Raw genomic sequence first — 57,671 nt, forward strand, 5'->3', positions numbered from 1 at the left:
GCAGATAAATTTTAGTTTTTATAGGTTGGGCTATATTGATTTACACAAAAAGAGAGTTATTAGAACCTTGTTAAAAGTGTAACCTATGTGCCCAGTTTAAAATGTAACCCATGTGGCCGTTCCAACACTTCTGAACGTACTGGCCGATTATGAGTTAATTCAGAATAATCAGCACAACTCAGCGGAAACAATCAAGAAATGAAACATGGCCGCCTCTGACGAAAATCGCCGTCAGTACGTGGCCTCCAGGGTGAACCTGGCGCCCGGCTGGGCGTAGACCCCGATTATTCTGAAGTTCCCTAACGCGGTGATTCCGGACGCGTTGTCTATGATGGAGCTGCCGGTGCCGGGGAGGGAGGAGCATTGTTCCCAACCGGTGCAGTTCGAGGGCGTACCGGTCCCGCCGTCAACGTCATTCTGGGCCCCCATGGCGATATTGCTGTCGGAATTCCAGGAAATAAGATCGTATCCGAAACTCTCCGTTGATGACGGAGAATGCCTGAAATAGCAGTATCCCGTCGATGAGCCGGTGTACTGGTAATCGATGGGAATCTCGGTGAGGATCACCGTGGGATTACTGACGTTGGTGGAGCATACCTTCGGCAGCGCGTTCAGGAGCATCAGCGTGTTCAGGTTCGAATCGTCCGATTCCTTCTTTGTATCGCATGCCGCGATCGAGAAAAACATGGCCGCGATGACCGTTAATAAGGGAAACGATTTTACGGCGGTGTGTCGATGAATTAACATTATGAGTGTCCTCTTATGAGTATGATGAAAGTGTCACATTCTGCTCAGTCTTTCGTTGCTATGCCATAGGAATAAGTACTATTTAAAGTTATCGTATAAGAGCTGCCTGCTGTGAACGTGTAGGCGGTATCGTTGCAGCTGCCCGAAGATGATTGTGAGTACCACGATACTGTTCCGGCGTCGAAGGACTGGTAGCCGCTGTCAGTGCACGATCCGCCGCTATAGGCCGGAACATACCAGCTGGTGCAGTAGGTGCTGCTCCCGCAGGAGGAGGGCTTCATCGTAAAGGTTTTAGCGGTCCACCAGTAACAATTCCTGAATCGGATGCTTACGGTCCCGGTTGTCGGGCAACTGGCTGTAAAACCGCCGGAGCCGGATGCCGCCAAGAGCAGCAGAAGGGCCGATGAATTGTTGTCGCCGCTTTTCGTATCACAGGAGATTATTAATGAAAAACATGTAACCAGGATCACCACCGCAGAGATAAATCGCATAGAATCCTCCCAACTTAGAATAGTTTATGTTTTTATTAACCCGCTCCGGGCGGGTTGGTCGTCTGTGTAGACTGCTTCAGACTCTTTGAAAATGTGTCATATAACTTCAATAAAATAAATTCAGGCTCTGTCGGCATCGTGGAATATACGTAGGTGATTATTTTTTTTATCGTGGTAAATACGTAGATGGCCGTTTTTATCTCATTTTTTTCGGATAATTTTCAAAAACCGATGGCAGTTATGCTTCAGCGCCTATCGTGAATCGATACCGCCCATGACAATCTGCGTATTTTAAACCGGCGTATAAGTATTGACACGGGACGGCCGGGGTTTCCAATATCATGGAATGAAGACCGTTAACGACATCAGGGCTGTCATTTATCTCCGTGAAGACAGGGACAATCCCATGGTGGAGCGTTTCCGCGCACTTTCCGGGAAGGATATTGTTGAATGCGCTGACGAGGGGGCCCTGGAATCGGCGGTTGAGGCGGTGAAGGCCCGGGGAATCCCCTCCAAGGAAGCGGTCATTCTGAAAAAATTCCCGGGCCGCATGTTCCAGAAGTGCCCCGGCTCGCCGGGCATGATCTGCTGCAATTACCTTTTGGTAAACATCGGCTTTAACTGCCTTTTCAACTGCACCTACTGCTACCTGAACTATTATCTCAATTCCTACGGCCTTGTGCAGTTCATCAACATAAACGATGCCCTGAAGGAGATCGGGGCCGCCGCCGCTGCTGACCGGGAGAAGGTCTTGCGGATAGGGTCCGGCGAGTACACCGATTCCCTGATGATGGACGAGATAACGGGTATCGGCGCGGACCTGGTCCGGATAGCGGCGCCATGGCGGAACCTGTTCCTCGAATTGAAGACAAAATCGGACAACATCGGCCATCTCCTTGATATCCCGGAGAAGGGCAATGCCGTTCTGGCCTGGTCCCTCAATACGCCGGACAACATAGGCCTGTACGAGGCGGGATCGGCTTCACTGGAAGAGCGCCTCGCCGCCGCCGCTGCCGCCTGCCGCGCCGGGTACCTGACGGCCTTTCACTTTGACCCCATGATCATCCACGACGGCTGGATCGACCGCTATTGCGAGGTGGTGGACCTCCTTTTCCGGAGGGTTGACCCGGCGCGGGTCGCCTGGATATCCCTCGGATGCTTCCGTTACAGTCCCGGCTTCAGGGAGATCATACAGGACGCCTTTCCGGGCCAGCGCCTCACAGTCGCGGAGCTTTTCCCGGGCCCCGACGGAAAGTACCGGTACTTGAAGAAGACCAGGACCGGGGCCTATCGGGCGATGCTTGAAAGGATACGGTCTCACACCGATACTCCTTTCGTGTATCTCTGCATGGAGACTGAAAGCGTGTGGCGTGAAGTTTTCGGGGTCGAGTATAAGACATCGGAGGATCTGGAGAAAGTCTTTGGGGATCATCTCAAGAGAATGTTTATTACCGATTAAGAATTTATCCATTTCATTTGGGAATATAAAAATATAAGTCTTAAAAGATATAGAAAGTAATAATAATTTTTTCTGTCGACGATACAGAATAGAAATCAGGAATATCATTTTTTTATAAATCTGCCCTAAAATCATCCGCCCGCAGGGCGGATACTGATAGGCGCTTGTTGTTTGAGTCCTCACCGAACGGAGCGAAGCGGAGTGAATGAGGGCGAGTTAAGCGCCGAGGCCGTCGCGCCGATTGAGCGACCGGGGAGAAGGGGAGCCCGAGGGGAGGAGGGCAAGGAGCCCTTCGCCCCTCGGAAAAAAAAGAGACCCGTCCCTGAGGGGCGATTATTATATAAAAAATTAGTTATTAAATTCCTTTATTTTGTTGACCAATTTAAGAAGTTGATGTCCACTATTGATTAAAAATAGAGGGAAAAACCTATCGTACAATGGAGATCAAGATCTTGGAAGAGAAGGATTATCGCGAGAGTCAGAGGGAGCTGAAGCAGGTTTCCGATATGCTCAATCAACTCTACGCGTCGGTTAATATAGAAGGATTAAAGAAAAGAATGGCCGAGCTCCAGGAGCAGACCCATCGGGAGGATTTCTGGCAGAACAAGGAGGTCTTCACAAAGACCAACCAGGAGATCAGCGGCCTGAAAAGAAGGGTGGACCCCTTCGTGAGCCTGATGACCGAGGTGAGGGATACGGCCGAGCTCTTCGAGATGGCGCTCCAGGACAAGGATATCGACGTCCTCACCGAGCTGTCGGAGAAGATAGAAGGGTACCGGAAAAAATTCGACGAGATTGAAACGCTGGAGCTCCTGTCCGGGGAAGACGATTTCAACAACGCCTTCATAACGATACACCCCGGCGCCGGCGGCACTGAATCGCAGGATTGGGCCAACATGCTGTTCCGCATGTATTTCCGCTGGGGAGAGCAGAAAGGCTTCGCGGTGGAGTTCATCGATTACACTCCCGGTGAAGAGGCGGGGATCAAGAGTGCCACCATGCTGGTCAAGGGCGAGTACGCCTTCGGCCTTCTGAAATGCGAGCGCGGCATCCACCGCCTGGTGCGCATCTCCCCCTTTGACTCGAACAAGAGGCGCCACACCTCCTTCGCCTCCGTGGAGGTCATTCCCGAGGTGGCCGAGGACATCGATATAGAGATAAAGGAATCGGACCTCAGGATCGATACCTACCGTTCCTCAGGGGCCGGGGGCCAGCACGTCAACAAGACCGATTCCGCGGTCCGTATCACCCACCTTCCCACGGGGATCGTGACCCAGTGCCAGAACGAGCGGTCCCAGCACAAGAACAAGGCCTTCGCCATGAAGGTCCTCAAGGCGCGCCTCTACGAGCTGAGGAAGCGCGAATTCGAGGAAAAGCAGCAGGAGAAGATCGGCCAGAAGCAGGATATCTCCTGGGGCCACCAGATACGCTCCTACGTGTTCCAGCCCTACACCCTGGTCAAGGACCACCGGACGGGCGAGGAGACCGGGAGCGTCGATTACGTGTTTGACGGAGATATCGACCGTTTTATTTACGCCTACCTGCGGGGCAAGCGGACTTCCGACCAGGGACTTCCGCAGGAGTGACGGACATGAATGAGCGGCCGCTATGAAGGTAACCATAGAACAATTATCCCGCCTGTTCGACAGGTACGGCGAAAACCTTGACGTCAAGTATTTCGACGACATCCTCGTAAAGGAGAGCTGTTATCTCTCAACCGACCTGGTCCTGAAGTCGCACCTCCCGCGCCTTGCCGAAAACGGCATTTCCGAGATAGAGGTCTTTTTCACGCCGACCCTCTATGATCATCTTACCCAGGATTTCCCGGTCGAGTTCCGGAAGCCCTTCGGCCGCTGCACGATGAGCGAGATGGACAGGAAACTGGAGGAGCTGCGGGACGCCAACACCCAGTCGAAGCGCAAGCGCTATCTACGCTGGATCGGCGAGATCTACGGCGTGGACAAGAACCTGGGCAAGCGCATCATTCTCCTTCGCAACAACGAGCCGGTCGATTTCAAGAAGTGGAACAACCTGAAGCGGGAGGTGGACCGGAACCATTATTTCCATTACCGCAATTCCGAGGTGGCCGTCATAATTTTCGTCGACCTCAAGGTGGCGCGCCAGAAAGAATACATAGAGCGTTTCAAGATAAATACCGATCTCATATCCCTTATCGTGTCGAAGAGCCAGGAGCCCGGCAACGTCATAGCACCGGATTTCATAGCCACCGAGGACGTCATCTCGGTGACCGAGCCGGGGATGCTCCTCGAGGAGTACATCAGGTCGAACGCGCGGCTCATCATCATCGGGGAGAAGCTTGACGATTTCTACAAGCGGGCCCTTCTCCAGGTGCGCAATTACGATAAGTTCGTGCGGCTCCTGGTGGTGCCGTCCATTGATCACAGCAACTGCCACGACTTTTTCCGCCAGGTGAATCTTGTCTATAACAACGACCGGTGGCTCTAGGGACGGGGTATTTCGCATAGTAAAAACCGGAGGGCCTATGCCAGCTAAAAACAAATTCTCGAAATATCTGCAGCCGATGGATTTCAGCTCGTCCATTGAAAAGGAGATGGGAAGCATCGATTTCGGGTCGATCATGCCCGATTCCGCCCGCCGGAAGGAAAAGCTTTTCCTCAGGTCCTTCAAGGGCGAGGACCTTTACAAGATAATGGCCGACGTCAAGCTCATCGCCCACCTCGAGGCCAAGGGCTTCAGCGACCTTAAGGTGGAGGTGGACGTCGACGACGCCTATGTCCATTACATGAAGCTGTACTACAGGGATGTCGATCCTGACAATATCCTGCTGGACCTCAGGCTGAGCGAGTCCCGCTTTGTGCCGGAAAAGGAGTTCTTCGAGGACGATTCGATCCACACCTATGACATGGTCGTCATAGAATGGCTCTCGGCGCAGAATCCGCTGCATAAATTCAACAAGGACAAGCCCCAGCTTCCCGGCCAGAAGTCCCCGGGCCTGGGGATCCTGAATTACTGCTTCGAGATGATGTACGTCGTGGCCCGTGAGGTGATCAAGGACGGGTTTCTCGACATCCCCGACCACATGCACGGCGCCATCATGTATTCCAGGAAATTCAAGTTTTTCAACCCCGCCCACGAGGGGATACTCCGGGCCATCATGAGGGACCTGGGCAAGTATTCCCTCTCCGACATATCCTGGGGCATCATCACCCAGACCATCATAGAGGAATACAAGAACCAGCCCCAGGCCTATGCGCCGTCGGAACAGGTATTCTACGTCTCCGACCGTATGAGGGACTACTTCCGCTCGAAAAAGTACACGACCGTGTACAACAAGTATTTCAGGCGCAAGCATTACCGCTTCGAATACGACGAGATGATCAAGCGCAGGGAATCGATGCTGAAAAATAAAAACATCGTGGACCTGTAGTATCACCGGCCGGAGCGGCCGTCGTCCGCCCCGCCGGCCTCCTTCAGCCTGGAGAGACGCGAGAGATCGTCTATGCTGTTCCTGATCTCCTCCGACGCCGTCTCCATCAGGCCCAGCAATTCCTTCCGTTTTTCGAAGAGGGTTTTCACTGTCCCATGGACCTGTTCCCGCGCCGCGATGAGCCCGACCGCGTCGCCGCTGCCGCGGAGGATGTCGTAGAGCGTTTTCCGGCGCGTCCCGACGAGGGACGCGAGGGACGCTTCCTCCTTCGCTATGTCGAAATCGACGGCGTCGATATCGTCGATGACGCCGCCGTCCGTGCCGATGATCTCCATCGCCTTTTCGAGGTTGCCAGATCTGCAGTAATGAAGTTTGTCGGATTCGCTCAGGAGCAGTGCGTTCAGCAGTTGAAGCTTCGTCGTATAGAGCCGGACGAGGCCGGAGACCATTGAAGCCGCGTCATCCCTCAACGCTGAAGCTTCCTTTGGCTCCCACGTTGGTCTTGTCCGCCGTGGTCTCGTTGGCGGAGACCTTGTCCCAGGCGTCCCTGAGGTCCTTGATGAGCTTCAGGACGCCTTTTATGGTTTCGGGGTCTTTCTTGATGTTCGCTTCCAGGAGGACTTTCTTGAAGTAGAGGTACAGGTTGAAGAGGTTCTGCGATATCTCGCCGCCGTCCCTCATGTTCAGGGAAAGGAGGAGCTCGGTGATGATGTCCTGGGCCTTGATGATGTTGTTGTTGGCCACGTCGTAGGTTTTCGGGTTCATGTTCTCGATGGCGATGTTGAGGAACTTGATGATCCCGTCATAGAGCATGACGATCAATTTCCCCTGGTTTGCCGTGGCGATCTGGGTCTTCTTATATTCGTTGAAAGGATTCTTTTCGGGCAAGGCCATTGATTCCCCCGGTCTGTCATAGTTATGGGCGTCATGGACGCTCCCTGCCGACCCTGCGCGGCCGGCATTCTCGCGTCAAAACGTCAGATCCTGTTCTATTATCGTATTAATATGCATCAATCTGAATTATTAATTCCCAGCGGGAGAGTATCTTTTAATAATTAATATACGGAACTTTCCAATAATAGACAAATTTAAATTCATCTTATATGAAAATAAATATCTGTTGGTCCCTTCCCGGGGGCGGAATAACGGGCTGGCCCGTCCGTTGCCGGCAAGCCGTGGAAATCTTATGGCGATCGCTAAAAAATGCCCGGAACCGCGCGGCGCCTACTTGCTGAAAATCGCCTCGATCCTCCTGAGGATCTCATGGTATTTTTCCAGGGTCTTTGAAACGATCTCGTCCGGCAGGGGGGGAGGCGGCGAGTTCTTGTCCCAGGCGGTTGTTTCCAGGTAGTCCCGGATATACTGCTTGTCGAAGCTCACCGGAGAGGTTCCGACCCGGTAGGACTCTTCGTCCCAGAAACGGGAGCTGTCGGGCGTAAGGACCTCGTCGATGAGGATGATCTCGTTGTCGGCGAAGCCGAACTCGAGCTTGGTATCGGCAAGGATGATCCCCTGGCGTATCATCATGTCCCGGGCGAACTCGTAGATCCGGAGGGTCGTTTCGCCGAGGCGGTAGGCGAGCTCATCGCCGAGCTTGGCGCGCATCACGTCGACCGGGACGTTGATGTCATGGCCCGAATCTTCCTTCGTGGCAGGGGTGAAAAGGGGCGCATCCAGTTTTTGCGCGAGCTGGAGGCCGGCCGGCAGGGTTATGCCGCAGACCGATCCCTTTTCCTGGTAGTCCTTCCACCCGGTTCCGATGATATAGCCCCGGGCGATGCATTCGAAGTCGATACGCTCCGTTTTGCGCACGATGACGGAGCGGTCTTTCAGGATCTCGGGGAAGTCGCAGAAGGGCTTCGGGAAATTGGCGACGTTGTCCTCGACGATGTGGTTCTTGATGACCTTTATGTTCTTGAACCAGAGGTTCGAGATCTTGTTCAGGATAATGCCCTTGCCGGGGATGCCGTTGGGAAACACGTGGTCAAAGGCCGATATGCGGTCGGTCGAGACTATGAGGAGATGCTCCTTGTCGACGGTGTACAGGTCGCGGACCTTGCCGCTGTATTTCTTTTTGACGCCTGGTATCTTAAAGCTGACCAGTGGTTCCATAGGGGTCTCCCGGTTTTTTATGGAGCGTGATTATAGGGATAATGACAAAAATCCTCTACTGATATTTTATGTCGTATCATGGCGTATTTTGTCAACAAAAAGTAAGTCGGGTTGGGCATTTTCCAATCAAATTATTGAGATGGAGGTGTGACAGGGTGCTCACACTCACCCGCCAAAAAACTACGTCCTGTACTATGGCGGGCGGGAGCTTCCTGCTCCCTGTGAGTGTGAGCACCCTGTCACACCTTATTCACTTTATTGGTAAATGCCTTGTGTTGTTAATTGGACAGTCCTCGGCCCTTCGGCTCTTTTTCTGACGCACCATCTATAATAATCACTTGGAACAGCTATTGGATTCTGAGCGGATATACTAATACGGAAGCCCTCTCCATTTCATGGAGGCAGCAGCTAGTACATCCATGTACGCTGCTGCATACGCGACATCCTGTCGCTAAGGGCGCGCTGAAGGCGGGGTGAGGTTGAATGCGGAGAGGGGGATCGAGGGGGTGAGGTGGTGCAATACGATTGCAATAGACAGAATAAGTGGATTAATAATAAATTGACAGGATTGGTTGTATCCTTTTAACTCCGCTATAATCTTACATGAGTATATGAATTCAATACGTGCACATAGGATCAAGTCGGTCGGGGGGATTGCCGTCCTTGCCGTTGCCCTGGCCCTGACCGGTTACGGGGCCGGGCTGCTCCTCGGGGGCAGGTTCATGGAAAGCATAATTTTACGGGAGGGGAGGTTCCCTCTTCTCCTGTCCAGGCCGGTCAACCAGTTTTACGATGTTTACTCGCTGATCAACAGCGCCAATCCCTTCAGCAGGCTGAGCGGGTATTATTCCCTGGTGGACAACAACATGGTCAGCGAGGATTTCATCGCCGAGCGGTACGGCAAGGAGCGTTTTGTCGTCATCCAGCGGACCCTCCTGTGGGCCCTCAGCCGGTCCAGGGACAGGAAAAAGGCGCTGAAATTCTACGCCTCTGTATACCCTGCCAGCGACGACTCGCTGAAAAAAGATATTTTGCGGCACATGATGAGGCTGGACGGCAGCTATTATCATAGCTTTATATTAAGGAACAAGGTTAACCCTTCTTTCATTCCTGAATAGCTCAGGTATTTTAAATTTAGTTGTATGCGCTGAGGGTACAGCACTCCCGCTCACCCGCCAAAATAGTACGTCCTGTACTATGGCGGGCGGGAGCCTCCTGCTCCCTGTGAGCGTGAGCGCCATACCCTCAGCGCTAAATTTCACTATGAGTTACATTCTTTGGAATAAATTTTATTCCCGTTTCTAAGCATTATCAGCCTTATAACTTGATCGCCCATCAATTTATTTTATTCTTGTCAAAGAAAAGCGCATGGCACATAAAGGGACCAGAATCATGGAGTATCGTCATGGATAACAAAGAATATATCGAACAATTGTGCCGGGACGCGCGGGCGGCCTCCCGGGTGGTCGCGAACTACACCACGGTGCAGAAGAACAACCTGCTCCTGAAAATTGCCGCCGATCTGCGTTTAAAGACCGACTACATCATTGCAGAGAACAAAAAGGACCTGGAGGCGGCCAAAAAGGACGGAGTTTCCAGTGCTCTCTACGACCGCCTCCTCCTGAACAGGGGCCGCATCGCGGCCATGGCGGTTTCCATTGAGGAAATAGCCCTATTGCCCGATCCGGTGGGCAGGATCGAAAAGATGACCGTGCGCCCGTCCGGGATCCGCGTCGGCCAGATGCGGATACCCCTGGGCGTCGTCGCCGTGATTTACGAGGCGCGCCCCAATGTCACCACCGATATCGCGGCCCTCTGCATCAAGTCGGGAAACGCGGCCGTCCTCCGGGGCGGCAAGGAGGCGATCCACTCCAACAGCGCCCTTCACGCCGTGGTCCGCGGGGCCCTTGCAGAATCCGGGTGCCCTGAGAGCGCCGTGACCTTCATCGGCAGGACCGAACGCGAGCTGGTGCCGGTATTATTGAAAATGAAACAGTACATCGATATCGTGATCCCCCGCGGCGGCGAGGCCCTCATCAGGGCGGTCTCGGAGGAATCGACGATACCGGTCATCAAGCATGACAAGGGCGTGTGCCATATCTTCATTGACGAGAGCGCCGGCGAGGAGATGGCCAACCGTATCGCGGTGAACGCCAAGGTCCAGCGTCCCGGCGTGTGCAACGCCATGGAAACGCTGCTTATCCACGCGAAATATCCCCATAAGGAATCGCTCCTTAAAAGCCTGGCGGATTGCAAGGTCGCCATCAGGGGCTGCGAGCGCGCCGTGGCGGTGCTGCCCGGCGTTGTAACGGCGGCCGCGCCCGGCGATTATGGGTACGAGTTCCTCGACCTCATCCTTGCCGTTAAGATAGTGGACTCCCTCGACGAGGCCATGGAGCACATCGCCCGTTACGGCTCCGGCCACTCGGAATCGATCGTCACCAACGATTACCTGAATTCCGAGCGGTTCCTCCGGGAGGTCGATTCCGCCGCGGTCTTCGTCAACGCGTCGACGCGCTTCCATGACGGCGGCGAATTCGGCCTCGGCGCGGAGGTGGGGATATCGACGCAGAAACTCCATGCCCGGGGCGCCATGGGCGTGGAGGGGCTGACGACCCTGAAATACGTCGTATACGGGAAAGGAGAGGTGCGGTAGGCCTTGAAACTGGGCATATTCGGGGGGACCTTCAACCCGATCCATTACGGCCATCTCATAAACGCCGAAATGATCAGGTCCGATTTCGATCTTGACAGGATCATCCTGGTGCCGGCCAAGTATCCGGTGCACAAGTCCCTTGCCGGGGAGGTGCCCGCGGAAGAGCGATACGCCATGGCCGTCCTCGCGGCGGCGGAGGCGAAGGAATACGAGGTGTCCAGGATTGAAATTGACAGGAATGGGCCTTCCTATACCATAACCACAGTCCAGGCTCTTCAGGAGCGGTATCCCGGCAGCGAGCTGAATCTCATCGTCGGGATGGATTCCCTGAACACTATCGATACGTGGCGCGAGACGGAGCGCCTGCTCAAACACGTGTCGCTCATCGTGATGCGCCGTCCCGGCGAAGCCTGCGCTCCTGACGTCGACCTCGGAAAGTGCATGGTGCGCTTCGCGGACAATCCGCTGATCGACATCAGCTCAACCGTCATCAGGGAGCGGCTCCGCGCGGGCAAATCGGTGCGTTTTCTCATGCCCGACGCGGTCATAGATTATATTGCCAGAAAGGGGTTATACAGAAATTGAAACGTAAAGTAATGATAGGCGGGGTCGCCGCTCTCATCGCGGCGGTATCGCTCCTCGTGTACTACTGCTACGGCGTTAAGACGAGGAACGCCGTCGAGAAGCTCATACAGAAGAAAAAAATCATCAACATACTGGTCGCCGGCAGCAACAAGGACGTCGACCGCAAGCACAAGTTTTTCGCCATCCTGAGCATCAATCCCGACAACAAGCGGATCGGCATAACCTTCATCCCGCCGTCGTTCAAGATACGGCTCGACGATGACGGCGACCACTGCGCCCGCATCGACGAGGTCGTGGTGTACAATTTCAACCGGATGCGGTATTCCCTCCAGAAGGACCTCAAGCTCAACATCCCCTTTTACGCGGAGATATACGCCCTGGACGTGGAGCGCATGGTAAACCTGATGGAGGGGGTCGAGATGTTCGTCCTGGACCAGGCCAAGGACGTGCCGGGCCTGGGCTTCGGCGTGAACTATTTCGACGGCCAGAAGGTGATGCGCTACATCAATACCGTGGACGAGAACTCGATCTATCTGAAATACGACCGGATCCTGGACGTCATCATGACCCTCTACAAGGACCGCGAGCGCCTGGAGCGCTTCAACAAGCTCGAATTCATCAGGGAAATGCTGAAATCGGCCAACACCAATCTCCTTCCCCAGGAGGTGACGGGGATATGCGATCTCATCTTCAAGGACGGCGACGTGATCGCGACGGTGCTGCCCGGCTTCATCAAGGAAAACTATTACGTGATGGACGACATCACCTTCCGCATATATGAAAAGGAGTTCCTGTCACTCCTGATCGTCGACAAGAGCGAGAAGGAGACGAACTCGTCGATCAAGGTGAAGATCCTCAACGGCACCGACGTGCCGGGCCTGGCGCGCAAGATGCGGGAGAGCCTGATCCGGGAGGGGCTGAGCGTTGTCGAGTTCGGCACCTCGCCGTACCGGAAAATGTCCAAGTCCGTCATCATCAACAAGCGGGGCAACGTCGCCGCCGTGAACCGCGTGGCCGAGCTGACCGGCATCCAGAACATATATCATATCATCGACAACACGCAGCTCCACAACGTGCTGATCATTCTCGGCGAGGACCTTGCGAAGTGACTGATTTTAATGCAATGACCGAAGAGGAGATGACGGACCTGTTCCGCCAGTGCGCACGGGTCCTTGACGAAAAGAAGGGCGCGGATATCGTGTTCATGGACCTCAGGAGCGTGAACAGCTATCTCGATTATTTCATCATAGCGACCGGCAACTCGCGGGTCCACTGCCGCTCCCTGGCGCGCGAGCTGGAGAAATTCATGCATTCCCGGGGTATCCGCCAGCGCAACCGGCCGGATTACGATTCGGGATGGATCATACTAGACTGCAGCGAGCTGATCGTCCATATTTTCACCCAGGAGATGCGGGAGTATTACCAGCTGGAAAAGCTGTGGGGCGACGCGCGGATACTGACAATGTAAGGTATCGGGGGACCTGAGGTATGAAGAACAAGATCGTCGCGCTTATGGCGGTTCTCATCGCGCTGCACTGCGCAGCCTGCGGGAAGATGGAGGAAAAAAAGCTTGAAGTCAATCCCCTGCATGTGATGAAGCTGTACCTGGAGAAATGGAAGAAAAACGACTGGAAGGCGCTTTACGCGATGACTGACCCGAGCTTCATGCAGAAGCTTCGGACGCAGAAGCTGTCGCCGGAATTGCAGAGATTGAGCGACCAGGACCTCTTTGTCCATGAATTTCAGCAGGCCCGGCGGCTGAACCCGGCCAAGGTCCTGAAATCATACGAGATCATATCTATTACGCCATACAATAAGGGAGATACGACACTCTGGGGTGACGTTGTCATCAACGGGAAGAAAAGAAGGATACCCCTGACGCTGGATGGGTTATCCTTGAAAGTCGATCTTACGAGGATCGAATAATAAGGGCCGTCCCGGACATCGCCGCGGCGGCCGCCAAAGAAACATACGGGGAGGGTGACAAACAGTGTTAACCATAGATTGCTCCGAACATAAAGACCTGCTCATAATATCGCTGGACGGCGAGCTCATTTTCAACGAGATGGAAGAGGCCGACAAGCTCATCTCGGAGAAGCTGGCGAAAAAGCCGCGCGTCGTCGCGATGAACTGCAAGAAGCTCAATAGCCTTGATTCATCCGGATTGGGACTTTTCATAAAGTTTTCCAAGGAAGCGAAGAAGATGAATACCAGGCTGGTGTTCCTGGAAATAACGGACCACGTCTCGACGCTGTTCGATGTTTCGAAGCTCGAAAGCATTTTCGAGATAATGTCGCAGGACGATTTTGACAAGACGTTTCCGAAAAAATAATTCTCCCGGAGGGCGCCGCCAGCGGCGTCATTCCGTCATGCCGGGCCGGGAAGGGACGCCCCGCCGATCGTATCCCACCGAGTGTCGTTTTTCGCCAGAAGGGAAAGCTCCAGCCCATCATTGACCGTTTCCGCGATCGCGAACGTATGGGGCGTCCGGGAGCCGACGTAATGGCTTCCGGGATTGCAGAGTATGCCATGTTCGGTTCTCCTGATCACGGGGACATGGGTGTGCCCGAAGAGGAGCACCTGCGCGCCGGACACGGCCATGAGGGCGTCCATTGCGGCGAAGTTCTTTTCCCACGCCTCGGCCGGCAGGTACGGGTTGAGGTCGAGGCGGTGTCCGTGGAGGAGGAGCGCCGTGCGGGTCCCGAGGGGAACGCTCAGCCTCTCGGGATAGGGCGAGGCCCCGTCCTCGTTCCCTGACACGGCGATGAGGGGGATGCCCGACTCCCGGGACACTGCCGCGGCGTCGAGGACGCCGTCGCCGAGGTGGATGACGGCGTCGAAGGGGCCCTTCGCGGCGAGGGCGTCCCGCATCGTTTCAGGGTTCCCGTGGGTATCCGAAAAAATGGCCCAGCGCATGTTCGCGGTGTCGCTCATTCCATTATGCTCTGGATCACTTCCTTGAGGTCGTCGATGGCATAGGGCTTGGCCACGACGCCGCTGAATCCGAAGGACCGGAAATCTGCCATGACCGGGTCTATTGAATAGCCGCTCGATACAATGGCCTTGACAGCGGGGTCGAAATCCCTGAGCAGCTTGATCGCGTCTTTGCCGCCCATGCCCCCGGGCACCGTCAGGTCCATGATGACGAAATCAAAGGGGCTTCCGCTCGCCTTCGCCTTTATATAGAGGTCAATCGCGTTTTTCCCGTCGCTGGCCCCCACGGTTTCAAAACCGAGGCGGCCCAGTATCCTCCTGCCCACCTCGAGGACCATCTCGTCATCGTCCATGATGAGGGCCCTGCCTCCGTTGAGGTCCGCGCGGCCCTGGTTCTTCGCCGCCGCGGCGACCGCCAGGTCGGTGGCGGGCAGGAAAACGGTGAAGCAGGTGCCGTTCTGCTCCCTTGATTCGACGTTGATATAGCCGTTATGCTTGCGGACGATGGAATAGGTCACCGACAGGCCGAGGCCGCTCCCCTTTTCCTTTGTCGTGAAAAACGGGTCGAATATCTTGTGGAGGTGCTTCCGCGGGATGCCGTAACCCGTGTCCGAAATTTGTATGGCCAGGTAATTGCCCGGCGCGAAGGACGGATCGTCCCCGGCCGCGACGACCCGGTTCTCGGCGGTGATCGTGGCGATGCCCCCTCCCGGCATGGCCTCGCGGCAGTTCAGCACCAGGTTATGGATCACCTGGCTGATCTGTCCCTCGTCGATCTCGGCGTTCCAGAGGTTGTCCGGAATGATGAAGGTGCTCTTTATCTGCGAGCCGCGGAGGACGAAATCGGCCGTGCCGATCAGGAGCTCGCGGATGGAGGCGATCTTCTTGATGGGGGCCCCCCCCTTGGAGAACGTCAGGAGCTGCATGGTGAGGTCTTTCGCCCTCTCTGAGGCTTTCTCGGCCTCGCAGAGGATGCCGTAGCTTTTTGAATCCGCGGTCAGGTCGAGCTTGGCGATGGATATGTTGCCCATGATGGCGGTGAGAAGGTTGTTGAAATCGTGGGCGATGCCGCCGGCGAATATTCCCAGGGACTCTATCTTGCTCGTCTTCAGGAGCTCGTTTTCCGTCTGCTTTCGCTTGGTGATATCGTGGACGACGGACCACATCCCCGTATTGTTGCCGTTTTCATCCTGTATGAGGTATATCCTGAGCTCGATGGGGACCGTGGCGCCGTCCTTACGGATGTATTCCTTTTCAAACAGATCGGAGTGTCCCCTGGCCAGCACCTGCTCCTGGATGATCTTTCTCTGGGTCTCGTGCCACCGCTGCGGTGTCAGGTTCCATATCGTCATGGAATACAATTCCTCGGAGGTGAAGGCCGTGATCTGCTGGTACGCGGAGTTGAACTCGATGATCCTGCCGTCCATGTCGAGGCTCACGAACCCGTCGAGCATGCTGTCATAGAGCTTGCGATACCGCCGCTCGGACGCGAGGAGGGAGCGCTCGATGATTTTCCTGTTCGTGATGTTGTCGATGAGGATGAGACCCCTCCCGCTCTGTCTGAGGGGAGCGTACCGCATCATGGCGTCCTGGACGAGGCCGTTTTTTGAGCGCACTTTCGCTTCGATGGAATTCAAAGATTCTTCCTCGCCGGAATTCTCGACGATGAGGCGCCATTCGGCCTTGATCAGCCTGCGGTATTCCTCCTCGGGATAGGCGAGCTCCCACCACCTGTCAATCGACGGCAGGTCCTCTTTCCCGTACCCGAAGATGGTGCTGTTCGAGGTGCCCAGAAAATCAAGGCTTCCGTCCTTGCCGATGATGGCCATGATCTGGGGCGATTCCTCGATAACGCCGCGGAACAGCTCCTCGCTTTTTCGGATCTGCTCCTCTGCGGACCTTGCCTTTTCGAGGGCAACGCGGTTTATCGTGTATACCTGGTAGGATATGGCCCCGCACATGATATAGGTGATGGTGGTGTCCACGGTAAACGACAGCAGCACCATGTCAGGAACGTCCCCGCGGTTTTTTAAAAGAAAAACGAAAATGTAAAGGGCCGCGATATTAATCACATAGTAGAATATCATGGGATGGGTCATACGGTCGACGATCAGGGGGGTGAAGGTGAGAAGGCCCAGGATGAGCACCGCCGACATCATCCTCTCGATATAATTGACGTTGTGCAAATCGAGGAATAAATACGACCAGAGGGTTATAAGCGTTATTATGAGAAACAGGTGAGCGGCGGCGAAGAATCTTCCCGATCGAAGAATGAATAATATGATAATGAGGGCCGACCCGTGAAAAACGATGGGAATCTTTGAATAGACGCTCCAGTTAAAATTGACGGCAAAAAAAAGGTACACCGGTATGACGAAGACCAGGATTATCCCGCAGATAGTAAGCATTACCTTCGATTTTTGCTGCAGGATAAAATCCTTATCCTCGTATTTATATAGAAAATAGCGGATGATTGATTTCAGGGGATTAACGCTCATATTTCATTTCGATCAGGATAAATAAATGAGGGTATGCCGCAAAAATGTCAAGATAATAATAAATACCCCGCGGCCCGGCTCCGGGAAAAAGGAGTGGCAGGCGTGACGAACGGTTTTTCGGTGAAACGATCAGAACAAGCTGAATACCAGCGTCAGCGACAGGGCTGAAATGGCGATCGTAAAGAGCACCACGATAACGTTGTACAGTCTCGTGTTGGCGTAATCCCGCATGATTTTTTTGTCGTTGATGATGACGAGCATGCAGACCAGCACGAAGGGAAGGACGAGGCCGTTTATGACCTGCGAGATCATCATTATCCTGATCAGGGGGATGTCGGGCATCAGGATGACCCCGGCGCCGATGAATATGAGCAGGGTGTACAGGATGTAGAATTGCGGCGCCTCGGTGAAATTCTTGTCGACCCCGGTCTCCCACCCGAAGCTTTCGCACACGCTGTAGGCCGTGGAGAGGGGGAGGATGGAGGCCGCGAAGAGGGACGCGTTCAGGAGGCCGAAGGCGAAAAGGAAGTAGCAGTAGTCTCCGGCCAGGGGGCGCAGGGCGCTGGCCGCGTCCGCCGCGGTCTTGATCGGCTGCTGGCCGTGGCCGCTGAAGAGCACGGTTCCGCACACGACGATGATGAAAAAGGCGACGATGTTGACGACGGTGCAGCCGATTATGGTGTCGATCTTCGAGTAGCGGTAGTTGTCGGCCTGGATCCCCTTTTCCGCCACCGAGGCCTGCTGGTAGAACTGCATCCACGGCGCGATGGTCGTTCCGATGACGCCGACGCAGGCGACCAGGTAATCGTACTGGAAGTGGATGCGGGGCCGCACGATCTCGCTCGCGATTTCCGGCCAGGGCTGCTCCACCATGAATCCTGAAACGATATAGCTGATATAGAATACGCAGGCGACGAGGAACACCTTTTCCACCGACTTGTATGATCCCTTGACCACGATGTACCATACGACGCAGGCCCCGGCCGGCACCGACACGTACTTGCTGATGCCGAAGAGCTCCAGGCTCGCGGCGATGCCGGCGAATTCCGAGATGATGTTACCGAAATTGGTGAGGAGGATTAGGATCATCAGGTAGAAGGTGATCTTGACGCCGAACTTTTCCCTGATCAGGTCGGAGAGGCCCTTGCCGGTGATGACGCCCATGCGGTTGCACATTTCCTGGACGAGCACCAGGGCGATGGTTATGGGGATGAGCGTCCAGAGGAGGGCGAACTTGAAATTGGCGCCCGCGAGGGAGTAGGTCGTGATGCCGCCGGCGTCGTTGTCGACGTTGGCGGTGATGATGCCGGGGCCCATCACCGACAGGAAGAGGATGAGGCGCTGTATCCTGGGGTTCGATTTTATCGATTCGAAGATTCTCATCATACTTCCTCGGTCTCCTCACGGATCTCGGGGAACACCGGCTCGAGGGCGTCCTTGATGGTGATGATGCCCTGTATACGGTCATATTCGTCGACGACTGGGACCACGGTGAAATTATATTTGTAGAATATCTGGGCCACGAGCTTGATGTGGGTGTCCACCTTGACCCTGACGACGTTCTCCCGCATGATATCCCCGATCGGCGTCTTCGATTCCGCCTTCAGGAGCTGTTTCAGGGTGAGCACGCCGATGGGCACGTCAAGGTCGTTCAGCACGTAGATGTAGTATATCGATTCTATGTCATCGGCCATCTTCTTGATCCTCTTCATGACCTTTGCCGCGGTCTCGCCCTGCTGGGCGGACAGGAACTCCGTGTTCATGAGGCTGCCCGCCACGCGGTCCGAATGCTTGAGGAGGGTCTTGATCTGGCCGACCTTTTCCTCCGGGAGGAGCTTGAACAGGTCGGAAACGGTCTCGTAGGGCATCTCGTCGAGAAGGTCCACGACCTCGTCCATGGGGGTCTCGTCCAGTATCCGGGCCAGGCGCTCGTGATCTATGGACTTGGCCATCATGAGGCGCATCTTCAGGGGCAATTCCTGTAAGATGTCCGACGCGGTGGCGTCGTCAAAGGAATTGAAAATGAGCAGGCGCTCCTCGGCCCCCAGGTCGATGAGTATGTCCGCCAGGTCGGCGGGGTGGAGCTGGGAGAGCTTGGAAGAGGGGACCCTGAGCGAGAGGGACTTGAAGTCCTCGGTCGCGGTAATGGGCTGGACGAACTTCCAGGAGATGAACTTGTCCTTCAGCTCGTAGGCGAAGAGCCATTTTACCGCGGAATTGAAGAACCTGAGCCAGCCGAGCCGCCGAAGCAGCCCCTTGAAACCGACATCGACGTGGACGAGCCAGAGCTTGATGCCGTCCTTCAGGATGTGCAGGTCGTTCACCCGCACCACCTTGGACCCGGCAATATCGACGATCTGCTTGTCCCAGAAGGTCTCCCGGAGGCGCAGCTCGCTGGCTGACAGCTTGAAGGGCTCCACCGGGTGGTCCGCCTCGTCAAGAACGACGAGCCTGTCCTCGAGGATGTTTTCGATGTATTTCCAGGGGTAATAGAGGAGCTTTTTCCGGAATCCCTTGCGCACGATCAGGGCGTTGATCTTCGGGTACATGCCATGGACGTCGGCGACGACGTCATAGAGCCTGCCGATGGAGACGCTGTTGGCGTCGACGACCGGCAGATTGATGATCTGCGACAGGTATATGAAGGATGCATGTCGGGCCCGGTCGGTCATATGGATTGGTCTCTTGTTTCATGGACGCGGTTAAAAATGTACCGTATGAATGAGTACCCGCGCCATGGGCGCGGGCTTGTTTCATACAATATCCATACTGCATATTTTTCAAGTAGAATTGGCTGGAAAATTGAAATAATTTTAATTAATCGCAGTCCGGCATCCGTCCTGCCGATAGTTATCGGCTTCCTGTTGTTTTTCTTTACGGCGCGTGAAAACTCGGAGCGTTGAGGACACGCACGACATTTAATTTAAATTCTTGACATTTATTTCAAGTTGTGGCTGTGATAAAAGCCGGTCGCAGATGGATTTTTCCGTATGGTGCATGCAGCTGCTTCAGGCTGAATATAACGTTCGCCGGAAGAGATAAATATTAAAAAAAGGAGGATTCATTATGGTTGATGATAGCGGCATGAGCGAAACTTCCGTAACAACCGAGGGCCCGCTGAGCCAGATCGGTTCGTCTATCAAGGGTGTCTTTATCGGACTGATATGCTTCATAGCGGCATTTCCGGTGCTGTATTGCGGAGCTACCAGGGTGATGTGGAACAAGGTTCTTAAAGAAGCTGTTCCTGTCGAGCAGGCCAAATCGGGCAAACCGGCATACGTGACCGGCATAGCCACGGCTGAAAAGATCGGCGATCCTCCCAATGTCGCCGTCGGGGATTACCTGACGATATCGAAGACCCCCCAGGTGTACGCATGGGTCGAGCATGTCAAGGAAGAATCGAAGAAAGAGCGCTCCGGAGTGGCGAGCAAGAAGACCACCACGACCAAGACCTATTCCTACGCGCTGGAATGGACCGGCGATCCGAAGCCTATTTCATCATTTAACAATGAAAAATGGCAGACCTGGTGCCGCAACAATAACCTGAATCCCAACGTGCTGAACCCCACCCTGGACGAGAAGGCGACATCCATCTACGCCAACAACTGCCAGGTCAAGGGCTATGCTATCGACGTAAAAGCGGTCTCCTTTTACTCCGGCTCCAAGGACATGGGGTCCAAGTACATCAAGGGGAAGGAGGGCGCCCCGGTCCTGGGCGACAAGCGGATCAACTACACCGCGCAGCCCTCGGGAGTCGAGTACACCTTCGCAGGCGCCGTGAGCGGCAAGAGCATCGTTCCCTTCGAATCCGGCAAGGAAACCAAGCTGGCCGGCGGCACCGGCAGCTTTGACGCCCTTATCCAGGGGCTGAAGTCGGAAGATAAAATGAAGGGGATACTCTTCTTCTTCGGCGGGTTCATACTTATGGCCATAGGCCTGAATGGCATGATTGGCCCGCTCACTACGCTCCTCGAGTTCATCCCCTTCCTGGGCGACCTGGGCGCGGGCCTGATCAGGGTGGTACTCACCATCGTCGCCCTCGTGATTTCGGCCCTGTTCTACTGGCTCATCAAGCTCTGGTTCCTGTGGCTGATTCTCATCATAGCGGGCGTTGTCGCCATGATTGTCATCAAGAAGATGAAAAAGCCGGCGACTGCGTAAACCGATAACTATCGGAACGAAAAAACAGAGGGGCTGTCAAGCGACAGTCCCTTTTTTATTGAAACAATGAATGCGCGGTCACGTGACCGCGCATTCTAAATCGGGTTTTTCTTCGAAAAAAAAACCAGGTACAGGAACACGGCATAGGCGGCCACGGCCGCGATGGAGAAGGCCCGGAAGTAAAAACCCAGGGGAGCCAGCACCGTCACCACTATCCAGTGGAACAGGATGACCTTCCCCGAGTGGAGCTTCAGGGGGAAATCGTCGCGCCGGCAGATCACCGCCAGGCCGTTCAGGTTCCAGCCGTAAAGCGAAATAAGGGCGTGGAGCTTCAGGAGGAGCTTCCCTCCCGGCGGCTCCGGTATGAATACGTACAGGAGGATATAGGCGATCCCGGTGACGGCGGTCATGATCAGGAACACCGCGCCGGAAGTGAGGAAGGCCTTGGCCTGTCGGCGCTCTCCCAGCTTCAGGTACATGGTGAAGATGATGACCACTGTGACGAAGAGGATCAGGGCGATGGCAAGCTGGGCCATGACCAGCTCCAGGAGGATGAACACGAAGAAGATGATCACGCCCAGGTTCACAGCCCAGAAGCAGTACTCCCGGAGGAGGCCCATCCGCCGGCCGCCGGTCTTTTCCATCATCCCGAACATGACCGACATGGTTATGAGGGACACCGGGAAGGAGAACCCGAGAAAGAATATGTCCAGGGTGAGCTTGGGGGACGACACCACGTGCCAGTATTCATGGTTGCAGATCACCAGGGAAGATATGGCAAGGCCCAGGGAGAGGCAGAGGAGGGACGCCTGGTGGAACTTCGCCGACACCGGCACCGACCCCCTGAAGAAATCCCACGGGAAGAAGGAGAATCGCTCCGCCCTGACGGTCTCCACCAGGAGCCCCAGCGTAACGGCGACGGCGACCGCGTAGAGATACATCTGGAAGAACGCGAACACCGCGTAAAGGAGCGAGAGAATGTAAAACGACCCGGTCCTCGGGGAGAGACGGTCCTTTTGCTCCGTGTAGACCAGTATGCACGCGCCGCCGCTGCAGAGATTGAACAGGAAAATGTGAAGGCGCTCGAAATTAAGGCCCGGGACAAAGAGCTGAAGAAAGCCGAAAACCAGGGCCGTTGTCATTGTCAGGAGGAGGATGGTTTTTGTCATGGTGTTCATGGTCTGCCGTTCCGGTGACGTTATTGCCCGCTGCCGGGATACATTATATCTTCACCGCTCTTTAATACCAAGCAAAAAATGGAGCGCCTTTTCCAGCGTTTCATGCTTGAACCGGTAGCCGGATTGGACCAGCTTGCGGCATGATACGCGGGTGCTCGAGAGGAGCACCTCCCGTCCCATCCTTCCGAATATCAGGCGGATGACCGGCGCCGGAATGGACAGGAGCGCCGGCCGCCCCAGGACCCTGGCCAGGGTCGCCACGAATTCCCTGTTGCTCACCGGAGCCGGCGCCGCGATGTTGACCGCTCCCCTGACGCCGTCGTTGAACAGAATGTGCTCCACCGCTCCGACCAGGTCCTCCATGGAAATCCAGCTTATGTACTGGCCGCCGGGGCCCATCACCCCGCCCAGGCCGAGGCGCGCGGCTGGTAGGTAGCGGCCCAGGGCGCCGCCGGCCGGATGGAGGACCACGCCGATGCGGAGGAAGATCACGCGGATGCCCCGCTCCACCGCGGGCCGGGCCGCGGCCTCCCAGGCGCGGCAGACCCCGGAAATGAAGTCCGCTCCGGGGGGATCTTCTTCGGTCAAGGTGGAGTCGCCGCGGTTTCCGTACAGCCCTATGGCCGAGGCGCAGAGGAGGGTCCCCGGCGGATTGTCCATGGCGGCCAGCCGTTCCGCGATCAGTCGGGTTCCCCTGACGCGGCTTTTCATGATGCGCTCCATTTTTTCATTGGTCCAGGCCCCTTCGCCGATGGGCTCCCCCGCCAGGTGTATGACAGCGTCGGTGCCGCTGAAATCGTGGTCGATGATCCCCCTGTCCGGGTCCCAGGAGGCGCCGCCCGCGGCGGCGCCATGACGCGCCAGCGCCGTGATGTGATGGCCCTGGGTTCCGAGGAACGGGACGAGGCTTTTGCCGATAAGGCCGCTCGCGCCGGTCACGGCTATCCTCAGGGGACGTCGCCTTTCCCTGAGTATTGTGTCATGGAGGGTGATCCGATGGCGGTAATCGAACATTCTCTCGATCTTACGGCGGATATAACCGCCGATGAAGAGCCTGGTGACCGCGTGGACCTTGAAGCGGTACTGGATCCGGTCTTCCAGGAAGCTCGTGCTGCCATCGCCCGGTATGAAGAGGTGCTCGTGGCGCCATTCGGAAAAGGGGCCCCGCACCTGCACATCGGCGAAGCGCCTGCCCGGAACGACATCGCGGTGGCGCGCCGTCCAACGTATCTTTATCGGGCCGATGGAGAGGAGGAATGTCGTTGTCGAACCCTCGCTTACGGATCCCTCATCGATGACCTCGACCCGTTCCCAGGGAGGAGTCAGGCGCTGGAGCGCGCCGGGACTCCCGTGCCATCGGTAGAGGGCGTCGGCGGACACGGGGAAGGGGGTCCGCTTGATGAATTGTTCACGGTCCATCGGCTGCTCTCAGGGTTTCCCGATGATATCGGCAAGGGCCTCCCTGATGGCGGGATAGCGGAAAGCGAATTTTTCTTTCTGCAGGCGCGACGGCAGCGCTTTCTGCCCCTTGAGAAGAAAACCGCCGAATTCGCCCATGGCCATCTTCAATAGAAAGCCGGGCGCGGGGGGCACGATGGGGAAAGTCCCCAGGGCGCGGTTGAGCTCCCGGGTCAGCTCGCGGTTCGTCACCGGCGCCGGTGCCGTGCAGTTGACCGGGCCCTTCAGGGACCTGCGCTCCAGGGTGAAGAGGAGCGCCGACGCGAGGTCGTCCTCGTGTATCCAGGAAAACCACTGCTTCCCCGGACCGAGGCGGTTCCCCAGGCGCATCCTGAAAATTTTGGCGAGGATGTCCATGGCGCCGCCGCTCCGTCCCAGGATCACCCCGAACCGCGTCAGGACCACCCGGGCGCCGAAATCCCCGGCCCTGAGGGCCTCCGCCTCCCAGTCCCGGCTCACCCGGGCAAGGAAATCATCGCCCGGAGGGTCATTTTCCGTGAGGGCCTCGTCGCCGTGAAAACCGTAATAACCCACCGCGGAGGCGTTGATCAGGTCGATGGATCCCTTTTTACGCTTTCCCATGGCGTCGACGACATTCCGCGTTATGAGGATACGGCTGTTGTATATCGCTTCTTTTTTTTGCCTTGTCCAGCGGCTGAAGATCGAAACGCCGGCGAGGTTGACCACCGCGTCATGGCCCGCCAGGACCTCCTGCCAGGGGCCCGGCTTCGACGCGTCGGCCGAGATGACCGACACCCCTTCTGGCGGCGCGGCCTTGTTGGCCGGATTGTGCTCTATCACCGTGACGCCGTGGCCCTTCCGGATGAGCAGGGCCGTTAGCCTGGTCCCGACGAATCCGAGGCCCCCTGTGATGAATATTTTCATATTATTACCTCCGGGGCGTTATCATTTAATTGGAATAACTGAAGGTTCCCTGTAACAGTTCACGGATAGAGTGACAGTAGCGCCCTTCATGAAAGAAGTCTACAAATAAATTATTATTGATAAATAATGGGCGGTTATTATTTTGTAACTCAAAAAAGACTGCTGTTTCTTACTATCTGTATAAAATTCCACGGAGCAGCTTAACGATGAAAAAAGCACTGGTAGCGGTCGGCATAATCGGATTTTGCGTCCTTATCTATTTTGTATGCGGCGAGTCGGATAAGCCCGGCGATTCAAAGTCTTCCCTGATGACGAGCACCGAGGATAGCGGGAACAGGGGCACGGGCCCGGATGAGGAAGAGTCCGGCGCGGAAAGCGATGTCGACCAGGAAAAAACCGACCAGGAGGAAGCCCGGAAAACGCCTGAAAATACGGTCTCCTTCATGGTGAGAGGCGAGGGCCGCACCAACACCTACAAATCGGTCAATCCCTTCATCAAGATCGCCCGGTCGTCGGATTTGACCGGCTATGTGGCCAACTTCGCCAGCGACATGACCGGCATCAAGGTCGCGGACCAGTCGACCTACAGCCATGTGTTTTCCATGCTGATCCCGGGAGACGTGACGCCGGGCGCCCTCTCCGAACGATCAAGCAACTTCATGGTCCAGTACTTCGGCACCGAAAGCGGGGTGATGTACAGCCTCGATGTCAATTATCCCTTTACCCTCACCATCGACGAATGGGGAGGCCCCGGCGGAAGGGCCAGGGGCACCTTTTCCGGCGAATTGAAAGTCGATGGGTCGGGCAACGTCATCTATATCCAGGATGGGAGATTCGACGCCGGGATTCAGTAGCTTCACGTTTCCATCCCTCTTTCCTCTTGACTTTGCATACATATCTATTACGAATGTTCATATCCCATTTTTTGAGAGGGTCCTATGAGCGATAATCCTTTACACCGTCTGGCGAATCCTTCCTCCACCGATAATCCTTTACGCCGCCTGATGAATCCTTCCTCCATTGCCACTGTCGGTGCGGGGAACAACTTCATGAAAATGGGAACCATGCAGACCCTGAGCATCGTGAAGGATGGCTACAAAGGAAAGTTCTTTCCCATCCATCCCAGGGAAAAGAAGATACTGGGCCACGACGCATATCCTTCGGTGGCGGACCTGCCCGAGGCCCCGGACCTGGCGTTCCTGGTGGTCCCGGCATCGGAGGTGACGAAGCTCCTGGAGGAGTTCGGCAGGAAAGGCACGAAAAGCGCCATCATCATCACCGCGGGCTTCGGCGAGCTCGGCGAGGAAGGACGCCAGATGCAGAGGAGACTCAACGATATCTCCTCCGAGTACGGCATACGGTTCCTGGGGCCCAACTGCATGGGCATCATCAATACCGAGATATCCCTGAACACCACGGTCATGCCCTACCTGTATCCCCCCGGCTCCCTGGGATTCGCCTCGCAGAGCGGCACCTACGTGACCCAGACGATCCCGTACCTGGGCAAGAAGGGGCTTCGCTTCAGCAAGGCCATCAGCGTGGGCAACAGCGCCAACATCGACATCACCGACGCCCTGGAATACCTGGGTGAGGATGATCAGACCAGGGCCATATCCCTCTATATCGAGGGTCTCCGCGACGTGCCGCGCTTCATCGAGACCGCGCGGAAGATAACGCCCCGCAAGCCGGTGCTGGCCCAGTACGTGGGAGGCTCCGGCGCCGGAGCCCGGTCGAGCCTGAGCCACACCGGCTCCATGGCGGCCCCGGACCACCTCTACGACGGCCTCTTCAGGCAGGCGGGCATCATACGGGTCCATTCCATCGAGGAGCTCTATCACTACGGGAACATGATGGCGGTGCAGCCGCCCCTCAGGGGAAAGCGGATAGGGGTCTTCACCAATTCCGGCGGTCCCGGCTCTGCCATGGCCAATATCCTTGAGCAGGGCGGCCTGGAGGTGCCGGAATTCTCGAAGAAGCTGCAGGAGTCCCTGCGGCCCCTGATGCCGCCCCACGCGCCGAGCGGCAATCCCGTCGACATGACCTTCAGCCTGGACATCGAGGTGCTGGGCCAGAAGATACCGGAGATCGTGATCGAAAGCGGCGAGGTGGACGGGATCGTGATCCACGGCATCATGCGGTCCGGTTACATCAGTTTCGCCTATGACCATTTCAGGAGCTTCCTTAACGACGCGCCGGTGGAGAACCTGCTGGCGGGCCTGCCCGACAGCAGGGAGAAGATCGTATCCATCAAGCGCTTCGGCATACCTGTGGCCATATCGAGCTTTTACGACCGGGACGACGATTACATGACCGCCTACGAGGACAACGGGTTCCCGGTCTTCGATTCCCCTGAAAAGACCGCGGGCGCCATGGTGACGCTGCTGCGCCACAGGGAGATCCGGGAGCGGAAACCCTGGGAAAGGCCGGCGGTTCCGGCCCCGCCGGCGGAGGCTTCAAGGATCGTCGGCGAAGCCCGCGGAAGGGGTCAGAGCAACCTCGACGAGCACGGCTCGAAGCTCTTTTTGAAGTCATGGGGCATCCCCGTGACAGAGGAGATCGTCGTCAATTCCGAAGATGAGGCTGCGGCCGCGGCTGACCGGGCCGGGTATCCCCTGGTCCTCAAGGCAAGCGCGGCCGACATTATGCACAAGACGGGCAAGGGCCTTATATATCTCAACCTGAAAACGAAAGATGAGGCGGCGGCCTCCTTCCGTAAGATACGGGAGGCGGCGGGCGCGCCGGTGCCGGTCATTGCCTACCGGATGGTGAAGGGCGACCGGGAGTTAGTGGCAGGCGTGGTGCGCGCTCCGGGGTTCGGTCCGTCGGTCATGTTCGGCCTCGGCGGCATCTTCACCGAGGCCCTGGGCGACATGGTCTTCAGGCCCTCGCCACTGACCGTGAACGACGCCGAGGAGATGGCTAACGACATCAGGTCGAAGAAGCTCCTCGGCCCCTTCCGCGGCATGGAGGCAGTGAACATGAAGTCCCTGGCGAACATCCTTCACCGGCTGAGCCTTATCCCCCTGGCCCATCCGGAAGTGGCGGAGATCGATATCAATCCGATCATCATCGAGGGGTCAGAGCCGGTGGCGGTGGACGCGCTGGTGGTGTTTGGGAAGTAATATATAAAATGCCCCTCATCCCCCGACCCGCGTTCTCAGGATGAGGTTGATGCAAACGCAGCCACAGGATGTGGCGAAAGCGTTTGCCTTCTCCCATTGAGAACTGAAGAAAGGAGAAGGGGTGCTGAATTAAAGAACCTTATTGCGGGAACCCTCTCCTTTGTTGGTTGCCCCTCACCCACCGGACCGCGTTCTCAGGATGAGGTTGATGCAAACGCAGCCACAGGATGTGGTGAAAGCGTTTGCCCTCTCCCATTAAGAAATGAAGTAAGGCGAGGGGGCTGAGATAAATGCCTTAATGCGGAAACCCTCTCCTTATTTTCCGAGTTTAATGGGAGAGGGTGCCCCGGAGGGGCGGGTGAGGGGTATATTAAAATAAATATGTTGACTCTATGAAGAGATTTCAGTAATTTAGATACAACTAAAGATTAGAGGTTTTTCCATGCCCATCTATGAATTCACCTGCAGCGACTGCGGCGAGCAATTTTCGGAGATCCGCCGCATGGGAGAGGACAAGGGGGTTCCCTGTCCCAAATGCAATTCGGTCAACACAAAGAAGATGATATCCAGCTTCGCTTCCATATCGAGCAGCTCGTCGCCGGGGTGCCCCTCGGTGTCAACCTGCGCCCATGCCCACTCCGGCGGCGGATGAAAGCCCTCGCGTTAAGGCCGGTCCGGTCTTTTATAAAACACTGCCGATATCACAGCTCCTCGACCCAACCGGTGACGATGCCGTCCATGGTTTTCTTCGCGCTGTTGAGCCACCCGTAGACCTTCGCCATCGATTCCTTGCTGCGGCGGTCCGGGTCGGAATCGTAGACCTGGCGCGCGTCGATGTCGCTGATATAGATCGTGAAGGCCATGGTCCGGCGCGATTTTGTATAGAGATATCCTGCCAGGGCCACGGCGTAGTTGATGGTGCCGGTCTTGGCCCACACGTGGAAGGCGGTGTTCGGATCTCCGAAGCGGTTCATGAGGGACCATTCCCAGCCTGACGCGGGCAGGAAATTGCGGTATTTTTTGCCGCCATAGTCCTGGGCGTCGGCGTAGACCAGGACCGCCGTCATCTGCTCCGGGGTTATCCTGTTTTTCGGCGTCAGGCCGGAGCCGTTGAACAGCCTGCATTCCTTCCAGTCGATATTCTCCAGCCTGCCTGAAAAATACTTTGAAAGCTCCAGGGCCGCGCCGTCAAGCCTCATCGCGTTACCGGTCTTATCCTTGACCGCGCCGAGCATCGCCAGCTCGGCCATGAGGTTGATGCTGTAGGTGAGGGTAAGGTCCACGATGTCCGCCAGCCTCTGGCCGCGGTGCGTTGCGATCGCGCTGGCCGTCAAGGGCATGGCGCCGGGCCCGATGGGGCCCTTGATGGCTATACCGCGCATCGCGCAGAGCTTGGCGAACATGTGGGCGGTGTACCGTCCCGGTTTTTTGACCGGGAGGCGCTCCGTTCCGTCCCTTGTTTCATCCGGCGACAGGAGCCATGTCTCGGACCCTCCCAGCTCCCGGTAGGTGAACTTGATGTTTTCCCTTAATTTGTCCCTGGAGAATCCGGTGCCGTTCACCGGGAGGGTCGGGGTCAGGAATATCTCCATGGCCTTCGCTTTTTTGTCGCGCTTCCATTCGGCCATGATGGTGTTGTAATCAAGGGAGAGGGCGCTCACCCCGGAGTTGAAGGAGACGTCCGGCTCCATGTCCGGGTCGATGCTCGGCGAGGCGGCGAGGGCGCTCTCGTCGTAGCATAGCCGTCCCTCCACGGAGGCAATCCCTTTTTCCTTCATGCGGTCTATCATGGCCATGAGGTCGCTCACGGTGAGCAGGGGATCGCCGGTCCCTTTCAGGTACAGGTCGCCCTTCAGAACGCCCTTAGAAATGGAGCCTTTGTATGAAAGATATGTCTCGAAGCGGTATTCGGGGCCGAGGACATTAAGGGCGAACACCGTGGCCGGCACCTTTGTCGTTGACGCCGGGATGAAGGGGCGCGTCCTGTTGTGGGACCGCACCACGGTCTTCCGGTCCAGGTCGTAGACCAGGTAGCCGATATTCTCCGGCGGTATGCCGTTCAGGAGGGACGTATCCGGTCCGGGTGATGATTTTTCCGGGCCGAAGGAGACGTCCGCGTCAACGGGCCTGAACCCGCAGGAAAGGAATAGCAGCATGGCTAAGAAGATGCCGGTAATAATGAGGGCTCTATTGTTTAATGGCACGGTGTTCCTCCGGGACGGGTTGGTATCGGCTTCATATTGATCATGGAAGCGGCGCGGTCAATAATAATTTGGCGGCCAGGATGGCCAAAAAGCGCTCGGCGTGCCCCGGAGGGGCGGGTGAGGGGTCTTGATTGAAGAGCTATTGCCTCTTCAGTATGCCGAAGCGAATGGTGAACCTGGCGCCTTTATCGACATTGATCGAAAGTTCGGCGTTCAGCTGCCTTGCCAGCGCGTTGACGAGCTGCAATCCCATGGTGCTGCCGCCGTTGTTTTCCAGCAAACCCGCATCAAAGCCCGGGCCGGAATCCGATATTTCCAGGGTCGCGACGCCATCCGCCGCGGACATGGCAAGCTCTATCCGGCAGGGACGGTCGTCAACGCAGGCGTGCTTGATCGAGTTTGTCAGGATTTCGTTGATGAGGATGCCGCAGGGGATGGCCTGCTCGATGGACAGGTGGATCGAATCGAAGCGTGTCGAAACCTGGAGGGCGTCGGAGCCTCTCATGGAAAGCTGGATGATGTCCTTCAGCAGCTGCTCGATATAGGCCGCCATGTCCACCCGGCTGAAACTGCCGGACTGGTATATTTTTTCATGTATGAGGGCCATGGAATGGATCCTGCTTATGGCGTCATTGATGACGGTCTTTGTCCGCGGATCCCCGATGTTGTCCGCCTGCATGTTGAGCAGGCTTGAGATGATCTGCATGTTGTTCTTGACCCGGTGGTGTATCTCCCTGAGGAGGACGTTCTTTTCCTCGAGGGAATCGCCGATGATACGCTGGGACGCCGTCAGCTCCCTGTTCTGCGCTTCGAACTCCTCGTTGGTCGCGGCCAGCTCCTCCATGGCGGCCTCGAGCTCCTCGTTGGTGGCGACAAGATCCTCGTTGAGCGCCTCAAGCTCGACGTTGGCGGCCGCCAGCTTCCTCCTGCTTTCCTCCGACCTGTCCAGGGCGGCCCGGTTTATCGAGAACAGGTTGTAGGCCATTATTACGACGACCGCCGATGCGACGATGATATCGCCGATATAATCGATCATCGCGGTTGCCGGTAGGCCCATTTCAGGAAAGACCAGCCTGGCGAACAGTACGGCTCCCAGTACCGTTGCCGCTGAATAGACGGGGATGGCAACGGGGCGGTTCTTTATGACCAGCGGGCTCATTGAGAGAATGGCGAACAGGACGACGATCGTGTCCAGCCGTTCCACGGGCCCGCTTTTATCGATGAACATTATGGACCATATCAGGAGCTGCGAGGCGATGAATAAGATGTGGCCGGCCGGGGTGAACCGGCCCTTGATGACGAGGATGATGACAATGAAGAATATTATGAAAGCGGCCAGGAGCGGCGCGATTATGGGCCAGTAAATCGCATAGCCATAGGCTGCCTTGGTGAGGCTCAGGTAGATGTTGTAGGCAATGATGAAGGGAAAGATCGTGATTGCCGTGATGCTTACGCGCAGAAGAAACCGCGATTTGAGCTTGATGATGTAATCTGAATCATCGTACCGGGTGAGCAAGCGGTCAAGAAAGCCGCCCGTTACCTGGTTCCCTCCATCATTGCGTTTGAAATTCATGATATAAGCAATTATTGAATGAATTGTAAAATATCAAGTATAATTTACAATGTTAGAACCGGGGTAGCGGTATCCGTGATGATGCCCCTGTCGGGATCAAGGAATGTTTTGATCGAGATTGGCTTATATTAATTAGATTGACCTTCATTCGATTATAAGTATTATTAATAACATGAAGCACTACGAAGACATTGAAGCCGACGACTGTTACGACATGGCGGTGGAGTGGATACGCCACGGGAACTACGACAAGGCGGTCCATTATTTCACCCGCGCCATCGAGCTGAACCAGTATTTCATCTACGCCTACATCGCCCTGGCAAGGACCTTCGCGACCCAGAAGAAATACACCGACGCTGTACATATTTTGAAGAAGGCTTCCCGCATGGACCCCGCTTTTGACCGCCTCCACTACCTGATGGCCAAGTACGCCTACAAGAACGGTGACTACAAGAATGCCCTTATCGCCATCGGTAAGGCCATCGAGATGGACCCGAAGGAATTATACGAGGAAGCCCGAGGCATAATCGAGGCCGGGTATCATCGCCGCTGAACGGGATATCTCTCGCGGAGACGCGGAGATTGAATGTTTTTCTAATGAAGCAAGATGATTTACAGAATCAGAAAGTCCATTTTAATAAAGCATTGATTTCATCATCATTCTCTGCGTCTCTGCGAGAATTCCTCAATTAATATCCATGCCTAGAACGTGGCCGTGACTCCGAACACCCCGTAATGGAAGAGCGAGAAGGTGTAGACCCTTGAATTGTCCGCGCCGCCTTCCAGGATGCGGTATCCCGCCTTTATAAGGACGTTCTTGTTGATATGGTACTGGAACGCGAAGAGGATGTCCTCGGCCCGTCCCACGGGTCCCACGAGCCAGTCGGCGTCCATGAGGAAGCTGAATTGCGGCGCGAACATCCACTGGAGCCGTATGGTTATGAGGGGCACGAACCCCAGGTCCGGCCGCGTGGTCCTCACATTGAGGCTGTCGAGCCTGATATAGGCTTCCCTGATCTTCCCGGTGAGGCCGATGCCGAACTCAATCTTGTCGTTCTTCACGATATCATAGCGATAGGTGAGGCGCCAGGAGTTGAATTTAAAGGTGGCCCTCATCGGGGTCATGGGGAAGTAGAGGGTGTTCCTGAAAAGGAGAAACCGGTCCGATTTTCCCTCGTAGTCGATCTTCAGGGGGGCGGCCAGGACATAGATGTTGTGCCGGTCCTGGATGGTCCATCCGACCCTGGCCCGGATAAAATACCACGGCTCGTTGCCCAGGGTACCCGGCATCGAGAACCTGGTGCCGTACCTGCCGTTTATCCGCACGTCGTTCAACCCGGTGAAAACCGGTCCTGTCTCCAGGTCCAGGAAGGGACCAGCCTGTAGGGGAACTGCCAGGAGGGTCAGAGCCAATGCCGTATATAGTATAAGTTTCATTGTAGGTATCCTCCAAGTTTAGATTATATTAAAATAATATAATTCCATTTTGCTGATACGTCAATAGTTGGTTCCGGTTCAATTGATTTATTATTAATGGGTTTCTTATCCTTGAAGTAAGCCGATTTAAATGATATCACTTTAACCTTGCTCAATGCGGACAGTGTGACTCCCGCCGGGAGATGTAAAGAGCTCTGACCCCTCCTTGCAAATAATAGGGCTCTGACCCTCTAAAATCTATGCAAAAATGAATAGGAATCGTCATTCATAATGAATGTAAATTTCGTCATATCCGTCGATTCTATAAAAAAATCTTGCAAATTAACCTCTCCATCCGTCTTGATGGGGCGTATCAGGGGCCCCCGGGGTCAGAGCAGGGGCCGCGGCAATGTTATGAAAGATAGCTCTCGCTGGTTCGTGTACATGCTTGAATGCGAAAACGGCTCCTACTACACCGGATCCACCGATGACCTGGGACGCCGGTACAGGGAGCACCGTAAGGGCACGGCCAAATCAAAGTATACCAGGAGCTTCAGGCCGGTGCGGATAGCCCGGTGCTGGACCCTGCGAGGGTCGCGGGGTGACGCCCAGAGGGTGGAGCGGCTCATCCAGGGCATGAGCCGGCAGGCAAAGGACGGGGTCATAGCCGATCCCGCCTCTCTCCGGCCGATAGTTATCGGCGCCTATGATACTGATTTCGCCATTGCCCCCTATCATCACGGGCCGCGGGACGAGGTCCCGGAAGCCGAGCGGGACATCACGCGGTTTTCGGCCCATGAGGGGGACAGGAAGATCGCCAATCCCTACCTCGACGAGGTCCTTGCCCTCATCGAGGAGCGCGGCGCGACGGATCGGGACGATCTCCTGGTCCTGCTCGGCGAGGCGCGTTCGGATTTTATCGGCCGCTACGCCTTCTCAATCCCGACCCTGGACATCATCGAGGAGATAGCGGCTCTGACCCCACTGGTGGAGATCGGCGCCGGCAACGGGTACTGGGCCCGGTGCCTGGCCGACGCCGGGGCGGATATCATCGCCTATGACCGGCGTCCCCCCGGGGAGGAAGCGCCCTGGGACTGGCGGGAGGGGAACCAGTGGTTCGACGATACCTGGTACCACGTGGAGGAGGGCGATGAGGCGATGGCCGGGCTCTACCCTGAGCGGGCGCTGTTACTCTGCTGGCCTCCGATCAACGATCCCATGGCGGCCAATGCCCTGCACCGTTACATTCAGGCCGGGGGTCAGAGCCTCATTTTTATCGGAAGCCGCGGCTCCTGCGGGGATGACGACTTCTTCGAGATGCTCGGGGCGATGAAGCTCCGGTCGAAGGCCAAGCTCTGGTCCTGGCCGGGGGTGGACGACTGGATGTGGATATATGATTTGACTTAATGCCCTCACCCCCCCGGCCCCAAATGCACTATAGCCCCCCGACCCCCGGAGGGGGCGTGTGACAAAGTGAGTAATATTCATATGTGATATTATAAGTATGATGTAAATATTATGTATTTGAAATCCCAATAATTTGTTGGACTCATGCCCCCTGCGGGGGACAGGGGGGTCTAACTACAAGGAAGGACATTATGATAATCGAGCAAATTCTGGTGACGCACATGGCGGTGTTCTGCTACCTGGTGGCGGACGAAAAAACGAAGGAGGGCGTCCTCATCGACCCGGCCGGTGACCATGAGCTCATAGAGAGCGTCGTGGCGAAGTACGGCATCGCGATAAAGTATATCATCAATACCCACGGCCATTTCGACCATACGTCGGGGAACGATTACTGGATGAAGAAGACCGGCGCTTCGCTGCTGATCCACGAATCGGACGCGCGCAAGCTGGGGAGCCTGACGAGCAGGTTCTTCTCCCGGACCATGGGAGGGAAGACGTCTCCCCCGCCGCAGATGACCCTGAAGGACGGAGACGTGATACACGTCGGCTCGGGGCAGCTGCGGGTCATCGAAACGCCGGGCCATTCGGCCGGGAGCATCTGCCTCTACATGGCGGGGCATATTTTCACCGGCGATACCCTGTTCACCGAGGGTATGGGCCGCACCGATCTGCCCGACGGCTCCATGAAAAAGATCATGGAGTCGATTAAGAACAAGATCCTCTCGCTGCCGGACAGCACGGTCATCTGGCCGGGCCATCATTACGGGCGCTATCCCACCTCGACCGTTAAGGAGCAGAAGGGGTATTATCGGTAGGATTATATTCCCTCACCCCCCCGGCCCCCTCTCCCATTAAGAATTGAAGAAAGGAGAGGGGGGGGCGATGATAAAGACGTTATAGCGGAAACCCACTCCTTTGTTGTTGGTTGCCCCTCATCCCCCAGCCCCTAATTCCATTGAGAACTGAAGAAAGGTGAGGGAGTGCGATGATAAAGACGTTATAGCAGAAACCCACTCCTTTGTTGTTGGTTGCCCCTCATCCCCCGACCCCTTCTCCCATTAAGAATAGAAGAAAGGAGAAGGGGAGTTTAATTAAATGCCTTTAATGCGGAAATCCTCTCCTTTATTGTTGGTAGCCCCTCACCCCCCGGCCCCCTCTCCAATTAAGAATTGAAGAAAGGCGAGGAGGGCTGAGATAAAAACCTTAATGCGGAAACCCTCTCCTTTTTACCAAGCTTAATGGGAGAGGCGCCGAACAGGACGTTTCAGTGTCGAGCGCGGCCAGGATGGCCAAAAAGCGCTCGACGTGCGCGGAGCGCGGGTGAGGGACAATCCCCTGAGAGCGTGCATGGAGCGCGGGTGAGGGGTAAAATCTTAAAAAGATTTTTTAATATTTCATATTCCTGTTCGTATAATCTATAAATAACAAGATAGAAATGATATGGACCATAAGAAGAAGTTATTCTCCAGAGAATTGAGAAAAGAATCAACCCTGCATGAAATAAAAGTTTGGGAAAAACTCAGGGACAGGAGATTCTTAAACCTCAAATTCAGACGCCAGCATGTGATTGAAGGTTTTGTTGTTGATTTTTATTGTCATCAATTACGTCTAGCAATTGAAATTGATGGTGGTATACATGAGCGGCAACAGGATTATGATGATCTTCGACAGCATTTGATTGAATGTGAAGGGATAAGATTCATTCGTGTGACGAACGAAGAAGTCATTGCTGACATGGATAAATTATTTAAAAAAATAATCGATACATTCAGATGATGTTGAGAATAGAGCCCCTCACCCCCCGGCCCCCTCTCCCATTAAGAAATGAAGAAAGGCGAGGGGGAGCGATGATAAAGTTCTTATGGCGAGACCCTACTGCTTTGTTGTTGGTTGCCCCTCACCCCCCCCCCCGGCCCCCTCTCCCATTAAGAATTGAAGAAAGGAGAGGGGGAGCGATGATAAAGACGTTATAGAGGAAACCCTCTCCTTTTTACCAAGCTTAATGGGAGAGGGGGCGCGGAGCGCGGGTGAGGGACAATCCCCTGAGAGCGTGCACGGATCGCAGGTGAGGGCTAAGAAATGGGAGAGGGGTAGGGGGTGAGGGGTTGAAAGACAGAACCCGCCTACTTCCCCGCCTGCTTCTGCACGTTTTCCAGCATCAGTTCGGCCCGCATCTTCTCGTAGAAGGAGTAGGTCGTGTAGAACTTGAAGTACTTGTGCTGCAGGCTCGACAGGTCGATGCCCGTTATAAAGGGCTTGAAATCCTTCATGTCCGCTGCCGATGAGAAGAGACTTTTGGCGAAATCCGCGACCGTGTTCCTGGTGAAGGCCCCGGTCTTGCGGCCGTCGGGAAGGGTCATGCTGTAGAGGATCTCGCGGTTCTGGCCGAAGGAGACGGAGAGGACGCAGGGCTGTATCTTTTTCTGGATGTTCTCGATCCTGACGGAATGCTCCGGGTCTATCTTGCTCACCGAGTAGTTCATGTACATGTCCTTCTTCAGCTGGCAGAGCTCCACGGCGTTTTCGGATTTCGCCAGGGGGGACCCGGGGTTCACCGAGATTATCTGGGACGACACGTTTTTGGCGAAGAGGAAGAGCCTGGTCAGGTAATCGAACATGATGTCCGCCGGCTTGCGGAAATAGAAGAAGGAGCCGCTCTCGTCGAAGAGGTAGAAGTAGCTGTATTTCCTGTCGCTGTCGAAATATATTTGGATCGTGTCGGCCCTGGAGTTTTCCACCATGGTGCGGAGGAAGTTGAGCTCCTTGATGGACGAATCGACCCTGATGAGGTTCTTCAGGCCGTAGTTGAAGGAGAGGCTCAGCATCATCTTCATCTCGGACTCGCAGAGAATGGTGTCGACGACGGTCGCTCCCCCCGATTTCTTGGTGTAGAAGATGAGGTACTGGTTCCCCACCATGGTGATGTAGCTCTTCTTGGCCTCCGGGTCGCCGCCGATGAAGAACTCGTAGATGTCCCGTATGAACGCCTTCAGGCGCATGAATTCCTTGGTGGCGCCGTAGGGGAGGGACGAGACTACGTTCACCGCGCTCTCGAAATCGCTCCTGGTCGCGAGGGCCCCGTTCAGGATCCGCGACAGGATCGGAATGATGTCCATTTCGTTCTTGAAAACCTCGAACTTGGTGGATCCCCAGCTGTCGTGGTAGAGGAAGAAGAACTCGTCGATCTTCCGCGAATACTTCGAGTAGAGGTTAAAGATGATGTAGTTCATGACCGGGAAGGGGTCCCGGACGTAGTCCTCCTGGAAGGCGCTCATCTTCTTGAACATGAAATTGGACGAGACATCCGAGATCAGGTCGCGGAGGAAGCTGGTTTCCAGGCTGTGAAGGCCGGTATCGATCTCCAGCCGGGTGTAGTCCTTCTTGAACAGGCCGTTCAGGCTGATCCACACCGAGAGGCCCAGGAGGGTCTTGTCCTTGTGGAGGATGACGATCTGCGGGGTGTTGTCCACGATGAGGCGCTTGGACAGGAACCAGGTCTCGTTCCCCTTCTGGTCCCGCACGTACTCGATTTTCAGGAGCTTCTCCGGCGGATAGTTCTTGAAGCTCAGGGTGTTGTCGATCTTGTTGTCCGCCACCTGGAAGTGGGTGTAGATCTTCCGGCTGATGGCCTTGATCTCCTCGTCGGTGAAGCTGTGCTTGACCTTGTGCGTCTCCATGCTCCCGATGATGCGGCGGTATTCTTGAAGGACGAACTTCTTGGCGTTGTTCAGGAGCTTGCTCACCGGCTCGATGCTCCAGTTGTGGAAATCGTCCATTTCCTTGACCTTGACCGCGGCCCAGCCCCATCTCTTCACATACTCGACCATGACGCGGGCCTTGTCCGGATTGTACCCTTCCTCGGCTTTATTGATGCGGGAGAGCATCGGCTCGACCTTGAGGTAAAAGGAGGCCTTCAGGACGTCCAGGGAATCCCGGTCCTTGACGATGTTGGCGTAATAATCGAACACGTTGTTGAACATGATGACATAGGCGTCGGTATATTCAGGCGTGAGCTTGTCTTCCTGGATGTTCTTCTTGATGATGTTGCAGATGAATGGGTTCTCGGAGTAATTGTTGATGTAGCGCGCCAGCAGCCCAAGCTTGATGATCGACTTGAAGGGATTGCCCAGGGACTTGAGGATCTGGAACAGCCCCGCGGTGAGAAAATCCTCCTGCTTAATGCTGTAGATGTTCCCGATGTCTATGAACTGGCCGGCCAGCTCCGATTGGCCCGCCGCCGCGAGCCAGTTCATGTAGGTCCTGTTGTCGGCGTTCTCCGGCACGACCCACCAGAAGGGCATCTTGCCGTTCAGCACTATCGAGCTGCGGAAAAACTCCTCCTTCAGGAGCTCCCCGATGGAGGATCCGGAAAACTGCTCCTCGTCGGCGAACACGTTGTTCCTGATGCGGCCGATCTCGTTCAGGTAGAAATGCACTTCGATATTGAACTTGTCGAAGACCCAGCTTTCGATGGCGCGCAGCTTGGTCTTGTAAAGGTTGATGAGCTCCCGGCCATAGTGGCCGTCCTGGTAGCAGAGCCAGAAGTCGAAATCGGACTGCTTGGTGTAGGCGATGGTGCCGCAGCTGCCGATGAGGGCGATCATCAGCAGGAAGGGGTTGCTTGACCGGGAGCGGTGGATCCCCGCCTCCGGGAATCGTTTCGTGATGAACTCCATGAGCCGGGGCGAGGGAGAGTAATCGAAGACGCCCTGGGGCAGGCGCGGCTCCGCCACGTGTCCCGGCAGTCCCGGAGCGTTGACATGGAGCAGGTAGGTGATGAATTCCAGGAGGTTAACCAGCTGCGGGTCCGACAGGATCCTCTGCAGGTTCCCAAGCTTCAACTCGTTGTATTTCCGGAACTTCTCTTGATACGTTTTTATTCTATCGATTATATTCGAACTGGCTTCCATGGCTGCTGTGCTGTCTATCTGTCTATAAAGAATAAAAAACACCGAAAGGGCCGGATCGGCATCCCCATTGCAATTAACTTAAAACCTTATATCTAAAAAGCAAGTAAGAATTATCGGTTTGGCCGGATTTATGGAAAATAGTTCATGGACCTGTACAGTTATTGCCGATTATATAGAGAGAGGGAGCCATAATAATCGCCAAGGAGACAGATATGCAGGAACTGATCAACGAATCCATCATGACCATGGTAAACGACGGTACGCTGGGCATCGAGCGGGTGAAAAGCCTTATTTATATTAAGACCTTTATCGACCGGATTTCTACGAAAAACTACATCGAGGAGGAATCGGCCCGGGAGCTGGAAAAGAAGTACGGCGTACGGCCCAATATCATCACCTGGGGCGATTATTTCCAGACGGAAATAGCGACCTCCCTCGCGGTCCTGCCCGAAGAGGAGTTCGACAGGGCCCTGTCGACGCTTAAATTCGACATGGTCGCCAGCTGGTTCATTTTCTGCGAAAAGGAACAGGACTTTTTCGAGTGGGTCGACGCCACCCATGAGGCGATCATCAAGGCCAAGGACTCCGGGTACACCGAGGAGGAAGAGGAGATACTCCACCTCAAGATCCTGAAGGAGTACTACGTGAACCTGGGGCTGGTGAACAACTTCACCGACGCCGAGATGCAGTGGTTCAACGGGTTCCAGGAGGCGAAGGTGGTGTAGGGGGGGAGAACCCCTCATCCCCTGGCCCCTTGTTAGATTTGTCCCTCACCCGCCCCTCCGGGGCACCCTCTCCCATTAAGCTTGGTAAAAAGGAGAGGGTTTCTGTAATAATGGATTTTACAACATTCCCCTTCTCCTTTTTTCAATTCTTAATGGGAGAAGGGGACAGGAGATGAGGGGTTAATCCAAGAAACTATATGTTTTTTTTGTTATAATTAATTGTGCTCTATCCGCTGGTTGATGAAATACCTGCAAATACGGACCATTTTTTTTATCGAAGCCTCTTTGCGATACATTGGCAAATGCATGTATGGCATGTTGATGATTTTTATATCACCCTGTAATTTTTTTAAATATGAAGGAAATGGCAGATATTTCCATTCCAGAGACTTAAAGATCAATACGGGACAAGAAATACTATTGCCTTCATATTCCATGCATGCAGGTGTATAAAACTTATCATACAATGTCCTGTCTTCTTTTGTACCGTATGTGGCGATTTCCTTAATTTGCCCGAAAATTTTATAATATACCCTGCGGCTTTTGATTCTTAGGCTATTCAGTAAGTATTTAAATCCATAATCGTTAATACCTTCAGAAAATGAATAGTTTCTACCTAATCTGGCAAAATCTAACAGAACCAGCAATCCGATTGTTTTCCCTCTCTTGACCAATTCAAGGCAAACTTCAAAGGCCGCTATTTCATCCAGGCAGTATGACCAGATATAGAAGGGCCTGTCAGGATTCACTTCGATCATTTCATCGGCATAATGTGAAGCCATCTTTTGAATCGAGAAACTGTTCATATCTTCAAATAGTATATCGCTGCCCACGATGTTGATCCCGTAAACCGGGCGGTCCTTTTCCCAGAATTCAGCGCATTTTTTTACAACCAGGGTAGAGCCGATATAAAATATCGGAATTTTCGATCCTTTATCATTGAATGTTTCCAACACACCGGTCTCTAATGAAGCTTTGCCTCCGCAATATTCGGCAATGCCATGGACAGTAGGATTTTTAAACAATCTTATAAGAGGTATCTCTTTTCCAAGAAACGTTTCGATTCTGTGTATTAACTTTACGGCCAGTAATGAATTACCACCCAGGTCAAAAAAATTTTCGAAGAGTCCAACCTTGTTGATCTTAAGCGTATCTTTAAAAATTTCCGCAATCTTCAATTCAACATCCGTCCGGGGCCCGACAAATGTCTTTACGTCTGTGTCCGTCACCGACTCCGGCAAGGCGTTCCTGTTTATTTTACCGTTGGGAGTGAGGGGAATGCTGCCGAGCTCGATATAATGCGCCGGCACCATGTAGTCCGGCAGAGTATTTCTCATGTGGTTTTGAAGCCTGTGAATATCAATGGATGTATCATGTTCGGGTACATAGTACGCCACAACCAGGGGATTTCCGGGATTGTCCTCCCGTAAAACCGCAATGCAGTCCTTTATGCCATTGAAGCTGCCAATGGCGGCCTCTATCTCGCCCAATTCGACCCTGAAGCCCCTGATTTTTACCTGTGAATCCCTTCTTCCGATATACTCCATCATGCCGTCAGGCAGGTATCTTCCCAGGTCCCCGGTCCTATACATCCTGTCTGCCGGACTGTTTGTAAAAGGATTGGTGATGAATCTTTCTTCGGTTAACTTTTCATCATTGAGATAACCCAGCGATAAGTGGGGGGAGCGAATATATATCTCTCCCGGTTCGCTGATACCGCACATTTTCATCCCGTCATTTAATATCAATAACTGGCTATTTTCAATGCCCCTGCCAATGGGCACCTTCAGGGACGGTGATTCATCATTGGCTATATAGTACCCCATTGCCTGGGGTGTTTCTGTTGTTCCATAGAAATTGACGCAGGCGCAGCGGGGGAATATTTTTTTCATTTTCCTCACTAACGATGACTGTAGGATATCCCCCCCGGAGAAGGCGTAGCGCAGGCAATGGATCTGATTTATGGCGGTCCTTTCGCCGGTGATTATCTCGCCCATGGCCGGCGTATAATGAATGACGCTGATGTTATTTTTTGATATCCACCCAAGCAGTTCCTTGGGCCTGTACATAATGTCAGGTCCCGGTATGTGCAATGTCGCGCCTAAAGATAAGGGCAGAAAGATATCCCGTAACAGAGGATCATGGCCCAATCCGGAAAGCATCGAAACATGTTCATGCTGATTCAAGTCAAATGTCCGTATCTGCCATTCGATAAAATTGACCACCGGCGTGTGTGTTCCCATGATCCCTTTAGGCAAGCCCGTGGTTCCGGAAGTATAGATCACATAGAGCATATCGCTGGGATCCGGGGCGGTCCCCGGGACGCCCTCCGGACAGTTTTCCAGTAACCGGCTGATCTCTCCATGGCTGTTTGGCAATGCCATGGTTTCGAAATGCTGGCGGATGTATTCAACCGTGTCTTTCTGAATATCAATCCCGTCAATGACTATGCAGAATTTCGGTTTGGCGTCATTGAGATAGTGAAGAACGCGAGACTGCGGATTTGAGGGGTCAATAATAAGAAAGGCAGCGCCCGATTTAATTGTTCCCAGTATCGAGCAGACGAGGGCGGCGCCTTTTTTCGCAAGGATCGCCACGGTATCGCCCCTGCCGATATTTTTACCATGCAGATAATGGGCGACTCTGTTTGATGTCACTGACAATTGCCCGTAGGTCCATGTTTCGTTTTCGTCGGATACAGCGACCTTGCCGGGATCCATCTCCGCGTGCCGGTTGAAATCGTCAATAATTAGCCTGCCCGGATTTTCTTTGAGAACGGCTGTGGGATCGGGAAGCAGATATGCCATGTTCTCCGTTACAAGAGAATGGTCGCGGATAGGGGAATCCGGTTTTTCCATGACCTGGGAAATCAGACATTCGATTTGCTCCATGATAAATTGTATTCTTACTTCAGTGAAGAGGTTCTTGTTATATATCAATTCCAGCTTGATCCGTTCGTACGGCCTTATATACAGCTCGATATCGTAATTGGTCCCCCGGGTCGCTATTTCCGGTGTCAGGTTATTGCAATTGATTCCCACCAGGGTCAGGTTGTCTTCCGGATAGGGGAAGGAGTTGATGAATACCTGGAACAGGGGATTGATATTGGCTTCGCGCTTTACATTAAGGTCTTCCACGATTTTCTGAAAGGGGTATTCTTCATTGGCCACTGAAGTCATGACATCTTCATTCACCGATTCTAAAACGCTCCTGAACGTTTGATCGCCGTGTATTCTTGCCCGATGCACCAGTGTCACCACAAACATGCCAATCAGATCCTGGATTTCACTTCGTTTTCTTCCCGATGAGGGGAAACCGACCAGCAGGTCTTCCTGGGCGGTTATTTTGCATAAAAGTATGTCAAAAACAGATAACATGAACTTGAAAACAGTGGTGTTTTCTTGACTAATGAAATTTCGTATTTGATTTGATAAGGGAATTGATAGAATTTTCACCAGGGAAGACGCTTCATACTTTTCTTTTTCAAACCTTGAATAATCAGCCGGTAAAGTTAATCTCTCCCTCGGTTCGGCAAGCTTTTCAATCCAATAACGCTTTTGTTCTATTATCTTTTCGCTGTTATAATCTTCTATTTGCTGAACCGAATATTCCTGATACGAGGTTGATAATTCCGGCAATTGCGGTTCGCCGTTATTGACATAGGCATTATAGCATAGCGAAAGGTCATTGAAGAATATCCGCTGCGAAATGCCATCGCCGATTATATGATGCATGTCGATATATAGATAATGCTCATCAGTACCGGTTTGGATGAGAAACAGATGAAATAAGGAATCCTCTGTTAAAACCAATGGCCTTTTTGTTGCCTCAAATAAAACTCTCTTTATTTCTTCATATGAGGAATTCGGCATCTGTTTTATTTCTAAAGAGACATCGGTGTGTTCAGAAACAGCCTGAATAGGGTCGCCATTGTTATTAATGCGAAAAGTTGTTCGCAAAGATCCATGTCTTTTTATTACATGATTGACGCTCTTCTGCAGGGCTTCAATATTCAAATGACCATGGAGTTGGAAAATACTGGGCAGCCGGTAATAGGTATTGCTGGGCGCGAGTTTGTCCAGGAACCAGAGACGTTCCTGGCTGAATGAAAGGAGTCCGTATTGAAGAAAAAAGTCGTTCATATTTGCTTTATTGAAAAAATGTATCAGATTATTACTTCCTCAATCATATAAAGCTTAGGCTGTCTGTCAAGATACAATTTCGATCTCACCCGCGCTTTGCTCGCCATTTTTTAATCCTCACCCACAGACCTCTCCATAAAATGGTGAGTTGGAAAAGTGTTGAAATCATTAATACCGAAACCCTTTCCATTTGATGGAGAGGGTGCGCGGAGCGTGAGTGAGGTCGGACAATGGAACTGGGGGTGAGAGACCAAACCCTCAGTCCGGATTCTTTTGTTTATTAATATGAAAAACATGGTTGCCGAGCGGAGTCGAGGCAGACACGCTTATGTATGCATGCGATTTTTCAAATACCACAACCCCGAGTATCGTACCCAGAGTATTGCAAACAAGGTCTGTCAGGGAGGATGAACGGAACGGCATGTAAACCTGAATCAGTTCGATGGCGAGGCTTATGGAGAAGCCGGTGAAGATAGCCGTGATATATACGAATGATTTGCGTTTTACGCCACAAACCCTGAAAAGGGCCGGAAGGAAAAATCCGAGTGGAATAAAACCCATAATGTTGATGGTTATATCTGAATAATATTTGATTTCTCGCCAGTAATTCACCCACGGTTTTGAAAGGACCATTTTCTTTATTGCATGAAGGTGTCCAGGGATTATCAGGTTGTTACGCCAGGTAATGATATTGTGAAGAACGGGACCTGATGGTTCGTTCATTGGATACAGGGCTATGATGCTTTTTTCCCGCGAAAGAGAATCATGATCATGAGTGAGCCACATGACATAATGTTTGGACGCCTCGAACTGGTTCAACGCCCCTCTATAAATAGCTAGTCCCTGTATCTCTCCTTCCCAGGGGACCCTGATGCGGGGATCGTTGCCCACCAAGAGGCGGGCGTTGGAAAGATTATCATTCATGGGATTGAGTATGTATCTCGGGAATAGAGACGCTTTTTTGCCGTCAATATAAACGGTCGTACCAGATGCATCCATTGACACTGTTATTAAAGCCGTCTTATCCGTGATAAAAGCATCAGTCACCCCGACTTCATGGTATGCGTATTCCCCTGAAGGTCTTTGAACCCGCCTCCGCAAGATCAACTCGGACTTCCATTTTGCCATCATGAAGATTTCCGGGTCCTTATCGTCATAGAAGCAAAGGATGTTGGAAAGCCAATTTTTCGTGGCAGAGTAGGGTTTTATCCGTATTTCAATGATTAGTGTATTATTATCCAGATTAGATAAAAGGCTTGAGTACGATAATATGTCGGCTTCTAGAATCTGGTTGTTTCTGATAAGAATGATTCCTTTATTGTCATTTAATCGGCGGACGTTGTTTGCCGGTTTGAATTCAAATGGCCAGAAGCCTGCAAAAAGAATGATCAGTAGTATGATAATATTGATTAGAATTAATAATGGTTTTAATTTCATTAGCGGCCTAGTGTATGCATCAATTTTATAGATGATATGCTAGTCTCACCATGTGCCATTCAGTGCAAGAGAGACGCGATTTCTATAGTAACCGGTTATTCCCTGAATGGCAGCCCCATTGCTATACACATAGCCGCCTATTAGGCTATACCCCGCCACGTATGCGTAATTCCATGTGAAATTGTATGACATGGTGGCGGATACATGTTCTGTGAATTCATATGTGGCCGATACTGATAATCCAACGAGCCTGTTGGTCGTTTTCGTGGTAAAGATATAAACTTCACCATAAAAAGCCGAGGAAGTGAATAACAGTTTATCGAAAATTTGGCGTGTTATGTTCCCATCAATTCGCCAATTGGTTGTCGGATCAGCATTATTGGCCAAAACTGAATTCTGATAGGTGAAATTCAAGCTGGCATTGGTCCTTTGATCTACATCATGGGATACCATAATGTAGGTATAGAGGCTTATGTCATAGGGGGTGCTTGGAGGAATCACATACTGAACGCCAAGGGCAGTTATATTGCCTCGTGTGTTATGGGGTGAAAAAACGAAATCCGGCGATACCCGTCCTTCTATGAATAATTGCCGAGTGAAATCGTGCCGGTAACCCACACCAGGTCGGTGGACCTGAAGGATGCCTCCAGGATATGATCTGGTCCACTGGTATTCGTAAAATAAATATGTATAGTTGGATGAGTCCCAGTGTATTTCGTGCTGCATCCGTGCCGTATTAACTAGGGAGTATTTTAGGTCTTGGTTGAGATTTATCGGGTAAAAAAACCTTTCAGTATACCATCGACTATTGCGAGTATAAAAATACTTGCTGAAACTGTTTGTGTATATCAATCGTATCAGGTAATACTTGTTAGCCTCAAATATGCCGGTAAGGTTGAAATTGTTTCTCCAGTATCGCATCCTCCCCTCTGAGGTGCCAAATAAATTTTCAAAAGTATCCGGTTCGGGAAAATTCTGAAAAACCTCGGAAATCTGGAAAGACACAAGTTCGGAAAAAGCTTTTGTCAGATTTAATGCCGCATCCTGATTGTTGTTCGTTAAACCAAAATGCCTGGCATAGATCTGCTGGTTAACATGGCCCATCAGGTCAAGGGTATATGTTTTCCCTTCGTGGTGCAGTCCCAGGGCGATTAGAATTTCGGAAATATAATCGTATTTCTTTTTCTGAAGGGGGGTTTCGGCGATGGCTCTGATGTTGTCATCAAAGGTTTCACGGATTGTGCCGATTATGTTGAATTCCCAGGCATAGGATATGCCGGCTGCTGAAAAAAGCAGCAGTATTACTAATGCCCCAATTAAAGAAAAAAGTTTTCCCATGACAGGATTTTATCGCCCATGGCCAAGGAGCATCACGAAGATCGTCTTGAAGAAAACTTTAACATCCAGCTTGAGCGACCAGTTGTCTATATACTCCAGGTCCAGATCCATCCACTGGTCGAAGCTCAGGTCGTTGCGGTTTGGCTGTATCTGCCAGATGCAGGTGATGCCCGGCTTCATGGAGAGACGCCTTCGGTGCCAGATGTTGTATTGGGCTACTTCCGAAGGAAGGGGAGGCCGCGGGCCGATGAGGCTCATCTCGCCTTTGAATATGTTGAAGAGCTGGGGAAGCTCGTCCAGGCTTGTCTTTCTTAATATTTTCCCTATGATGGGGATGATGCGCGGATCGTTTTTAATCTTAAAGGCGGGGCCGTCAGCCTCGTTAAGGGCCTTCAATTCTTCCAGCTTTTTCTCAGCGTCCCTCACCATTGTCCTGAACTTGTACACATTAAAAATTCTGCCGTTCAGTCCCACTCTCTCCTGCTTGAATAATACGGGTCCCGGAGAAGCGATTTTAATCATGGCCGATATGATCAATAAAAAGGGCGATAATATTAAAAGCATGACCCCGGATACTAAGTAATCGGAAAAGAGTTTCATCAGCAGGTCCCGCTCCCTGTTGCTGGTGGAGCTGAGCACCATGGAGGGTATCCCGTTCAGCTCGTCGAAGTAGACCTGCGCTACCTTCGGCTCGTAAAAAAGGGAATGAATATGCCAATCCGGAAAGATCCTCACCTTGATGCCCATTAGCTCAATAAGGTGTATGTAGGCTTCGACGTTCTCTATCTGGTACATCGGCATGGCGAATATTACTTCATCAACGACGTTCTTTATAATCAGGGCTTGAATATCATCCACAGCCCCGATTACTTTTATGTCATCCTTGACGTGTTTTCCTATCCTGTCTTTATTTATATCCAAGCAGCCGATGATATTATAATGTCCCTTGATAGAGTTGATCAAGTTGATGGCACCTACGGCTCTTTCTTTACTACCGATGATAAGCATGTTGCATTTATTGTATTCCGACTGCTCAGATTTTTTACTAACCCAATAAATGATTGTTTTGCTGATCATTAATGTTAAAATATTGATGATATAAAAAAAGCCGAGGATTAACCTGCTGACGTCTCTTATTTTTAAAAGAAAAAGAAGCAGAACGAGCATAATAATACCGGCTGATACAACTTTGATAATATTGCTGTATATTATAGATAATTTTTTGGAAGCCGGAGTGTCCGTATTTATAAAAAATAGCAGAATGAACCAGATGATTATTACAAACAGAGCAATTATAACATAATCAGGGCTCTCGCCTACTCCAGTGGATGTATGTGGTATAAAATTAGCTCTTATTTGATAGGCGACTATGTAGGCAACAAGGGTGAGCCCAATATCAAGTAACCTGTTTAATTGGACGATCAGTTGCCGTTTCTGTAATTTATCTATCAGCAAAATATTCTCCCGCATCGCTATTTATTTGTTATCATATAAATAACTGAGTTGTTAATTGTAAAAGCGATGTTATGCAAAATATAATATACAATTTATTATAGAAATTTATCTGTTTGGATTTGCCACAATAATAAAAGAATTAAAGATCTGATTTAGATTATTCAGCTTAAAGAAACTATAATCCAAGAATTAGTCAATAAAAAAAGGGACGGTGTTTTTTTATAAATTAAAATATATCATTCCGATGATTAATAAAAACTACATAGTATTAGATTTTAATCGACATTTAGACTATTCATATCATATTAAGTGAGTTATTAAGATATCCAGAAATTAAGTAATCTCTTAATACCATTGTCATAAATAATTTAACAGTGGATCATTTGAGACCAATCGATGATCTCGAAAGAATAAATTATTATGGCATTCCATGGATGAATCATTTAAAATGGCACTATCAATTATAAAATCCTGATGTTATAATTATATACATAATTTATGTTCTGAATGTATTTAAGGAATTGGATGCATTCCTCTTTAAAAATGCATCGTGAGAAGTTAGCACTCTTAGAATACCATCGCCACCTTCTGTTTAGTCACTGATTAGGATTTCTCCGCAGACGTTCGGAAGTCAATGCCTTATGTTCTTTTATTATGTAATATATTCCGTCTGCAAATGTATCCTTGTTCAGTTGAGATATTCATGAGACATAATGAAAAAAAATTCGGACAAATTTTTAGATCTTTTAATTTAATTTTAAAAAGAGAACCAGGGCAATTATATTATTCTTGAATATATATAGAAGTTAATATTGTATGGCTAATATAGATTAACGTGTATATAAAAAAGTTTTTCGATAATAATAAATCCCCCCTTAAGGACTAATTTTAATTAGTTTAGGAGAAAAATGTTGCATGTTAATTTCAAACTATAAATTGTATTTGTTAATTGATCAATAATTCGTAAGAATAGACAAACCATTATAAAAAATTACAATCAATTAGTAATCCCAAGGAGGAAATATTGTGAAGAAAACATGCTTTGTTTTGTTATTCTTCGTTACATTCAGCCTTCTGTCATTTATTCATATTTTTGCTCAAAGCGATGATTATAAAGTAGGTATCGGAGATATACTTGAGGTTAGGATTCTGAAGCCTGAGGCATCGACGGACAGGACAACGGTGACTCCAAGCGGGCAGATTTCTGTTGCATATATCGGCAGTCTTCATGTCAAAGATAAAACAATAACTGAAGTTCAAAAAGAAATACAATGGCGTCTCGCAAGCGGATATCTAAAATATCCTGTTGTTGTTGTTGCACTGATTGAGTCGCGAAGTATGAATTTTACTGTTTCAGGTGAAGTGATTCGTCCGGGATCATACCAGCTTCAGGAGAAAACCACTGTCTTAAAGGCTATATCTATTGCCGGCGGTTTTACTAGGTTTGGTTCTAAAAGCCGTGTAAAATTGCTCCGACCCTTTCCTGATAAACCTGGCTATGATAGTATAAAGATCAATCTACAAAAAGCAATGAATGGTGACGCCAAAGAAGATGTAATACTTAAACCAGGCGACATTGTTGTCGTATCAGAGGGATTCTTTTAGTGAAGTGTTGCATTATAAAGAAAAAATAGACCTTAATGATAATGATGCCGATAGTAATTAAATTGGTTTTAAAAATGAATCGCAATATACTGATTTCTGGTGAATGATGAAATATTACAAATAGTGGGATGATAAAATGGAAAAAAGTAATATATCAATTAATACCTCTCGGGATTTTATTAGGCCGATCTTCAGGCATAAATTATTGATTTTGATATCATTTGTCATTATTAGTGTGATTACATATATAATCTTATTAATGTTTACCAATGTCTACGAGGCTAAAGTATTGATACATATAAAGGGAATCGGGCAGATTGAGGCTCAAACCTATGAGCGACTCGTGGCAACAAGAATTCACTTTACACAGATGTCCATTGTCACATCCAACCCGGTAATGAAACGAGCTGTCAAGGCTCTGGAACTTGATAAAAGACCATTGGACTATGAAACAAAATTCTGTCACTCCCTTAAAGTCCCCCTGGTAAAATGGCAAGCATTCAAAACACGACGATATATAGACGGTCTAAGCCCGGAGCTTAAGCAGCACTATAGATTTACATTTGCATTAAATGCTCTTAAGACGAATACGACAACGACACTTCGCCCTAACACCGATATATTCGAAATATCAGTTAAAGATTATGATCCTGCATCGGCCGTCGCGATCGCCAATGTTGTGAGCCGTTCTTTTATAATTTATGACTTAGAGCAGCAGTTGGTCGAACTGGAAATGAAATATGGCGACCTGCATCCGACAATACTGCAATTGCAGGATAACATTTATAAAATGAAGAACAATCTAACCGGCAATGAATTGTCGGATATGGATGCCTATGGAACTGCAAGTGTAAAAATAATCGAGCAGGCATCAACAAATTATTTACCGGTTGGAAAACCGAAGATCCTCATTTTTCTCGGTGGAATTATTTTTGCTTTGGTTTTCGGGGTCGGTTTGGCAATGGTTGTTGATATTTACAGTAATTCTTTTAAATCACCGCAGGATTTTGTCGATCATTTCAATCTGCCGGTTATTGGGACGATACCGAAAAGAATATTTTTCCAAAAAAATAAAATCGGTATAGAAAAATCATCTGAAATGTATGAATCCTTTATGAGCGATTTGGCCGATCAAATGTTTATATTTATGAAGATTCAAAAGCTTAAAGTATTGTTATTTGCTTCTGCGAATCCCGTTTCGTCAAATTCCACCATAACAAGCAATCTGGGATATCATCTGGCGGGTATGGGTATTAATGTACTTGTCATAGATGCAAACATAACGAAACCGGTTGTTGATAAGTTATTAAATATTAATGAGTCTCCTGGTTTGGGGGATATAATCAAAGACGATTCGCGGAAAATTGAAGAAATTATAATATCAAAAGATGCAAATATCAGTTTTATGCCGGTTGGCGCTTCTTCAAAAGATATAATGAGTCTTTTAAGTGAATCGAAATTAAAAACGATTTTCAAGTATTGTAAAAATAAATATGATGCGGTTTTGATTGATTGTACCCTTGTAAGTAAGATGTCGGATATGGCTATGTTATTTTCAAACGCCGATGGCGTTGTGGTAATTGCAAACGAGGGAACAGACCACTTGCAAGCGACGAAAAAGACAATATATCTTTTAAAAAAATATAATGCCAATATAGTAGGGGGAGTTTTAAATAATAGAACATTCCCAATACCGGATTGGTTATATAAAAGGATGTAGTATTCAGGATCCAGTCATATTTTAGATTCATATTACATGTTAGAGATAGATTTGAAAGGCGATAGATGTTTTGTAAAAAAGTTCATAGAAAAACATGAACAAATAGATAGTCATCTTGCCGGCCATGTATCGAGCCGGCCTCTTTGCTTGAATTTGATAAGTAAACATATCCCATTACAATTTAAAACATCATAAATATATCATGGAAGAAAGAATTATAGAATGGCAGCAATACGGAACTACTGTCATACATCCGCTCGGTATTCTTTTTGCTGTTATAATGTGGGGTCTGGTTCTATTTTTAAAAAGGGAGTACAAGGTTTTTCCCTATCTCATGATTGGATGTTTTATGACGTCCATGCAGCGCATTGTAGTTATGGGTATAAATTTTCCCTACATGAGAATAGCGATTCTCATTGGCATGCTTATAGTTCTGTTAAGTAGACAGTATCAGCTCAAGCTCAATACAATAGACAAGGCAATCATCGCTTTTATCATATTGAAAGTTATTCTATGCGGGGTCCTTATGGGATCCTCGGGAGTAATAGAAAAATTAGGACAAGGTTGCGATACTGTCTTGGCTTACTTTTTTTTGCGGTATATTTTTAGTGAGATCGAAGATTATACTTATATAATGAAATTTTTTGCTATTGCGAGTATTGTCATCGCTATCTTCATGATAAATGAAAAACTTTCAGGCAGAAATCTTTTTTCTTTTTTGGGCGGCGTACCTGAATTTACTATGGAGAGAGAGGGCAGATTACGCGCCCAGGCCGCAATTGATCATCCAATTTTAGCCGGGACGTTTGGCGCATTGCTGATCCCATTCATGTGGGTATTATGGAATCAAAAAAATAAATTTCATGCTTTGGCGGGTGCTATATCGGGTATTATTATTACGTTCACATCTGCATCAAGCGGCCCCATAATGACTTTAATGTCATCTTTTATTGGTTTGTTGTTGTGGAGATTCAGGGAAAAAAGAAAATACTTTATTTGGGCAATAATCATTCCAGTGGTGGTACTGCAATTGGTTATGAATAATCCCGTCTGGTTTATTTTTATGTATATAGATTTTGCAGGAGGATCCACCGGGTATTTCCGGTCCATGCTGATTGATGAATCCATAAGACATTTACCGGAATGGCTTTTATATGGAACACGGTCATCGGGTCAGTGGGCATGGGGTTTGCAGGATACTACCAACCAGTATCTTAGGGAGGGTTTTGACGGAGGATTAATAACGTTGATCTTATTCGTAACAATTATTATAATGGGTTTTAAATATGTCGGGAAATCGTTGGATATATTCAAGGATGATAGCATAAAACAAAAAACTGCTTGGGCACTGGGCACAATATTGTTTGCACATTGTGTTACATTTATTGGCGTAAGTTATTTTGGTCATATGGAATTCTTTTATTTTATGCATTTAGCAATGATCTCTTCGCTACTCGCTTTTAAAGAGGAGGAAGGGGGAGCAGCGGATCCGGAGAGGGCCTTGATGCCCGGATAGCCATATAAAAAAACTGTTTCATTGTCCATTCAATGGATTATTGCAGATTCCATGATAATAACCGCGGGCTTATAATGGGTGAAGTTGTGGTATCTTTCATGACGATAAAACGCAGTGGATCTGTAAAATATTTATTGTTCGAAAACCGATGTCCACTGCCGAGCGGGCGCCATGTGGCATTAGGTTGAAACATCCGGGCTATGGTTAAGAGGCTTTTTATATTTTAGATATGGATAAAAATCACCAATGAAGCACATCATTTTAACAGGCGCATCTTTGAGCAGCGAGAACAAGGGCATCAACGCGTTAACACTGGGCGCAATAGCATCATTGATTGAAAATAACCCCGGTATCGGTATCGAGATATTCAATCAGGATTCAGACGAGGACTCTGAAAAGAGCCATGACCTGCTGATAAACGGGAAAAAATACTCCATTACCGAACACTATGTCTGGAGCTCGAAATTCATTCTGAGCGGACTGCTGCACCTGGTTTTTTTCTTCCTGCCCGGCAAATTAAAAGAATACCTTTTCGTGGATAAATTGAAAATATTCTATGCCTTGCCGGTGCTGTTGAATAAAAAGTGGCGGAAGAAGAAAATCTATCGCAATGACCGGCGCCTCAAGGAGCTTGTCAACGCTGATTATGTGATCAATCTCGCGGAGGGGGACAGTTTCAGCGATATATACGGGCTCCATGTCTTCCTCAGGCATTCTCTCGACAAGTACCTGGCTATTTCGCATAAGCGGAAGCTTATCATTTTCCCCCAGACAATAGGTCCTTTTACATCAGTTCCCGGGAAAATGCTGGCGAAAAATGTTCTCAGGAGAGCCGATCTGGTCTATATCCGGGAGGACCAGTCTTTCAACCATGTCACTGATTTATGCGGCAGTCTGCCTCATTTTAGACCAGCCAATGACATGGCATTCCTCATGAGTCCGGAAAAAGTTGACAACCCAGAATTCGATGCCTTCATTAAAAGCGGAACCATCGTAGGAATCAATGTCAGTGGTTTTTTACATGATGTTTCCATTGGAAAAGACATGATCCTGGGAAGCGACGTCGATTATCCCAGGGTGACCGAACGAATTATACAGACGTTATTATCGTTTGACAGGAAAGTTAAAATTGTCTTTATCCCACACGTGGGAATAGAAGATCATCCACTCTCGGTGAAAATCGCGGAAAGACTTTCCCATATCATTCCCGCCGAGAGAATCTATGTCGTGGATTCCGGCTATTCGGCGCCGCAGCTCAAGTACCTGATTAGCAAGCTCGATTTTTTTACGGGTGCGCGGATGCATTCCTGCATCGCGGCGCTTTCTACGGGGGTGCCTACCGTTCCGCAGGCATACAGCTATAAATTTAAAGGGATAACCGGGAAAATTGGGCTGGATCAGTATGTTATCGATTTAAAAAAAGACACGGAAGAAGAAATGGTTGATAAGCTCAAAAATGCCTATAAAAACAGTGCTGCGATAACAAGGCACCTGCACAAAGTAATACCTGCTATTATCAGTGAAGTCCGGGAATGCGGAAAATTACCATAATTTTAATTGTTCGCAATCCTTATTGAGTCCTGGCAATACGGAATCCCACATGGAATGCCGGATCATTACATGAGTTGCTGCTTGCATCAACGCCTATTTCGAGATATTGATCGGCTGGTCGGTCCCAACATGATCCTGCGTCAAAGGCTCCATTTCCCGAATAATTTTCCAGCCATTTCCACACATTACCGGTCATGTCGTACAAGCCAAGGGCATTGGCTGTTTTTGATTTTATTACCGAGAGAGCAGACGTCCCATAAACGGCCACGGCCGATGTTGCCGTCGTATTTGAGTAATCCGCCGTTGCGCCGCTTGCCGAATTTCCCTTCGTGAAGTATGGATTGGAATATCCGGTCACGGTGTTTGTGTAATCATCTCCTCTATATCTTGCGCAGTACCAGTATTCAATTCTGGTGGGGAGCCTGAAGCCGGTCTTTGCGAGATCGGTCAAGGTCTCGTCGGCCAGCCATGTGTTGTCGATACCCGAGTAAACGCAATTTGCCGTGTTCCCTTCTTCCATTTCAGTCAGCCAGTTGCAGAGCATTACTGCTCCATACCATGTAATGCAAGTTACCGGCTTATTGGCAAATTCTGAATTACGAACTGAAAAAGTTCCGCCACTAAAAGCTATCTGAATATTATAATCTTCCGTGATGTTTGCTGTGGCGGTAAGTTTGAATAAAGACTGTCCGCCATAGTTGATCGATGATGATGATAAATAGTTATAATCGCCTGAATTTAGAGAAAACTTGTCATTATTATAAGCCCACTGCAATACCTGGACGGCCATGGCATTGGTAAAATCCGTCTCCTGTATGAACATTTTTCTTGTCAACGTCTGTTTCGATGCATCTGATGAGCCATGAGGAAATGTAACACTTGATTGATTATTAGCATAGATCATATTTACAATCTGCGTCCCTATTGTTATTGATACCTTCTGGCCCGGTGTCTGGGCGGACTGAAAAGAGTCGGTGCCGGGTGTGCCGGGCGTTGTCTTATTATTATAGGTGTTTATTGATATCAAAAATTCGGGTTGCTCTAATTTTTCGATACCGGACATGCCTTTTATACAGGTAGTAAACGGCGTCAATGCTGCGAGCATTATAATTACGGCTGGTTTTATACTAATTTTCATAAATTTCATTGAATATTATTGGATATAATATCCTTCGGTTGATTAGAATTGAAATGATTGCTGATTGATTTTTTATTTTTATGGAAAACAATAAACTACAAATATAGTTTATTGTTAAAAACGGGAAAAAAAGTCAATCAAAATATATGGGTTGGCCTTATATTGGAAGGCCACCGTTACTGGCGCGTTAATATAAAAATAGATGGACATATCCCATGAGATTGATTGTTATAAATAATAAATTTCAACAAGCTGGCTCCGAATCAAAATTTTTTGCCGGGGGCAAAGGGCGAAGCGCTTTAAGGGCCCACGGCGGGCGCCGCACAGCCTGCGCCGCACAGCCTGCGCTGGGCAAGGTCGAAGTGAATTTATCGAGCGGGCTCCCTGCGGGCGCGAAACGAAGTGTCGCGACAAGTCTGATTCCTATCACTTAACTGGAAGTATTATCATGAATAAATCAATAATTATACCCATTATACTTTGTTTCGGTTTTCTTATGGGGTGGGCTCCATTGAAGCAAAGGACCGGTGAAACCCCGCAGGTATCCGAAATGGCACAGCCCAGGGATAAAGCAATGGCCGGTGGAGACCAGTCGGATCTTTCAGACAGAACTTTTACACTGGCCGTCTGGCTGCAGGAAGCCCTGGACACGGTAAAAGGAAAAACCCTGGCCCAGAATTACAAGGAAATCGGGATTAACACCTATGCGGGACTCTGGATGTGGCCCAGGGAAGACTGGGCCTGGAAGGGATTTTCGGTTCAAACGGCCCGGGCGCTGAAGGATGCCGGCATAAAAGCCTATGCCGGGGATGATAAAAACGCCGTAGACTGGATAAACGGCCACCCCGAATTTCAAAATACGATAATCGGTTATCTCCTCGGCGACGAGCCTGATATGAACAGGAACAGCGGAATCAAGTCCGTGGCGGATGAAAATCTGCCGGCCGCCTGGAAAGCAAAAGGAGACGCCCTGCGCGCCCTGGATAAGAAGCGGCCCATTTACGCAAATTTCGGCAAACCCTTCGCAAAGGATGTCTGGTATAAAACGGAACACGGCGCCGCCGGATCGACGCAAGAGAAAGATTTTGCGCTTTATGTGGCGCCGACAACCGTCATTTCAAGCGACTTCTACGGGATAACCGATCCTTATGAGCCGCCGGAAAACCACGGCATATGGACCTATGGAAGGGCTGTTCGGAACACAAGAAAATACTCTGGCGGGCGTCCCGTATGGGGCTTTGTTGAAACCTCCGGACCATCGAGAGACGCCTCAAGCTCAAACTGGATGTATCAGAAAATACCACCTTCATTGATAATGCCGATCGTATGGAACATGATCATTAATGGGGCCCAGGGGATAGTTTACTTCTGCCATGATTTTTCACCCGGCCCTTCCAATAAAGGAAAATACGCCGCCCTCCTTGAGCCGGGCATGCCTGAAGCGATCAAGTCCGCCAACGAATCGGTGATGAGATACGGAGCGGTGCTCAAGGCGCCAACCGTTTCAGGAACCGTTGCGCAATCCGATGGCCCTGTCAGTGTCATTGCATTGACAAAGAGATTCAAGGGTCTGACTTATATTTTTGCAATGGGTGACGGAAATTCGAAATACCGGGAGGGTCTTGAAGTTAACGCAAAAATTATCGTAAAAGGCGAATCCGGAGTAAAAAAAGTGACCGTGCTGAATGATTCGCGGACAATCACCATGACCAATGGCGCATTTACCGATCATTTTAAGCCATATGAGCATCACGTATATAGAATTAATAAATAATCAAAGGTTGAAGAAGAGAATTCGTCGTTTTGGATAATCTATTACTTTTCTATTAATACAAAAAC

47 protein-coding genes (1 of these 47 running past the window's edge) are annotated in these 57,671 nt (G+C 51.3%); 25 read left to right on the forward strand and 22 right to left on the reverse strand.

Annotated features, from left to right (window positions below):
• Positions 1–231 precede the first annotated feature (231 nt).
• Positions 232–747, reverse strand: coding sequence for a hypothetical protein (locus KA369_11315; GenBank protein MBP7736553.1), 516 nt, complete (start codon positions 745–747; stop codon positions 232–234).
• Between the two features lie 44 nt (positions 748–791).
• Positions 792–1,238, reverse strand: coding sequence for a hypothetical protein (locus tag KA369_11320; protein ID MBP7736554.1), 447 nt, complete (start codon positions 1,236–1,238; stop codon positions 792–794).
• A gap of 346 nt (positions 1,239–1,584) precedes the next feature.
• Between KA369_11320 and KA369_11325 the strand changes: the two genes are divergently transcribed.
• The 4 genes from KA369_11325 (at position 1,585) to KA369_11340 (ending at position 6,106) form a co-directional block, all read left to right on the forward strand.
• The gene (locus KA369_11325) at positions 1,585–2,697 is read left to right on the forward strand and encodes a DNA photolyase (GenBank protein MBP7736555.1); all 1,113 of its coding nucleotides are present in this window, start codon (positions 1,585–1,587) and stop codon (positions 2,695–2,697) included.
• Between the two features lie 437 nt (positions 2,698–3,134).
• Positions 3,135–4,283 carry a peptide chain release factor 2 gene (gene prfB / locus KA369_11330; protein MBP7736556.1) on the forward strand — a complete coding sequence of 383 codons (1,149 nt, stop codon included), beginning with the start codon at positions 3,135–3,137 and terminating at the stop codon, positions 4,281–4,283.
• A 22-nt stretch (positions 4,284–4,305) separates the two neighbouring features.
• The gene (locus KA369_11335; protein ID MBP7736557.1) at positions 4,306–5,163 is read left to right on the forward strand and encodes a hypothetical protein; all 858 of its coding nucleotides are present in this window, start codon (positions 4,306–4,308) and stop codon (positions 5,161–5,163) included.
• A 37-nt stretch (positions 5,164–5,200) separates the two neighbouring features.
• A complete protein-coding gene (locus tag KA369_11340; protein ID MBP7736558.1) occupies positions 5,201–6,106 on the forward strand; it encodes a hypothetical protein in 906 nt (301 codons plus the stop codon).
• A 2-nt stretch (positions 6,107–6,108) separates the two neighbouring features.
• Here KA369_11340 and KA369_11345 read toward each other — a convergent pair whose 3' ends face one another.
• The 3 genes from KA369_11345 to KA369_11355 all read right to left on the reverse strand — a co-directional run bounded on the left by KA369_11345 (position 6,109) and on the right by KA369_11355 (position 8,218).
• The gene (locus KA369_11345) at positions 6,109–6,576 is read right to left on the reverse strand and encodes a hypothetical protein (protein ID MBP7736559.1); all 468 of its coding nucleotides are present in this window, start codon (positions 6,574–6,576) and stop codon (positions 6,109–6,111) included.
• Positions 6,566–7,000 (reverse strand): flagellar export chaperone FliS, encoded by a 435-nt coding sequence (gene fliS, locus KA369_11350; protein MBP7736560.1) that lies wholly within the window; start codon positions 6,998–7,000, stop codon positions 6,566–6,568. The genes KA369_11345 and fliS overlap by 11 nt, the downstream gene beginning before the upstream one ends.
• A 330-nt stretch (positions 7,001–7,330) precedes the next feature.
• Positions 7,331–8,218, reverse strand: a complete 888-nt coding sequence (locus KA369_11355; protein ID MBP7736561.1) for a phosphoribosylaminoimidazolesuccinocarboxamide synthase — start codon at positions 8,216–8,218, stop codon at positions 7,331–7,333.
• A gap of 611 nt (positions 8,219–8,829) precedes the next feature.
• Between KA369_11355 and KA369_11360 the strand changes: the two genes are divergently transcribed.
• The 7 genes from KA369_11360 (at position 8,830) to KA369_11390 (ending at position 13,791) form a co-directional block, all read left to right on the forward strand.
• Complete coding sequence (locus KA369_11360) at positions 8,830–9,336, forward strand: hypothetical protein (protein MBP7736562.1); 507 nt, start codon at positions 8,830–8,832, stop codon at positions 9,334–9,336.
• A 287-nt stretch (positions 9,337–9,623) separates the two neighbouring features.
• Positions 9,624–10,874 carry a glutamate-5-semialdehyde dehydrogenase gene (locus KA369_11365; protein ID MBP7736563.1) on the forward strand — a complete coding sequence of 417 codons (1,251 nt, stop codon included), beginning with the start codon at positions 9,624–9,626 and terminating at the stop codon, positions 10,872–10,874.
• A 3-nt stretch (positions 10,875–10,877) separates the two neighbouring features.
• A complete protein-coding gene (gene nadD / locus KA369_11370; GenBank protein ID MBP7736564.1) occupies positions 10,878–11,459 on the forward strand; it encodes a nicotinate-nucleotide adenylyltransferase in 582 nt (193 codons plus the stop codon).
• Complete coding sequence (locus KA369_11375; protein MBP7736565.1) at positions 11,456–12,568, forward strand: LCP family protein; 1,113 nt, start codon at positions 11,456–11,458, stop codon at positions 12,566–12,568. The genes nadD and KA369_11375 overlap by 4 nt, the downstream gene beginning before the upstream one ends.
• On the forward strand, positions 12,565–12,927 hold the full coding sequence (rsfS, locus tag KA369_11380) for a ribosome silencing factor (protein MBP7736566.1): 363 nt from the start codon (positions 12,565–12,567) through the stop codon (positions 12,925–12,927). Before KA369_11375 ends, rsfS begins: the two co-directional genes overlap by 4 nt.
• Before the next feature lie 20 nt (positions 12,928–12,947).
• Complete coding sequence (locus tag KA369_11385; GenBank protein ID MBP7736567.1) at positions 12,948–13,385, forward strand: hypothetical protein; 438 nt, start codon at positions 12,948–12,950, stop codon at positions 13,383–13,385.
• A 64-nt stretch (positions 13,386–13,449) separates the two neighbouring features.
• Positions 13,450–13,791, forward strand: a complete 342-nt coding sequence (locus KA369_11390) for an STAS domain-containing protein (GenBank protein MBP7736568.1) — start codon at positions 13,450–13,452, stop codon at positions 13,789–13,791.
• Between the two features lie 35 nt (positions 13,792–13,826).
• Here the strand turns inward: KA369_11390 and KA369_11395 are convergent, their stop codons facing one another.
• From KA369_11395 to KA369_11410, 4 genes are all read right to left on the reverse strand, one after another.
• Positions 13,827–14,393, reverse strand: a complete 567-nt coding sequence (locus KA369_11395; protein MBP7736569.1) for a YfcE family phosphodiesterase — start codon at positions 14,391–14,393, stop codon at positions 13,827–13,829.
• A complete protein-coding gene (locus tag KA369_11400) occupies positions 14,390–16,891 on the reverse strand; it encodes a PAS domain S-box protein (GenBank protein MBP7736570.1) in 2,502 nt (833 codons plus the stop codon). Before KA369_11400 ends, KA369_11395 begins: the two co-directional genes overlap by 4 nt.
• Positions 16,892–17,020: 129 nt before the next feature.
• The gene (locus tag KA369_11405; protein MBP7736571.1) at positions 17,021–18,277 is read right to left on the reverse strand and encodes a divalent metal cation transporter; all 1,257 of its coding nucleotides are present in this window, start codon (positions 18,275–18,277) and stop codon (positions 17,021–17,023) included.
• Positions 18,274–19,563, reverse strand: coding sequence for a magnesium transporter (locus KA369_11410; protein MBP7736572.1), 1,290 nt, complete (start codon positions 19,561–19,563; stop codon positions 18,274–18,276). Before KA369_11410 ends, KA369_11405 begins: the two co-directional genes overlap by 4 nt.
• Before the next feature lie 394 nt (positions 19,564–19,957).
• On the opposite strand from KA369_11410, the gene KA369_11415 reads away from it, so the two are divergent.
• Positions 19,958–21,052, forward strand: coding sequence for a hypothetical protein (locus KA369_11415; GenBank protein ID MBP7736573.1), 1,095 nt, complete (start codon positions 19,958–19,960; stop codon positions 21,050–21,052).
• Positions 21,053–21,147: 95 nt separating this feature from the next.
• Here KA369_11415 and KA369_11420 read toward each other — a convergent pair whose 3' ends face one another.
• Genes KA369_11420 through KA369_11430 form a run of 3 tightly spaced genes read right to left on the reverse strand, consistent with a single transcriptional unit; the run spans position 21,148 to position 24,573 of the window.
• Entirely contained in the window at positions 21,148–22,230 is a 1,083-nt protein-coding gene (locus KA369_11420) for a hypothetical protein (GenBank protein ID MBP7736574.1), read from the reverse strand.
• A gap of 51 nt (positions 22,231–22,281) precedes the next feature.
• Complete coding sequence (locus KA369_11425) at positions 22,282–23,649, reverse strand: TIGR01777 family oxidoreductase (protein MBP7736575.1); 1,368 nt, start codon at positions 23,647–23,649, stop codon at positions 22,282–22,284.
• A gap of 9 nt (positions 23,650–23,658) precedes the next feature.
• The gene (locus KA369_11430; protein MBP7736576.1) at positions 23,659–24,573 is read right to left on the reverse strand and encodes a TIGR01777 family oxidoreductase; all 915 of its coding nucleotides are present in this window, start codon (positions 24,571–24,573) and stop codon (positions 23,659–23,661) included.
• Between the two features lie 206 nt (positions 24,574–24,779).
• Between KA369_11430 and KA369_11435 the strand changes: the two genes are divergently transcribed.
• The 3 genes from KA369_11435 to KA369_11445 all read left to right on the forward strand — a co-directional run bounded on the left by KA369_11435 (position 24,780) and on the right by KA369_11445 (position 28,347).
• Positions 24,780–25,427 (forward strand): hypothetical protein, encoded by a 648-nt coding sequence (locus tag KA369_11435; GenBank protein MBP7736577.1) that lies wholly within the window; start codon positions 24,780–24,782, stop codon positions 25,425–25,427.
• A gap of 84 nt (positions 25,428–25,511) precedes the next feature.
• The gene (locus tag KA369_11440; protein ID MBP7736578.1) at positions 25,512–27,695 is read left to right on the forward strand and encodes an acetate--CoA ligase family protein; all 2,184 of its coding nucleotides are present in this window, start codon (positions 25,512–25,514) and stop codon (positions 27,693–27,695) included.
• Positions 27,696–28,137: 442 nt separating this feature from the next.
• A complete protein-coding gene (locus KA369_11445) occupies positions 28,138–28,347 on the forward strand; it encodes a zinc ribbon domain-containing protein (GenBank protein MBP7736579.1) in 210 nt (69 codons plus the stop codon).
• Between the two features lie 49 nt (positions 28,348–28,396).
• On the opposite strand, the gene dacB is transcribed toward KA369_11445, so the two are convergent.
• Together dacB and KA369_11455 are read right to left on the reverse strand one after the other, a co-directional pair.
• Complete coding sequence (gene dacB / locus KA369_11450; protein MBP7736580.1) at positions 28,397–29,899, reverse strand: D-alanyl-D-alanine carboxypeptidase/D-alanyl-D-alanine-endopeptidase; 1,503 nt, start codon at positions 29,897–29,899, stop codon at positions 28,397–28,399.
• Positions 29,900–30,038: 139 nt separating this feature from the next.
• The gene (locus tag KA369_11455) at positions 30,039–31,472 is read right to left on the reverse strand and encodes an ATP-binding protein (protein ID MBP7736581.1); all 1,434 of its coding nucleotides are present in this window, start codon (positions 31,470–31,472) and stop codon (positions 30,039–30,041) included.
• Positions 31,473–31,644: 172 nt separating this feature from the next.
• Here KA369_11455 and KA369_11460 point away from each other — a divergent pair, with 172 nt between their 5' ends.
• The gene (locus tag KA369_11460) at positions 31,645–32,025 is read left to right on the forward strand and encodes a tetratricopeptide repeat protein (GenBank protein ID MBP7736582.1); all 381 of its coding nucleotides are present in this window, start codon (positions 31,645–31,647) and stop codon (positions 32,023–32,025) included.
• Between the two features lie 149 nt (positions 32,026–32,174).
• On the opposite strand, the gene KA369_11465 is transcribed toward KA369_11460, so the two are convergent.
• On the reverse strand, positions 32,175–32,909 hold the full coding sequence (locus KA369_11465) for a hypothetical protein (protein MBP7736583.1): 735 nt from the start codon (positions 32,907–32,909) through the stop codon (positions 32,175–32,177).
• Positions 32,910–33,302: 393 nt separating this feature from the next.
• On the opposite strand from KA369_11465, the gene KA369_11470 reads away from it, so the two are divergent.
• The 3 genes from KA369_11470 to KA369_11480 all read left to right on the forward strand — a co-directional run bounded on the left by KA369_11470 (position 33,303) and on the right by KA369_11480 (position 36,071).
• Positions 33,303–34,295, forward strand: a complete 993-nt coding sequence (locus KA369_11470; protein ID MBP7736584.1) for a GIY-YIG nuclease family protein — start codon at positions 33,303–33,305, stop codon at positions 34,293–34,295.
• A gap of 191 nt (positions 34,296–34,486) precedes the next feature.
• Positions 34,487–35,110, forward strand: coding sequence for an MBL fold metallo-hydrolase (locus KA369_11475; GenBank protein MBP7736585.1), 624 nt, complete (start codon positions 34,487–34,489; stop codon positions 35,108–35,110).
• A gap of 625 nt (positions 35,111–35,735) precedes the next feature.
• A complete protein-coding gene (locus KA369_11480; GenBank protein ID MBP7736586.1) occupies positions 35,736–36,071 on the forward strand; it encodes an endonuclease domain-containing protein in 336 nt (111 codons plus the stop codon).
• Between the two features lie 347 nt (positions 36,072–36,418).
• Here the strand turns inward: KA369_11480 and KA369_11485 are convergent, their stop codons facing one another.
• A complete protein-coding gene (locus KA369_11485) occupies positions 36,419–39,205 on the reverse strand; it encodes a class I adenylate cyclase (protein MBP7736587.1) in 2,787 nt (928 codons plus the stop codon).
• A 212-nt stretch (positions 39,206–39,417) separates the two neighbouring features.
• Here KA369_11485 and KA369_11490 point away from each other — a divergent pair, with 212 nt between their 5' ends.
• Positions 39,418–39,930, forward strand: coding sequence for a hypothetical protein (locus KA369_11490; GenBank protein ID MBP7736588.1), 513 nt, complete (start codon positions 39,418–39,420; stop codon positions 39,928–39,930).
• A 215-nt stretch (positions 39,931–40,145) separates the two neighbouring features.
• Here KA369_11490 and KA369_11495 read toward each other — a convergent pair whose 3' ends face one another.
• From KA369_11495 to KA369_11510, 4 genes are all read right to left on the reverse strand, one after another.
• The gene (locus KA369_11495) at positions 40,146–44,072 is read right to left on the reverse strand and encodes an amino acid adenylation domain-containing protein (protein ID MBP7736589.1); all 3,927 of its coding nucleotides are present in this window, start codon (positions 44,070–44,072) and stop codon (positions 40,146–40,148) included.
• 258 nt (positions 44,073–44,330) lie between these two features.
• The gene (locus KA369_11500) at positions 44,331–45,509 is read right to left on the reverse strand and encodes a VanZ family protein (GenBank protein MBP7736590.1); all 1,179 of its coding nucleotides are present in this window, start codon (positions 45,507–45,509) and stop codon (positions 44,331–44,333) included.
• Between the two features lie 45 nt (positions 45,510–45,554).
• Positions 45,555–46,847 (reverse strand): hypothetical protein, encoded by a 1,293-nt coding sequence (locus tag KA369_11505; GenBank protein ID MBP7736591.1) that lies wholly within the window; start codon positions 46,845–46,847, stop codon positions 45,555–45,557.
• Positions 46,848–46,856: 9 nt separating this feature from the next.
• The gene (locus KA369_11510) at positions 46,857–48,302 is read right to left on the reverse strand and encodes a sugar transferase (GenBank protein MBP7736592.1); all 1,446 of its coding nucleotides are present in this window, start codon (positions 48,300–48,302) and stop codon (positions 46,857–46,859) included.
• 1,026 nt (positions 48,303–49,328) lie between these two features.
• Here KA369_11510 and KA369_11515 point away from each other — a divergent pair.
• The 4 genes from KA369_11515 to KA369_11530 all read left to right on the forward strand — a co-directional run bounded on the left by KA369_11515 (position 49,329) and on the right by KA369_11530 (position 54,694).
• On the forward strand, positions 49,329–49,907 hold the full coding sequence (locus KA369_11515; GenBank protein MBP7736593.1) for a polysaccharide export protein: 579 nt from the start codon (positions 49,329–49,331) through the stop codon (positions 49,905–49,907).
• Positions 49,908–50,043: 136 nt separating this feature from the next.
• Positions 50,044–51,627: an AAA family ATPase gene (locus KA369_11520; GenBank protein MBP7736594.1), complete on the forward strand. Its 1,584-nt coding sequence runs from the start codon at positions 50,044–50,046 to the stop codon at positions 51,625–51,627.
• Positions 51,628–51,829: 202 nt separating this feature from the next.
• Positions 51,830–53,143 (forward strand): hypothetical protein, encoded by a 1,314-nt coding sequence (locus KA369_11525; protein MBP7736595.1) that lies wholly within the window; start codon positions 51,830–51,832, stop codon positions 53,141–53,143.
• A 246-nt stretch (positions 53,144–53,389) separates the two neighbouring features.
• Positions 53,390–54,694 carry a polysaccharide pyruvyl transferase family protein gene (locus tag KA369_11530; GenBank protein ID MBP7736596.1) on the forward strand — a complete coding sequence of 435 codons (1,305 nt, stop codon included), beginning with the start codon at positions 53,390–53,392 and terminating at the stop codon, positions 54,692–54,694.
• 19 nt (positions 54,695–54,713) lie between these two features.
• Here the strand turns inward: KA369_11530 and KA369_11535 are convergent, their stop codons facing one another.
• Complete coding sequence (locus KA369_11535; protein MBP7736597.1) at positions 54,714–55,832, reverse strand: SUMF1/EgtB/PvdO family nonheme iron enzyme; 1,119 nt, start codon at positions 55,830–55,832, stop codon at positions 54,714–54,716.
• 550 nt (positions 55,833–56,382) lie between these two features.
• On the opposite strand from KA369_11535, the gene KA369_11540 reads away from it, so the two are divergent.
• Entirely contained in the window at positions 56,383–57,606 is a 1,224-nt protein-coding gene (locus KA369_11540) for a hypothetical protein (GenBank protein ID MBP7736598.1), read from the forward strand.
• 41 nt (positions 57,607–57,647) lie between these two features.
• Here KA369_11540 and KA369_11545 read toward each other — a convergent pair whose 3' ends face one another.
• A protein-coding gene (locus KA369_11545; GenBank protein ID MBP7736599.1) for a hypothetical protein crosses the window boundary here: on the reverse strand, positions 57,648–57,671 show its 3' end. The gene runs 1,212 nt beyond the window's last position; the window shows 24 of its 1,236 coding nt (coding positions 1,213–1,236); its start codon lies off the right edge, out of view; the stop codon is at positions 57,648–57,650.

The organism is Spirochaetota bacterium (assembly GCA_017999915.1).
In the GTDB taxonomy this organism is placed as follows: Bacteria; Spirochaetota; UBA4802; order UBA4802; family UBA5550; genus RBG-16-49-21.

Coding starts and splice junctions, on each gene's coding strand:
- KA369_11315 (MBP7736553.1), bottom strand. CDS start 747: ATGTTAATTCATCGACACACCGCCGTAAAATCGTTTCCCTTATTAACG.
- KA369_11320 (MBP7736554.1), bottom strand. CDS start 1,238: ATGCGATTTATCTCTGCGGTGGTGATCCTGGTTACATGTTTTTCATTA.
- KA369_11325 (MBP7736555.1), top strand. CDS start 1,585: ATGAAGACCGTTAACGACATCAGGGCTGTCATTTATCTCCGTGAAGAC.
- prfB (MBP7736556.1), top strand. CDS start 3,135: ATGGAGATCAAGATCTTGGAAGAGAAGGATTATCGCGAGAGTCAGAGG.
- KA369_11335 (MBP7736557.1), top strand. CDS start 4,306: ATGAAGGTAACCATAGAACAATTATCCCGCCTGTTCGACAGGTACGGC.
- KA369_11340 (MBP7736558.1), top strand. CDS start 5,201: ATGCCAGCTAAAAACAAATTCTCGAAATATCTGCAGCCGATGGATTTC.
- fliS (MBP7736560.1), bottom strand. CDS start 7,000: ATGGCCTTGCCCGAAAAGAATCCTTTCAACGAATATAAGAAGACCCAG.
- KA369_11355 (MBP7736561.1), bottom strand. CDS start 8,218: ATGGAACCACTGGTCAGCTTTAAGATACCAGGCGTCAAAAAGAAATAC.
- KA369_11360 (MBP7736562.1), top strand. CDS start 8,830: ATGAATTCAATACGTGCACATAGGATCAAGTCGGTCGGGGGGATTGCC.
- KA369_11365 (MBP7736563.1), top strand. CDS start 9,624: ATGGATAACAAAGAATATATCGAACAATTGTGCCGGGACGCGCGGGCG.
- KA369_11385 (MBP7736567.1), top strand. CDS start 12,948: ATGAAGAACAAGATCGTCGCGCTTATGGCGGTTCTCATCGCGCTGCAC.
- KA369_11395 (MBP7736569.1), bottom strand. CDS start 14,393: ATGAGCGACACCGCGAACATGCGCTGGGCCATTTTTTCGGATACCCAC.
- KA369_11400 (MBP7736570.1), bottom strand. CDS start 16,891: ATGAGCGTTAATCCCCTGAAATCAATCATCCGCTATTTTCTATATAAA.
- KA369_11405 (MBP7736571.1), bottom strand. CDS start 18,277: ATGATGAGAATCTTCGAATCGATAAAATCGAACCCCAGGATACAGCGC.
- KA369_11410 (MBP7736572.1), bottom strand. CDS start 19,563: ATGACCGACCGGGCCCGACATGCATCCTTCATATACCTGTCGCAGATC.
- KA369_11415 (MBP7736573.1), top strand. CDS start 19,958: ATGGTTGATGATAGCGGCATGAGCGAAACTTCCGTAACAACCGAGGGC.
- KA369_11420 (MBP7736574.1), bottom strand. CDS start 22,230: ATGAACACCATGACAAAAACCATCCTCCTCCTGACAATGACAACGGCC.
- KA369_11425 (MBP7736575.1), bottom strand. CDS start 23,649: ATGGACCGTGAACAATTCATCAAGCGGACCCCCTTCCCCGTGTCCGCC.
- KA369_11430 (MBP7736576.1), bottom strand. CDS start 24,573: ATGAAAATATTCATCACAGGGGGCCTCGGATTCGTCGGGACCAGGCTA.
- KA369_11435 (MBP7736577.1), top strand. CDS start 24,780: ATGAAAAAAGCACTGGTAGCGGTCGGCATAATCGGATTTTGCGTCCTT.
- KA369_11440 (MBP7736578.1), top strand. CDS start 25,512: ATGAGCGATAATCCTTTACACCGTCTGGCGAATCCTTCCTCCACCGAT.
- KA369_11445 (MBP7736579.1), top strand. CDS start 28,138: ATGCCCATCTATGAATTCACCTGCAGCGACTGCGGCGAGCAATTTTCG.
- KA369_11455 (MBP7736581.1), bottom strand. CDS start 31,472: ATGAATTTCAAACGCAATGATGGAGGGAACCAGGTAACGGGCGGCTTT.
- KA369_11460 (MBP7736582.1), top strand. CDS start 31,645: ATGAAGCACTACGAAGACATTGAAGCCGACGACTGTTACGACATGGCG.
- KA369_11465 (MBP7736583.1), bottom strand. CDS start 32,909: ATGAAACTTATACTATATACGGCATTGGCTCTGACCCTCCTGGCAGTT.
- KA369_11470 (MBP7736584.1), top strand. CDS start 33,303: ATGAAAGATAGCTCTCGCTGGTTCGTGTACATGCTTGAATGCGAAAAC.
- KA369_11475 (MBP7736585.1), top strand. CDS start 34,487: ATGATAATCGAGCAAATTCTGGTGACGCACATGGCGGTGTTCTGCTAC.
- KA369_11480 (MBP7736586.1), top strand. CDS start 35,736: ATGGACCATAAGAAGAAGTTATTCTCCAGAGAATTGAGAAAAGAATCA.
- KA369_11485 (MBP7736587.1), bottom strand. CDS start 39,205: ATGGAAGCCAGTTCGAATATAATCGATAGAATAAAAACGTATCAAGAG.
- KA369_11490 (MBP7736588.1), top strand. CDS start 39,418: ATGCAGGAACTGATCAACGAATCCATCATGACCATGGTAAACGACGGT.
- KA369_11495 (MBP7736589.1), bottom strand. CDS start 44,072: ATGAACGACTTTTTTCTTCAATACGGACTCCTTTCATTCAGCCAGGAA.
- KA369_11500 (MBP7736590.1), bottom strand. CDS start 45,509: ATGAAATTAAAACCATTATTAATTCTAATCAATATTATCATACTACTG.
- KA369_11505 (MBP7736591.1), bottom strand. CDS start 46,847: ATGGGAAAACTTTTTTCTTTAATTGGGGCATTAGTAATACTGCTGCTT.
- KA369_11520 (MBP7736594.1), top strand. CDS start 50,044: ATGGAAAAAAGTAATATATCAATTAATACCTCTCGGGATTTTATTAGG.
- KA369_11525 (MBP7736595.1), top strand. CDS start 51,830: ATGGAAGAAAGAATTATAGAATGGCAGCAATACGGAACTACTGTCATA.
- KA369_11530 (MBP7736596.1), top strand. CDS start 53,390: ATGAAGCACATCATTTTAACAGGCGCATCTTTGAGCAGCGAGAACAAG.
- KA369_11535 (MBP7736597.1), bottom strand. CDS start 55,832: ATGAAAATTAGTATAAAACCAGCCGTAATTATAATGCTCGCAGCATTG.
- KA369_11540 (MBP7736598.1), top strand. CDS start 56,383: ATGGCACAGCCCAGGGATAAAGCAATGGCCGGTGGAGACCAGTCGGAT.